This window comes from Fictibacillus barbaricus (genome assembly GCF_014635025.1).
GTDB classification, from domain to species: domain Bacteria; phylum Bacillota; class Bacilli; order Bacillales; family Fictibacillaceae; genus Fictibacillus; species Fictibacillus barbaricus.
The window spans coordinates 1,785,055-1,842,725 of record NZ_BMCE01000001.1; the positions used below are offsets into that span (position 1 = coordinate 1,785,055).

Sequence of the window (57,671 nt, forward strand, 5' to 3'; positions counted from 1 at the left end):
GAGAGTGTAGTGATAATGGTCGCTTCCTCATCACCACTCGACCAATATGTGATTCAAAATCCGGATTACTTCTTTGGACGATCACCAGAATCTGCACGCATGAATCCTGATAACTTAATCATCTTAGTGGATCACCTGAAATGTGCGGCTTATGAACTGCCGTTTCAAGAAAGCGAAAAGTTCGGTGATCAAGAGATTGATGATGTCCTTGAATTTTTAGTTGATGAGCAAGTACTTCATAAAAGAGGGAAGCACTTTTATTGGATGAATGATTCATTTCCCGCTCATAACATCTCGCTTCGATCTGCGTCCCAGGAAAATGTGGTGATCATTGATCAAACGAATGTCGCGGATGTGAAAGTGATCGGAGAGATGGATCGCTTCAGTTCGATGACTCTTCTTCATGAAGAAGCTATCTACCTTCACCAGGGTACACAATATCAAGTGGAAAAACTCGATTATGAGGAGAAGAAAGCATTCGTTCGTGAAGTGGACGTTGACTATTTTACAGATGCAAATCTTGCTGTTTCCTTAAACGTGCTCGAAGTGGACAAAGAAACAAAAAACGAACAAAACGCAAAAGCATACGGTGATGTTATGGTCGTAGCAAAAGCGACGATTTTTAAGAAGATCAAATTCGAAACACACGATAACATCGGTTCAGGCCCAATTCATTTACCCGAAGAAGAGCTTCACACTTCAGCGACATGGCTTACGTTTCAAAATGAAGATTTGACCGAAGAAAAGCTAGAAGCAGGTTTATTAGGGATTGCGCACGTGTTGCGTCACGTGGCGCCGCTATTTGTGATGTGTGATGCGAACGACTTGCATGTTGTCCCACAAGTAAAAGCAGTTCATAATCAACTCCCTACGATCTTTATCTACGATCGTTATCCGGGAGGCATCGGACTTAGTGAAAAAGTGTTTGGGGCATGGGATACAGTGCTGGATCAAGCACTTTCCATGATTGAACGATGTCCATGTGAAAAGGGCTGTCCGTCTTGTACTGGAACGCTCGAAGAAGGTAACAACAGCAAAGAGCTTTCAGTGAAATTGATTCGTCAGATAAAAGGAGTGCCGCATCATGTCGATTCAAAATAAACTGAACCGCCTAAAAAAACATATGGTGAACCATGTTTCGACAGCTCCATCTCAAACAAAAGCGGCTATAGAAGTCTCCCGGAAAACGATAGAACATGCGGAATATTGGGATAGGTTTGGTGCATCTCCCTACTTTTTTGAAGATGATTATTGCATCATACGCAAAGTTCAATACCCTCTCGATCATGCATGGGGCCGGTACCGTTTTTCCGATGTGAAAGAAGCTGTTTCAACATGGCAGGATGTAAAGGCAAGCCATCCACTGAACGCTAAAGATCTGGATGCTTCTGACCTTTTATTCTTTGATACCGAGACAACCGGCTTAAGTGGCGGGGCGGGCAATACCATCTTTATGCTCGGAATGAGCCAGATAAAAGAAGATCACGTTTCTGTTCATCAGTTTTTCTTGCCAGGACCAGGGTCAGAAGTAGCGCTTTATCATTACTTTTTGAATCATGTAAAAGAACTGCGAAACCTTGTAACCTATAACGGCAAATCGTTTGATTGGCCGCAGGTAAAAACGCGTCATACGTTAATTCGGGATTTTGTACCTTCCTTACCGGAGTTTGGACACTTTGATCTCTTGCATGGAGCCAGAAGGCTATGGAAAGACTCACTTCCTGCTGTAAAGCTTTCTGTTGTTGAAAAAGAGATATTGGGTGTTAACCGTATACACGATACTCCTGGTTTTTTAGCACCGATGCTCTATTTCCAGTATTGCAATGAAGGAGATCCGTCATTGCTAGAAGGTGTTTTTCAGCATAACGAATGGGATGTACTTTCGTTAATAACACTCTATACGCACATGTCTGGACTCGTTACAGGGAAAAGCTTCCGAACGGAGAAGGAAACGTACGAAGCGGCCCGGTGGTTTGAAGCATTGAATGAACATGAACAATCAATCGAATTTTATAATGAGGTTCTTAATACCGGCACTTCTCTCCTTTTTCAATCAAAAAAGTCTTTAGCCGCACTTTACAAAAAGCAAAATAAAATTGACGTTTCCGTTCAATATTGGCATGATCTGCTCCAGGAAAATGATTTGGATGAAGAGCCGGCAGTAGAGCTCTCTAAATATTATGAGCATGTACAAAAAGATTATGAAAAAGCATTGCATTTTGCACTTTTGGCATATTCGATCTGGAAGGGCAAAAAAAGGTTAACAAAGAGGAAAGAAGAGCAGGAAAAACAGGCGTTTGCAAAAAGAATCGAACGATTGGAGCAACGAATCATCCAATATTCGTAAAAATTCGTCAAATTTATGAATTTATTCAAAATATCTCTTCTCAATTGCCTTTGTTTTTTGTAGAATAAGAAAGGACATGAAAATGTTTTTGAGAAAATAAATTTCCCCTCTTTTTATTCCCCGGGTAAGCGCAAAATACGCCATAAAACCTAATGTTTCTACATGGTTTTCGTCAATGTTCTGTGTTGTTCGATTGTTTTCGCAAGATAGCCGGTTAAGTGCGAAGAGGGAAATGATATATTTTAATGCATGGAGAGATGGGAATTGAAGCAGTGGATTGTCGTTCTATTTTTTGTTGTAGTCGGTTTGACGCTCATGATTGGCAATGAAATTAGTCACTCAACACAAAACTTTTAATGGAAAGCCCGGCTATGAACAAGCCGGGTGTTTTCATTAACAGGGGGTTTCCTATATGCTTCAAACGTTACTGATCAGTGGTTATAAAGCCCATGAGCTAGGCATATTTAGTGACAAACACGAAGGGGTATACTACATAAAAAAAGCACTTCAGCAGCGAATTACTTCTTTGATCGATGAAGGTTTGGAATGGGTGATCGTCAGCGGCCAGCCAGGAGTAGAAATGTGGGCTGCCGAAGTAGTGTTTGATTTGCAGCTTGATCACCCAGATCTTAAGCTTGCTGTTATTACACCATTTTTGGAACAGGAAGCCCGATGGAAAGAAAATGTGCAAGAGAAATATCATGAAATTTTATCGCAGGCAGATTTTGTTGATTCAGTCAGCCGAAAGCCTTATGAGTCGCCCGTGCAGCTTCGTGTAAAGAACCAGTTCCTCGTGCAAAAGAGCGATGCGATTTTACTTCTTTACGACGAAGAAAAGGATGGTTCGCCGAAGTATTATCTTCATGCAGCCAAACAAAAGCAGGAAATGGATAATTCATACGAAATATTTTATATTACTCCGTATGACTTGGATGTTCTTGTACAAGAAGAACAATGGAATCGCAGTGAATGAGAGAGAGTAAAGTAGAAAGAAATTGACATTTAGGTCATGTAGTGAAAAAATAAATTTAGAATCTTTGTGTGAGGTGATTCACATGAGTGAACAACGTTTTCATTTGACGGCAAAAGAAATTTTGGAAAAAGACTTTAAACAAGGCTTTCGAGGCTATGATCAAGACGAAGTAGACAAATTCTTAGATTTGATCATTAAGGATTATGAGAACTTCCAAAAAGAGTACGATGCGGTGGTCCAGGAAAACAATCGCTTGCGTCGGGAAGCTCAAAGTTCTTCTGATCAACAGCAGACACGACGAATGCCTTCAGTAACATCAAGCACGACAAACTCAGATATTCTCCAGCGTTTGTCTAACTTGGAAAAACATGTTTTTGGCAGCAAATTATACGATTGATTCCAGTTTTTATCCATTTGTTTTTATTATTTCAGCATGCTATAATGAATCTTGCTTTTAAAAAACTGAATCAATAACGTTCGGGTAATCGCTGGACCTATTTTAGGTTTAGAGGAAAGTCCATGCTCGCACGGATCTGAGATGACCGTAATGATCGTGCCTGGCCAAAAAATAAGCCAGGGTAGCTTGGTTTGCTCTTTGGAGCTTACTGGGCTAACGGCAGGGAACGCACCTAAGTCCTTTGGATATGGTGTTAATACCTTGAAAGTGCCACAGTGACGTAGTCCCGATGGAAACAGAGGGAGTGGAACGCGGTAAACCCCACGAGCGAGAAACCCAAATTATGGTAGGGGAGTTTCCCACTTCGGAATTGAACGAATGGGAGAACAAGAAGCTAAGGCTTTTTGTAGATAGATGATTACCACCGGTGTACGAGGCAACCAGCCGCTCGCAGTACTAAGGAACAGAACATGGCTTACAGAACGTTATTGGTACCTAAATTAAAGCTGAATGAGGGCCCCGCTTACCGGGGCTTTTTCTATTTACATAAAAAAAGAGTTCGAAATAAGGGTATACTTAAAACTATACTAAACCCAAGAGTATAAGGAGTTTATGATTATGGCACAATTACGACTGCTGGCAACAGCAGCTATGGGGTTAGAAGCCCTTGTAGCGAATGAAGTGCGTGCACTAGGTTTTGAGAACGTAAAAGTAGAGAACGGAAGAATCTATTTTGACGGAGATGAGAAAGCGCTTGTAAAAGCAAATCTATGGCTCAGGACAGCTGACCGCGTAAAACTTGTGGTCGGTGAATTTAAAGCAGAAACGTTTGATGAACTGTTTGAAAAAACAAAGGCACTTCCATGGGCAGATTATATCCCAGAGGACGGTGAGTTCCCTGTTATCGGACGGTCTGTTAAATCGAAGCTTTTTTCGGTATCTGACTGCCAGGCGATCGTAAAGAAAGCAGTTGTGGATCATTTAAAAACAGAATACAACCGTAAAACGTGGTTCCCGGAAGATGGGGCTTTATACAGAATTGAAGTAGCCCTTCACAAAGACATCGCAACATTAACAATCGATACAAGTGGCACAGGTCTTCATAAGCGCGGCTACCGAGAGCTGCATTCGGGTGCCCCGATTAAAGAAACGATGGCAGCGGCACTTATCATGCTGACGAACTGGACACCGGATAAGCCATTCAGAGACCCATTCTGTGGTTCAGGAACATTGCCGATTGAAGCTGCGATGATCGGTCAAAACATCGCTCCAGGACTTAACCGCGAATTTGCTTCTGAAAACTGGGACTGGATCGATAAAAAAGTGTGGTATGAAGCGGTTGGAGAAGCACAAGATGTAGCAAAATATGATCTGCCGTTAGATATCCAAGGATCTGATATCGACCATAAGATGATCGAGCTTTCCAAGAACAATGCAAATGAAGCGGGATTTGAAGGGTTTATCACGTTCAAACAGATGCAAGTGAGGGATTTTACAACTAGAAAGGATTACGGCTATCTTGTTACGAATCCGCCGTACGGAGAGCGTCTTGGTGAACGAGAAGAAGTTGCCCAGATGTATCGTGATCTAGGCGACGCCATGAGACCGTATGATACGTGGAGTGTGTATGTGATCACTTCGAATGAGAAGTTCGAAGAGTATTACGGCAGAGCCGCAACAAAAAAGCGTAAATTATACAACGGAGATCTGAAGACAGATTATTATCAGTACTTTGGAAAGAGACCTCCGAGACAACAATCCTAATTTTAATGAAGAGACCGCTCTATACACGAACGATTCCGTTCAGTTTGAGCGGTCTTTTATTATGAACATAAACCCGAAAATTTCACGTACCGTAAGTTAAAATAATTTTTAAAAATATAAAACAAGATTAATAAGACAATGCAGATAATGGCTGTTTTTGTCGACTCGCTGAAATATCTTGAAAACTCGCTGTATTTATAAAGAATCTCGCCGGATTATACTCTAAACTCGCCGGAAAAACCCCTGAAGTTAAAGAATTACGGAGATAGACTAAATATTTTAGGGCTGACTCAAATGAGAAAGCCCGTTTTATTTTATTTTGGCGGTTTAAATACAGCATTGAGTTAAAATTTGTTTGGTTTAAAGAGATTAAGAACCTGTACATACTATTCCTATAATCAAACGAAAGCAGGTTTTTATTATGTACACACAATTTAGTCATATAGAGAGCATTAAAAAGGCTTATCATAATCTTCATCCGCATTTGGAAGATCATCATAAGGATGAAATTCACAAGGTTCTTCATCAATCGATCGGACATGTTAACAATATTGATCCGTCTTTTTCGCCATATGCTGAAATGTTTAAGGAAGATTTTTAAGAAAAACAAAAACGACCAGCAGGACTTTTTTATTGTGTCACGAATTCCTATAACGGTATGTTTTTTATGAAACTGTGAAGGGATGGAAATGATATGACACAAACTAAACTAACTGTTGAAAAAGAATTCCTAGAGTATGTAAAAAAAATGGTGCACGTGAATGAAGCGATCGGTCTCATGTACTGGGATATGCGCACAGGAGCTCCAAAAAAGGGTGTAGAACAACGCTCTGAAGTAATCGGGACTTTGTCTTCAGACGTATTTGCAATGTCAACTTCTGAAGAGATGAAGACGTTTATTGTAGAACTTTCTAAGCCGGAAGTTCAAGACTCGTTATCTGAGGTTACAAAAAAGACGCTAGAAGAAGTGAAGAAGGACTATGAGCGAAACGCAAAGATTCCTCCAGCGGAATTTAAGGAATATGTAATTCTTCAATCAAAGGCTGAGACTGTGTGGGAAGAAGCAAAGACAAAATCTGACTTCTCCTTATTCCAGCCTTACTTAGAAAAACTTGTTGAGTTCAATAAGAAGTTTATCGGGTATTGGGGCTATGAAGGCAACAAGTACAACACACTTCTGGATATGTATGAGCCAGGTGTGACGGTTGAGATCTTGGATGAAACATTCTCGAAACTTCGTGACCGAATCGTACCCCTTCTTCAAAAAGTAACAGAAGCAGGGCAGCCTGAAACGAAATTCTTGTTCGACCACTTCCCGAAAGATAAGCAAAAAGAGTTTAGTCTCCATGTATTAAAAGACATGGGTTACGATTTTGATTCTGGCCGTCTGGATGAAACGGTTCACCCATTTGCAATCGGTTTGAACCCTGGGGATGTTCGTGTGACCACAAAATATATGGAGAATGATTTCCGTACAGCCGTTTTCGGAACGATTCATGAAGGTGGACATGCTCTTTATGAGCAGAATATTTCAGATGAGCTTGTTGGAACACCACTTGCTACAGGTACTTCTATGGGTATCCATGAGTCACAATCCCTATTCTGGGAAAACTTTGTCGGCCGTCACTTTGGTTTCTGGAAAAATCATTATTCAACACTTAAGAATGTTTCAGGTGCTCAGTTTAACGGTGTTGAACTGGAAGATTTCTACCGTTCGATCAACATAGTTGAGCCATCGCTGATCCGTATTGAAGCAGATGAGATGACGTACCCGCTTCATGTTATCGTTCGTTACGAGATTGAAAAAGGTCTATTTAACGATGAGATCGAAGTGAAAGATCTTCCGCGGATCTGGAACGAGAAGATGCAGGAGTATATTGGTGTAACTCCGAAAAACGATGCTGAAGGTGTGCTTCAGGATGTTCACTGGTCAGGCGGAAGCTTCGGTTACTTCCCATCATACGCATTAGGCTACATCTACGCTGCACAGCTTAAGAATGCGATGCTAAATGACATTCCTGACTTCGATGCACTTGTAGAATCAGGTAACCTTCTTCCGATTAAAGAATGGCTGACGAAGAATGTTCATCAGTTCGGTAAGATGAAAAAGCCGATTGAGATTCTTAAAGACGTAACCGGTGAAGGATTGAACCCGGATCATCTGATCGCTTACTTTGAGAAGAAGTACAGCGATATCTACCGCTTAAACGGATAATGAACTTTCAGCCGGCGCCTCTCAAGGCATCTTGAGGTAGCCGGCTTTTTCACGAAAATGTTTCATTTGTATGAATTTTGTCTAAAATCTATATAAAAATGATATTAGGAGGAAAATAGTATGGGAGCAGCATCAACAGAGGATATTAAGAATCTTTTAAAATTAAGAAAACGAATTGCTGTAGTTGGTCTTTCCGATCAGCCGTTTCGAACATCTTATATGGTTTCAGCATATATGCAGAAGGCCGGTTATGAGATCATTCCCGTTAATCCTAATGTCACAGAAGTATTAGGGCAAAAAGCATATGCTACACTAGAAGAGATAGAAGGACATGTCGATATCGTCAATGTGTTTCGGCGCAGTGAATTTTTGCCAGAAGCAGCTCGGTCGGCTGTTGCTATTAAAGCAGGTTTCTTCTGGGCGCAGTTAGGTTTATACAATGCTGAAGCAGAACAGATTTTGCAAAGTGCGACGATTCCTTATATTATGGATAAGTGCATTAAAGTGGAACATGCTATGATACGGTAGTAATGAACCACCCGCAGACATACGGGTGGTTTTCCCATGCTTAGCTGCATTGTCGCTTTTCTAGAGAAATATTCTTTTATACACTAAAGGTTTTAGGTCTCTATACCGAGAAATAAGAGGAGAATATACAGTCAATAGTAGTATAGAAACAAACGTTCTGCTATTATAGTAGTACTGCAGTAACGTGAAAGGAGCAACACATTTTGGCAAGTAATAAATCATTCATGGAATATAACGATGATGCCATACAGGTGCTCGAGGGCTTAGAAGCTGTTCGTAAGCGTCCAGGTATGTATATCGGCAGTACGGATGCCAGAGGTTTGCATCACCTCGTTTATGAAATTGTAGATAACGCCGTTGACGAAGCGTTAGGCGGCTTCGGTGATTACATACATGTGAAAATACACAAAGATAACAGTGTGTCAGTATCAGATGATGGCCGTGGAATGCCAACTGGTATGCATAAGCTCGGAAAACCAACACCAGAAATCATCTTTACTGTACTTCACGCTGGAGGAAAGTTCGGACAGGGCGGATACAAAACATCCGGTGGTCTTCACGGTGTAGGGGCATCTGTTGTCAACGCTCTATCCGAATGGCTTGAAGTAACGATCCACCGAGATGGAAAGACATATCGCCAGCGATTTGAGGATGGCGGTAAACCTGTAACAACACTAGAAGTCATCGGAAACACACGCAAGTCTGGAACGACCGTTCATTTCAAACCAGATCCTACGATGTTTTCAACGATCAACTATAACTATGAAACGTTAAGTGAACGTCTGAGAGAAGCAGCTTTCCTTTTAAAAGGAATCAAGATCGTTTTAGAAGATGCTCGTAACGGTGAAAAGGAAGAGTTTCAGTTTGATACAGGTCTTGAAGCCTTCGTTAAATATTTGAATGAAGATAAAGATACACTTCACTCTGTAGTGAGTTTTGAAGGAACACAAAATGAGATCGAAGTTGATTTTGCGTTTCAATACAATGATGGATACGCAGAAAACGTATTATCATTTGTTAACAATGTTCGTACAAAAGATGGCGGAACGCATGAATCTGGTGCGAAGACAGCGATCACACGAAGCATTAACGAATATGCCCGTAAAACAAACATGTTAAAAGAAAAAGATAAGAACCTTGATGGATCCGATATCCGTGAAGGATTAACAGCAGTCGTTTCTGTTCGTATTCCTGAAGAGTTTCTTCAGTTTGAAGGACAGACGAAGAGCAAACTCGGTACGAGTGAAGCACGATCAAGCGTTGACGCGGTTGTAGCTGGGAAGCTCGCTTATTTTCTTGAGGAGAATCCTGCAATAAGTGAAATGCTCATCCGTAAAAGTATTAAAGCTGCACAAGCTCGTGAAGCAGCGCGCAAAGCCCGTGAAGATGCTCGTAACGGGAAGAAGAACAAACGTAAGGATTCCATGCTGAGCGGGAAGCTAACGCCTGCAACTTCGAAAAATCCTGAGCGCAACGAACTGTACCTGGTTGAGGGTGACTCTGCTGGAGGTTCTGCAAAACAAGGACGAGACCGTAAATTCCAGGCGATCTTGCCGCTTCGTGGTAAGGTCATTAACACAGAAAAAGCAAAGCTTGCAGATATTTTTAAAAATGAGGAAATTAACACGATCATTCATGCGATCGGTGCCGGAGTCGGCTCTGATTTTTCCCTGAAAGACGTAAACTACGATAAAATTGTCATTATGACCGATGCGGATACAGATGGTGCCCACATCCAGGTGCTGCTCTTAACGTTCTTCTATCGTTACATGAAGCCGCTCATCGAAGAAGGAAAAGTATTTATCGCGCTTCCTCCTCTCTACAAAGTGAGTAAAGGAACAGGGAAAAAAGAAGTCATCGAGTATGCTTGGGATGAAGATGAGCTGAAAGAGGCACAGAAAAAAGTCGGTAAAGGCTATACCATCCAGCGCTATAAGGGTCTTGGTGAGATGAACGCTGACCAGTTATGGGAAACCACGATGGATCCGGATACACGTACGCTGATCCGTGTACGTATTGATGACGCTGCCCGTGCGGAAAAACGTGTCTCTGTCTTAATGGGTGACAAAGTTGAACCACGACGAAAATGGATAGAAGAACACGTAGCGTTTGGCATTAATGAAGAAACGAACATACTTGATAACGAGAACTTGTCAGCATTCTGAGGAGGTTTAAAGATTGTCACTGCTTGAGAAATTTAGAGAGCTGCCGTTAGAAGACGTAATCGGCGACCGCTTCGGAAGATACAGTAAATACATCATTCAGGAGCGTGCATTACCTGATGCAAGAGATGGCCTGAAACCCGTTCAGCGCCGTATTTTATACGCGATGTTCGCGGAAGGAAACACGAACGACAAACCATACAGAAAATCAGCTAAGACGGTCGGTAACGTAATCGGTAACTATCACCCGCATGGTGACTCTTCCGTTTACGAAGCGATGGTTCGTATGAGCCAGGACTGGAAAGTGAGAAACGTCCTGATCCAGATGCACGGTAACAACGGTAGCATCGACGGGGACCCTGCCGCTGCTATGCGTTATACAGAAGCAAGGCTGTCCGCGATCGCGTCAGAACTTTTGCGCGACATCGATAAAGAGACAGTTGAGTTCGCACCGAACTTTGATGATACAACAGAAGAACCAGTGGTGTTGCCAAGCCGATACCCAAACCTACTTGTAAATGGTTCAACGGGGATCTCTGCTGGTTATGCGACAGATATTCCGCCACATCATCTCGGTGAAGTGATAGATGCGGTTACGATGCAGATCGATAACCCGGATGTTTTACTTGATGAATTAATGACGGTCATCAAAGGACCAGATTTCCCGACAGGCGGAATCGTCCAAGGACTGGATGGAATAAAAAAGGCGTTCGAAACAGGTAAAGGACGTTTTGTGATTCGAGCTAAAACAGAGATCGAGAACTTAAAAGGCGGACGTCAGCAAATTGTCATCACAGAGGTTCCTTTTGAAGTAAACAAAGCGAACCTCGTTAAACGCATGGACGAGCTTCGGTTGGATAAAAAGGTAGACGGAATTGCTGAGATTCGCGATGAGACAGACCGTACAGGACTTCGAATCGTAATTGAGCTTCGAAAAGACGGAAACGCAGAAGGAATCTTAAACTTTTTCTTCAAGAATACCGATCTTCAAGTCTCGTACAACTACAACATGGTTGCGATTCATAACAAAACACCGAAGTTGATGGGCTTAAAAGCCATTCTGCATTCTTATATTCAGCATCAAAAAGAAGTGGTTACACGCCGTACTGCTCATGACTTGAGAAAAGCAGAAGAGCGTTCACACATCGTTGAAGGTTTGATCAAAGCTATTTCAATCCTGGACGAAGTGATCGAAACAATACGAGCTTCAAAAGATAAACGAAACGCCAAAGACAACATCATCGAAAAGTTTCAGTTTTCAGAACCGCAAGCTGAAGCGATCGTTACGTTGCAGCTATATCGTTTAACGAACACTGATATTACGACGCTTCAATCTGAAGCAGAAGAATTGGCTAAGAAAATTACGCATCTGCGTTCGATCCTAGATAGTGAAAAGAAACTGTTTAATGTGATCAAAAAAGAGCTGGCTGAGGTCCAGAAGAAATATGCTGATCCTCGCCGCACGGTGATCGAAGCGGAAATAGAAGAGATCAAGATCGACATGGAAGTGATGATTCCGTCTGAAGACGTAATGGTGACCGTTACGGAAGATGGATATGTGAAACGATCAAGCGTACGCTCCTACAGTGCATCAAACGGTGAACCTCCTGGCATGAAGGATACGGATTCATTGCTGCTCGCTCAACAGCTGAACACAACTGAAACGCTCCTGATGTTTACGAACAAAGGAAACTATATCTATCTCCCCGTGTATGAGATGCCAGAGATCCGCTGGAAGGACATGGGGCAGCATTTAGCGAGTCTCGTTGGACTGGATAAAGATGAGAAACTGATAAAGGCTTATCCCATTAAAGAATTTGCAGAAGATCAGTACCTCATCTTCTTTACGAAGCAAGGTATGGCGAAGAAAACCGAACTCAAGTCTTACAAAGCATCACGCTACAATCGTCCATTGATGGCTGTGAAGTTAAAAGCAGAAGATGAAGTGGTTGACGTTTCGTTGACGAACGGAAAGCAAGACGTCTTTATCACCACACACTTTGGTTTGGGATTATGGTTCGCTGAAGAAGAGATCTCAATCGTCGGCCAAAGAGCGTCTGGTGTAAAAGGGATCAACTTAAAAGCTGGTGATCACGTTGTGAGCGGTTTTGCGCTTTCAGAGGAACCAGAAAAAGCACAAGTGATTATCGCGACACAGCGCGGTGCATTGAAAAAGATGAAGGTATCTGAATTCGATAAATCATCACGAGCAAAACGAGGACTCGTGATGGTAAGAGAATTAAAATCTAATCCACACCGAATCGTCGGTATGAAACTGGTAAGTGAAGACGAAACTCAGTTTGTTCTCGAAACGGAATCAGGCAAAGAAGAAACCGTTTCAGCACAAAGCTATAAACCAGCTGACCGATACAACAACGGTTCGTTCGTTGTAGATACGGGAGAGACAGGACCAATTACACGAATTAAAACATTTATCTCAACCGAACAAACTAAAGAGTAGCGCTTGCTGCTCTTTTTCTTTTTACATAAGGTAAGTCACAACTAGAAAAGAGAGATACCTACCATGAAAAGCAACACACATCTAATCGGCGGAGTAGCAGCTGGTGCGCTCTACAAGACTATGACAGACCTGCCACCAGAAACGCTTCAGCATGAACTGACCTTTTTTGGGGCAGCTGTGCTGGGAAGTCTGCTGCCAGATCTCTGTCACCCAGGGTCTTATATAGGAAAGAAGACTAGCGTTCTTTCAAAAACGATATCCAAAACCTTTGGTCACCGAACCATTACGCATAGCTGGATCATGATTCTACTTGTGATGATGCTGCCGCAATGGATCGACTGGAGGTATGAAGACAGTTTTAGCATGGGTCTAGTCGTTGGGGTGATCTCACATATTTTGCTTGACGCAGCTACTTCAAGAGGAGTTCAGATTCTTTACCCTCTTCCCATACGATTTCGGTTACCGTTTTATACAAAAACTGGTTCGAAAACAGAGAATAACATGGCAGCGATCATCAGTTTACTAGCTGCTGTCTTGATGATTAATACCTATATCGTTTCATTATTTTAGACGGTACAAGCTAAATTTGGGGTTTAAACTCCTTTCTCAATGGTAATACAACCATTGTATACACAAAAAGAGGAGTGGTTAAGAATGGCTAAAATTGCAACGGTATTAGCAAACATGTTTGAAGATGTGGAATATACAGAACCGGCAAAAGCGTTTAGAGAGGCAGGCCATGAGGTAACCGTGGTCGGCTCAGAAAAAGGAGCGACTCTCGAAGGAAAACAAAAAGAAGCTCAAGTGACGACGAATGCATCCATATCAGAAGTTTCACCAGAAGACTTTGACGCACTTTTTATTCCAGGCGGATTTTCACCTGATATTTTACGGGGCGATGACAAGTTCGTTCAATTCACAAGGCATTTTGCAGATGAAGGCAAGCCGGTCGTCGCAATTTGTCACGGCCCGCAGCTGCTGATCTCTGCAGAAGTCTTACAGGGCAGAAACATTACCGGATACAAATCCATTCATGTTGACTTAAAGAACGCAGGGGCAACGGTAAAAGATGAAGAAGTTGTCGTATGTGGCGGCAACTTAGTCACAAGCCGTCAGCCAGACGATATTCCAGCATTTATTCGAGAGTCATTGAAAGTTTTAGAACAATAAAAGAGAATTGAGTAAATCGTCTAGGATTTATCCTAGGCGGTTTTTCTATGAAATGAAACTTATAGCACAAGTGAATCGTACATAGATGTATGAAACTATAAGAATGGATGAAAAGATATGGAAACGAAAGAATATTTGTTACGTGAACTAAATGAGATTGAGAAATGGGAAAAGGATCAAAAAGGATTATGGTTCTGGGAACGGATTACGAGGCTTCCATTTAAGCTGCTTGATAAAGTAACACCAAAATTTATTCAGACAAAGATTGGTACACTGCTCGATGAGATCGGGGGCTATATTCAAAACGGAGGGCAATATCTATCAAATGAAAAGTCTGTCTTCCAGTTTTTTGAAAAGAAAACAGGACGAACTATTCAAGAGTTATCTGATTTTCAAGAAGTTCCGATCGGGGAAATGAAGAAGGCTTCATTGGCACTGACTGAAAAAAGAAAAAGTGCAGCAACTCTCCAAGGAGCAAGTACAGGAATTGGAGGGATTTTTACTCTTGCTATCGATATACCTGCTATCCTTGCGATTTCACTTAAAACCCTTCAAGAGATCGCAATCATTCATGGATACGATCCGAAAGATAAGCAGGAAAGAGTATATATTTTAAAATGTCTGCAGTTCTCAACGTCAGATTATGTAGGGAAAGAGGCCATTTTAAACGAGCTTGCTGGGATCAATCATAACGAGCAGAAGTCAAAAGAGGTTATTTCTCAGATTCAAGGCTGGAGGGAAGTAACATTAACGTTTACCGAATCATTCGGATGGAAGAAACTTTTTCAGATGGTTCCGATAGCTGGTATCCTTTTTGGAGCATTTGCAAACCGTTCGATGATCAATGATCTTGCTGAGTCAGGGACGATGCTTTATCAAAAAAGAAGGATTGTTGAGAGACTAGAGACAGAACAAACGAAGCAGAATAAACTGATATGATGTCGTCTAGGCTACTAGACGATTTTTTTATGTACATAAGAACCGAGTAACCTTTCAAATATATACTCCGTGGTTTCAAGTTATTAGATAGGATGAGATTTAGAATGAATTAAGATGAACAGTAACATAAGAACGGAAAAATTAGAGCGGGTAGGTATACGTCAAATCAAAGCCTTAACCCTTGCATGAAGTGAATTAAAGTCTTGGTTTATGTGTGTTCCTAGGGTTTTGTGGACGTGTTTCTTACTTTTTCACCAAATATAAATCGTTTATAATTTCAGAGAATGGTAGATATTTTAATGTGTAAAACATTATAATGGAATATAGAATGTATATCATTGATATAGAAAAGGTGTGTTCCTCGGGAGCGCCTTGCTTTTTTGACACCTAAGCAAAAGTGTCTACTCGTTTTTGCAAATATAGGGAATAAGGAAGGTTATCATGAGCAACAAAGAGAAAAAAACAGATGTTATTTTGATTGGTGCCGGAGTTATGAGCGCGACTCTGGGATCATTGTTGAAAGCGCTAGCACCGGAATGGGAAATTAAAGTGTTTGAGAAACTCGCAAACGCAGGAGAAGAAAGCTCTAACGAATGGAATAATGCGGGTACGGGGCATGCTGCGCTATGCGAGCTAAACTATACTAGTGAAAAACCAGACGGATCTATCGATATAAGCAAAGCTATAAAAATTAATGAACAGTTTCAACTTTCAATGCAGTTTTGGTCTTATCTGGTAAACAGCAATCTGATTCGTAATCCGCAAGACTTTATCATGCCAATACCCCATATGAGTTTGGTACAAGGGGAGGAAAATGTGGTCTTTTTGAAAAATCGTTTTAAAGCGCTTTCAAAAAATCCCCTGTTTCAGGGGATGGAATTTTCCGACGACCCTGAGAAACTGATAGAATGGCTTCCGCTTATCATGGAAGGACGTACATTAAATGAACCAATTGCGGCAACAAAAATCGATTCGGGAACGGATGTCAACTTTGGTGCATTAACCCGCATGTTGTTTGACCACTTAAAGAATGAGAACGTCGAGATCAACTACAAGCATAGTGTTAAGGATATTAAACGTACCAGCGACGGCTTGTGGGAAGTGAAAGTGCATGATATCAATAGCGGTAAAATCGAATGCCATACTGCAAAATTCGTCTTTATCGGGGCTGGGGGAGCAAGCTTGCCTATTCTGCAAAAAACCGGTATTCCTGAGTCAAAACACATTGGAGGATTTCCGGTAAGCGGACTATTTTTGGTATGTAACAATCCAGAAGTTATTGAGCAGCATCATGCAAAAGTATACGGTAAGGCTAAGGTTGGTGCTCCTCCAATGTCTGTTCCGCATCTTGACACACGATATATCGACAACAAAAAATCTTTGCTGTTTGGACCGTTTGCCGGCTTCTCACCAAAGTTTTTAAAAACGGGTTCAAACCTTGATTTGATAGGTTCTGTAAAACCAAATAATGTCATGACAATGCTGGCAGCAGGCGCAAAAGAGATGGCATTGACAAAATACCTGATCCAGCAAGTACTGTTATCGAATGAAAAGCGTATAGAAGAGTTACGTGAGTTTATTCCGAACGCAAAGAGTGAAGATTGGGATATAGTGGTAGCAGGCCAACGTGTACAAGTTATTAAAGATACGGATGCAGGAAAAGGAACACTTCAATTTGGTACGGAAGTGGTCAGTGCCGCTGATGGTTCGATAGCTGCATTGCTCGGTGCGTCTCCCGGTGCTTCTACTGCCGTTCACGTTATGCTTGAGGTACTAGAAAAATGCTTCCCACAGCATATGTTTGAGTGGGAACCAAAAATAAAAGAAATGATTCCTTCTTTTGGTGTCTCATTAGAGGCAAACCCTGAGCTTTTCCTAGAAATCCATTCTTCAACAGCAAAGACGCTTGGGCTTAGCACTAAAGAACTGTCCTATAGTTAATTCAGAGATTCTTAAAAGAATTTTTTATAGTAGTTTGCTAATCCTAATAACGGCCAAATATAATCATAGCTATGATAACGAATATAAAATGATCCAGGCAGACCGGCTCCCGTTGGGTAGTCGGTTTTTTTGTTGTTCATAAGCCATTCAGCTGCTCGTTCCATTTGAGGTGTTGGTTTATCAGAAATTACAGTAAGTGCATTTAATGCCCATGCTGTTTGAGAAGGAGTACTTTTCGTTAATCCTACAAATCGTTTCTTTTTGTCACTTTCACACGATTCTCCCCAGCCACCATCTTCATTTTGCACTTCCAATAACCACTGTTTGGCTTTTCGTATTCTTTTATTCTGTGGACCAGCATTACATGCCATCAATCCTGTAACAGCAGCCCATGTCCCGTATATATAACAAACGCCCCAGCGGCCATACCATGAACCATTTTGCTCTTGATTTGCCCATAGCCAATTTACGGCTTTTTTTATAGACGGATGATCCTGTTTTAAGCCATGGAATTTGGCTAAAAACTCTAATGTTCTTCCTGTTATGTCAGGAGTTGAGGGATCAATCAATGCATCTTTTGCGTGGTTAATAGGCAGACTGCCAATCAAGTATCGGTTGGTATTCTTCTCAAAAGCTGCCCAACCGCCATCATCATTTTGCATGGACAATAACCAGTTAAGACCACGATCATAGCTAGTTTGATAACGCGAATTAGTTATATAAAAATGCGCTATCGGTCGAAGTGCAGCCTGCGTATCATCAATGTCTGGATGCTGTGTGTTGCCAATGGAGAACCCCCAGCCTCCTGGAGCAATATCTGGATTATGGACAGACCAATCCCCGTATTTCGTATGTTGCTGTGTTAATAGAAACTGAGCTCCTTTTATTATGGAAGGATTATTGATTGGAACTCCTGCTTCCAGCAACGTATATAAAATAAGAGATGTGTCCCAGATAGTGGATGGAGAATTTTGCAAATGCAATGTTTCATCCACCTCACAAAACATGTTTAATAAGCCGCTTAACGCATTTTGGATAATGGTTGAATGACGATCATAGCCCGATGTAAGCAGTCCGTAAATCATAAAGATCGTTGTTAAGCTATAGCTTAAAAGGGTACCATCGGGCTCAATGTGATTTTGAATATATGACAATATGTTTTCTTTCTTTGTTTGAAGGTAAGAATCTCTGACGTTTAACATAGAAAACAAGTTGAACCATTCCTCCAAATGAGAACCTTCATCCTCATTCAGATAGAGATCTGAGAGGTCTGGCGTATATCTGGATGTCAGCTTCTTTTTTTCATCAACCATTAAAAGAACAGGTGCAAAATGTGCTCTTGCATAGCTGCTGATATCGTACTTATTAATGGGAGAGGTTAGCGGCAAGGAAAAAAGGATAGCGGGATCGATAGGAATATCCTGCCACTCATACAGTCCGTTCATTGCAAGAAATACTTTAGTAAGAAGGTTAGCTTTCTTTAAACCGCCGTTTTGGATAATAAATAGCTTAGCGGACTTAAGCCTGTCATCATTTGGTTTATAGTGTTGGGAATATAGAAGAGCCGTATAGGCTTGTATGGCTGCAGAAAGGTTAGCGGGTTCCTCGTCTGGATAGACACGCCATAATCCGTCCTCTGATTGCCGAGAAAGAATTCTGTCAGTGATCCGTTTAATTAATTTCTCATTTCTATATTCAATTGTTCTGAACATGATAAGCATGCACGCATCGGTGAGTACAGAGTTTTCAAAGCAAAAACGCCAAGTCCCGTCAGGTTTTTGCAGGGTGAGCAGTTCATTGCAACGTCTATAAATTTCTTTTTCCAATCTCCGCATGTCCATATTGATCACCGCTCTTTATTCATAGTGATTACAGTGTATGAGGAGAAATGGTTATCCTATGATCAAAGAAGGTGAATCACTGTTAATTTTATTAAATTCAGGTTAGAATCTCTGTAACAGTGTTGTTTTTGTCATAGGAGGAATGTATTTTGAACAAGAAAGAATTAGCCACATTCGCAGGCGGCTGTTTTTGGTGCATGGTTAAACCGTTTGATGAACTGCCTGGCATCCATGGGATCATATCAGGATATACGGGTGGAGACGTAGAGAATCCAACTTATGAACAGATCAAAACGGGTGAAACAGGACATCGTGAAGCGGTTCAGATTACGTATGACCCAGAAGTATTTCCATATCAAAAGTTATTAGATTTGTATTGGCCGCAAATTGACCCCACAGATGATGGGGGACAGTTTATTGACCGCGGCAGTCAATACCGCACAGCAATCTTTTATCATACGTATGAACAAAAAGAGTTAGCAGAGAATTCACGCAAAGAGCTAGAAGAGAACGGGCGTTTTAGCAAGCCGATCGTGACAGAAATTTTACCGGCAAGTGATTTTTACCTGGCTGAAGAATATCACCAGGATTTCTATAAAAAGAATCCAGAAGCTTATAAAGAAGAACGTAAAACTTCTGGAAGAGATACGTTTATTAATGAAAACTGGAAAAATTGATAGTGATTTACGATAATAATATTATGTAAACTTAAAAAAGAGACTTTGTTAAAGTCTCTTTTGGTTTGCTCCTAATATTTTACGTCTGCCACTTTTTCTACAGGCTTCCTATAAGCCTCTTTTTTATTTCAGTAGAGTTCTAGTTTAGAATGTGGTAAATTATTCAAGAAAAAAGTGAATAACTAAAGTTTTTTATTTTTGTACTGATTTAATATATGTACCATGCCTTCTTCGATGAGTTCATTTGCTGGTTTATCAAGCTTTTTAGCTAAGAACTTTATCTCTTCGTACAGTGACTTACTGAGTGTAGTATTCACATTTTTTCGGTCATGATTCTTCTTTCGTATTTCACTCGTATACATGGTAGTACCTCCACCTTATAAGGAGTTGATTTTGAGTTGGATAACGCGTTATTTCATGGAATCGTTCTAGCGTTTGGTCTTATTTTGCCGTTAGGAGTACAAAACATCTTTATCTTTAACCAGGGGGCACAGCAGCCAGCATTCTGGCGAAGTCTCCCGGCGGTATTTACGGCTGGTTTGTGTGACACTCTTCTTATTGTATTAGCTGTCACAGGAGTATCTGCCATTATTACAGCATTTGGCACACTGAAACTTTTGATAATGATCATTGGTATTCTATTTTTATTGTATATGGGATGGTCGATCTGGTCTAGCAATTCCCACAAGGAAACATCGCAAGGTGCCATGCCGCCTAGACAACAGGTCATATTTGCTGCAACTGTCTCTCTTTTAAACCCGCATGCTATTTTGGATACAATAGGAGTCATCGGTACTAGTTCTATTGCCTATACAGGAACAGAAAAGCTGATGTTCACACTTTCTTGCATCTTTGTATCATGGATCTGGTTTATTGGTCTTGCCTTAGCAGGGAGAACAATTGGAAAAATAGATACCACTGGAACCATCTTAAGTCTTATTAATAAAGTATCAGCTATCCTGATCTGGTCCATTGCAATCTATTTAGCATTTGCCGCTTTTGGTGAAATTTAGTTCTTTATGCATCCTCCTAAACACATAGCTGTAACTTTATGCTTATATTTAAAAGTAAATTTAAATTGTAAAATCCTTCCTTTGACACTAGGTTAATTTACTGAATTTTGAAATAATTTAATTCAGTAGTGGACTAAAATCACTGGGAGGTACATATGAACAGAAAATTTGTAACAAGTCTAAGTCTTGCAATGGCATTAAGTCTTGGCAGTATCGGCTCATTTGTTTTGGCTCATGATGAATTGGGATCAGATATCATCGAAAAGGGTACAGGACCTGGATATGAAGCAATCGAATCTACCATTGAGGGGTCTGAGAGTTTTAATTGGAAAGAGGTAGCGGCTGTACAAATTAAAGAAAAAAACGGCAAGCAGAATAGCACAGCAGATGTTTATGTACATAAAGGTTTTGCCTACACAGGAACACATACGAAGAGCGGCGGTGAAGGAGGCGTACGTGTCTGGGATCTAAAAGACCCGTCTAATCCTAAAGAAGTTGCAGCGTTTGCCGATGATATCCGAGGAACATGGCAGGAAAAAGTAATCGTAAAGCGTGTAAATACAGAACATTTTAAAGGGGACCTTGCTGTTGTAAGTGTACAGCAACTTAACCGTAATGCAGAAGGATCAGTAGGCGGGTTCTTATTATATGATGTAACGAATCCATATCAGCCGAAAAAGCTTGGATTCTGGGAGCTTGATAAGCGAGTTACAGGTACGCATGAGCTGTATTTAACGGTACAGGGTGGTAGACCGCTAGTTCTGACGGCAAATCCGTACGCAGATTATTACACACATGGAGAAGAAAAGGACTTCCAGATTGTTGATGTCAGCAATCCATCTTCACCTCAAACGATCTATCAATTCGATCCGCGTATCTTGCCTGAAGTACCGGAGGATTTTGACGGATATAATTGGAAAGACTCAAACGGCAAAAACCGTGCTGTATTCAACCACAGTACAATGGCTGACGTAAATGGAACTACGGCTTATCTCTCTTTCTGGGACCTCGGTACAATTGTATTAGATATGAACAATCCAGAGAACCCGACTTATTTAGGGAGAACAACATTCAACGCTAATCAACAAGGATCAGCTCACTCGGCAGCACTTGCAAAGGGTGGAAACGTACTGATCGAAACGCGTGAAGTTTATAATCCTACAAAACCTGGCTATGAACATTCATACGGCTATACACGAATTTTTGATATTAAAGATAAGACAAATCCTAAACTATTAAGCGAGTTCAAAACAGAGCTTGTCGATGATGTTCAATATGGTGTGACATTTGCAAATACAGTCCATGATCCCAAAGTACAAGGCAATACGCTATACCTTTCACACTATGGTGGAGGTGTGCGCTCAGTAGATATTTCCGACCCTAGTAAACCGGTTGAAATCGGTAAATATATTCCTGAAAAATCAAATATTTGGGGTGTAGATGTAGCTGGTGACTATGTATATGCTTCCGATATGGGAACAGGGTTAAAAGTTCTTCAAATGACGGTTGGAGAAGAATAGGAATTAAAGGACAACTAGCAGGAAACCCAATTCAGATGAATTGGGTTTTTTCAATATAAATATTAAGCAAAAACTTGGACACTGTTAATATAAGCGTTTGTCCTGTGACAAACCGAGAAATGATTTAATCAATAGGAGGATGACTTCACTTCAACATGTAACTAAACATGCTACAATAAAAGATATCATAAAAAGAGTGAAGGGTGCTTTCCTATGTATAATCAAAAAAGATTACGTGACTATGAAGTGAATATAGGGCGACTTGAAACAGGTTTTTATAACGCAATTACAGATGTTGAGGGCGTTACTGTGGGTCATGTAACTCTGAGTCAAGGAGATATGCAGACAGGTGTAACGGCTATTATTCCTCATCAAGGCAATATGTTTAAAGAAAAATTGATCGCGTCGAGTCATGTAATTAACGGGTTTGGAAAAACAATGGGAACCATTCAGATGCAAGAGCTAGGTGTGTTAGAAACTCCGATCCTTCTAACGAATACACTTAGTATAGGAACTGTCTCAGATGCATTAATTCAGTATATGCTTGAGAAAAATCCCGAAATCGGCAGATCGACCGGAACTGTAAATCCGATCGTTGGAGAATGTAATGACATGCTGCTTAACGATGTGCGGGCTCAATACGTAAAGAAAGAGCATGTATTTGAAGCTTTACAAAATGCCTCAACAGAATTCTTGGAAGGCAGTGTTGGTGCGGGTACAGGTATGCTTTGTTATTCCTTGAAGGGTGGGATCGGCACCTCTTCTAGACGTATTCAATTGGAACATGGTAAATATACCGTCGGGGTCCTCGTGTTATCGAATTTTGGTATTTTAAGTGATCTTATGATTAACGGCAGGGCAATTGGACAAGAGTTGAAAGAAGCGCTTCTTAAGTCTTGGGAGGAAAAGGATAAAGGCTCTGTAATTGTAATAGTAGCAACGGATCTTCCAGTTTCTGAACGCCAGCTCAATCGTATGATTAAGAGGTCTGTTGCAGGATTGTCCCGAACAGGATCAATCATCACGCATGGAAGCGGGGAAGTGATCATCGGTTTTTCAACCGCTACTAAAATTCCACATGAAAAGTCCGCAGACTGCTTAACAATACCTACCATTCACGAGGAAGATATGGATACCGTTTTTCGTGCCGTAGGGGAAGCGGTTGAGGAATCTGTTCTCAATTCGTTGGTCACTGCTACACATGTTGTGGGAAGAGACGGAAATGAAAGGCCTGCATTTAAAGACCTTTTGAAGAAATTTAACATCAATCTAAAACAGTAGCAAATATGCTTTTAGGCAGGAGATGGTAGTGACATCTTCTTTAAAATATGTACAGTAATTTAAGACTTGCTTCATAAAAAAGCCCCATCAGAATGTCTGATAGGGCCTTTTATCATCATTTATACAAACAAACTTAGTAATAAGATAAATCCTAATCCAGCAACGGAGATAATCGTTTCAAGCAATGTCCATGTTGCAAATGTTTCTTTCATCGTCAGACCGAAATACTCTTTAAACATCCAGAAACCAGCATCATTAACATGTGATGCAATCAAACTACCTGCACCTGTTGCAAGAACAACTAAAGCTAAGTTAACATCTGTTTGGCCAAGCAATGGAATAACTAGACCAGCTGTTGTTAAAGCCGCGACAGTTGCAGATCCTAAAGAGATACGCAGGATGGCTGCGATGATCCAAGCAAGTAAGATCGGTGAAAAAGAAGTTCCTTTAAACAATTCAGCAACATAGTCACCAACGCCGCCGTTGATTAGCACTTGTTTGAAAGCACCGCCGCCTCCAATAATTAGAAGCATCATACCGATGTGTGTAATCGCTGTAGTACAAGAATCCATTACCGTTTTGATCGGAATATTTCTTGCGATACCCATTGTGTAGATGGCAACAAGTAAAGAAATCAGCATGGAAGTAGATGCATCACCAACAAAACGGATAATTTCAAGAGTCTTATTATCTTCAATACCCATTGTGTTTTGAACTAAAGTAATAACTGTTGCAATAGACATTAAAATGACTGGAAGCATTGCTGTAAATACTGAGATGCCAAATGAAGGTGTATCTTCTAGCTTGAATACTTTTTGTTCACCTAATGAAGCGATGTTTCCTGTTTTTGTAAATGATTCGGGCACGAGTTTCTTTGCGATCTTTGTGAAAAGGGGTCCAGCTAAAATAACCGTTGGAATCGCGATGATGAAACCATAAAGCAGAACTTCACCAATATTTGCACCGAATTCACCAGCAATTACGGTTGGTCCTGGGTGCGGAGGCAAGAAACCGTGTGTTACGGACAATGCTGCTGCCATTGGAATACCAAGATAAAGAATAGAAACTTTTAATTGTTTAGAAATCGCAAATACGATTGGAATTAATAGAACTAAACCTACTTCAAAGAATAGGGCAACACCGATAATAAATGAAGCGACAACGATTGCCCATTGAATTCTCTTTTCTCCAAACTTCTCAATGAGTGTGATGGCTATACGCTGAGCACCACCGGCATCTGCGATCAACTTTCCTAACATGGCACCAAGACCAAAGATAAGCGCTAAGTGACCGAGTGTTCCGCCCAATCCTGCTTCAATTGATTTAACGATCTCACCTAAAGGCATCCCAAGTGCTAAAGCAACACCGAATGAAACAATGATCAAGGAAACAAATGTGTTTAGTTTCAAAAACATGATTAATATTAATAAAGCTACAATTCCACATGCGACAATAAATAATGGCATGATGATAATCCCCCTAAATGTTTATTTATCTATTGCTTAAGCTTCTTTGGTAAGCTGCAATACGTAAGTAATCCTCTTCAAGTTTTCTAGACAAACTGATAAAGATCGGCAATAATTCTCTATATTCGTTTACCGCGTCTTTCTTAGGTGTGTGCTTATATGTGCTGCCGATCATTTTTGATGCTACTTCAAATGAATCAATTTTTCCTGTAGCATATAGACCTAAAATACAAGCGCCTAGACACGAACTTTCATAAACTTCAGGAACAACGACTTCTGTATCAAAAATATCTGACATCATCTGGCGCCAAATTTCCGACCGCGCAAAGCCACCCGTAGCTTGAATCCGGCTTACCGGTTCATCCATACATTCAACGAGTGCTAAGAACACCGTGTACAGATTGTAGATGACACCTTCCAAGGCTGCTCGGATCATATGCTCTTTCTTGTGTGACAACGTTAGACCAAAAAAGGAGCCTCGTACATCCGAGTTCCATAATGGAGCACGTTCACCTGCAAGATAAGGGTGGAAAAGCAATCCATCAGCACCTGGTCTAACTCGCTCTGCTATCTTGGTTAGAATTTCATAAGGGTCAATTCCTAAGCGCTTTGCGGTTTCAAGTTCAGATGCGGCAAATTCATCTCTGATCCAGCGGAGTACTACGCCTCCATTATTGACTGGACCTCCGATAACCCAATGGTTTTCTGTTAATGCGTAACAGAAGATTCTTCCTTTTTCATCGGTTTGCGGCTTATCTATGATTGTGCGAATCGCACCGCTTGTCCCGATAGTTACCGCAATTTCACCTTTTCCGATGGCATCAACACCTAAATTCGATAACACCCCATCACTTGCACCGATAACAAATGGTGTTTGTGTATCAATTCCGATCTGCTTGGCCAAATCGGTTTGACAATCTTTAAAAATAGAAGTTGTTGGGACTAGGACAGGTAACTGATCACGTGAAATTCCTGCAATCGTTAATGCTTCTTCATCCCAAGCTAGATCCTTAAGATTCATCAGTCCTGTAGCTGAAGCTAGGGAATGGTCAATCACATATTGATCAAAGAACTTTTTAAAGATGTACTCTTTAATCCCTATATATTTTTTTGTTTTGGATGCAATCTCCGGATATTCATTTACAAGCCAAGTGATTTTGCTTAACGGACTCATCGGATGAATAGGGGTTCCTGTTCGCATATAAACTTCATGCCCGTTCAGCTCTTCTTTTATTTTGCGAGCCCAAGCCTCACTTCGATTATCTGCCCAGGTGATGCAAGGTGTGAGAGGTTGATCGTTTTCATCCATCGCTATAACACTGTGCATCGCGCTGCTGAATGAAACAAAAGCAATCGCGTCTTTTTGGCAGTTTGATCGTTTTATTAAATTTGTAAGGGCTTGCAGAACAGTCTGGAAAATTTCCTCTGGATCTTGAACAGCTGTTGATATGTCAGGTGTATGAAGAGGGTATCCAATATTCTCTTGCTGAATGACTTTTCCAGATTCATTGAAAAGAACAGCTTTTGTACTGGTTGTTCCGATGTCGACTCCTATCATATAACTGGTTTTCTTTCTTGCTGTTTCGTCGATATCTACCATTGTCATTACTCCTTTTCTTGCCCCCATGCTTTGGATAGCATTCGTTGCGACATCCAAAGGTCATCTACTTTTCCTTGTACATCATCAAAGTTTTGATGTAAGGACTGAATCATGATTTCTCTGTCTTTTGTTTTAATGGCATCAATATACAGTTTGTGGTTATTAACAATACGCGAGATATCATCGTACTTTTCGTTGAAATGCATGCGCATTGATAAAAGAATGAAACTTTCCATTACAGGTTTTGTATTGTTCCAAATCATTGAGATATACGAATGATCGATTGCCCGAATGATGGTCTCATGGAATAGAACATCCTGATAAGCAAACTCGTCTGCATCCTTGTACTTAATCGCAATCTGCATCATTTCTAAGATCTTATTAAGTTCTCTCACAAGATCTGCAGTGTCTATTTTTACAAGACGTTCGAATACGAAAGTCTCAATAAGAAGACGTACATCGTAAATTTCTTCAACTTCTTTCTCTTTAATGCCAATGACTATAGCACCCATTCGTTCTAATCGAATAAGATTTTCGTTCGCCAATACCCTCAAAGCTTCTCTTATCGGTGAACGGCTAACATTGTATTCTGCTGCTAATTTATTTTCGGAAAGGATGGTACCGCTTTCAATCAGACCAGAAATAATCCGCATTCTAAGTTCGCATGTAACACGTTCGCCAGCCGAAGCCTTGGAAAGCCATTTTTCGGGATAAAGAGAATCTGTAGGTTCCTTCAAAAAATAACCTCCTTCATAAATACGAGTATACTTGTATACAAGTTATTATAGTACAGTGGTTTTAAAATGCAAGCGCTTTACAAAATGAATTTTCTTCCATTACTTCTTTCAAAGACAAAGATTGCGTGGACTATATGGAGAAGGAAACGGATAGTACGTATCAATAGAAGTATTCTTGGGTATATAAACAGTTTCTATTTGGGCGTTAATAGGTTTGGATGTGAGTGTTAATCTGTCGGAGAGGGGTGGGACAAATGATTTCGGGGTAAACATGAAAAAAAATAAAAGACACGTACCGCAAAATAAAGTTTTCACATAAAAAAGAAGCTGCTTAAAGTGTATACTTTAAGTCAGCCCCCAATTTTTCTTCTTTACAATCCACTTGGAGAAAGTGCGATCGCTTTTAATGCATGATCCAGGTCATAGATTAGATCGTCTACTGTTTCTATACCAACGGATAGACGGATTAATTCAGGTGTAACGCCAGATTTTCTTTGTTCTTCCTCAGACAACTGCTGATGTGTAGTGCTGGCTGGATGGATAATCAATGATTTTGAATCTCCAACGTTAGCCAGGTGAGAGAAAATGCTTACATTTTCAATCAATTTCTTACCTTCTTCAATGCCGCCTTTCACACCGAAAGTAAGGATTGCACCTGCACCTTTAGGCAAATATTTTTGTGCCAATTCATAATAAGGGCTGCTTGGAAGACCTGCATAGTTCACCCAATCCACTGAGGGATGGTTTTCTAAGAACTTCGCTACTTTTAATGTGTTCTCAACGTGTCGTTCGACGCGCAACGCAAGTGTTTCTAATCCTTGAATGAACAAGAACGAGTTAAAAGGGGAAATGGAAGATCCTAAGTCACGAAGCAGCTGAACGCGAGCTTTTAAGATATAAGCAAGCGTACCAAATGCTTCTGTATATACGATTCCTTTGTAGCTTGGATCTGGTTCCGTAAGACCAGGGAATTTTCCGTTATTCCAATCAAATTTTCCAGAATCAACGATAACACCGCCAACAGATGTTCCGTGACCGCCTATAAACTTTGTAGCAGAATGAACGACAATATCGGCACCATGCTCGATCGGACGACAGAGGTAAGGAGTAGCAAGTGTGTTATCTACAATCAGCGGAACACCAGCTTCATGTGCGATATCTGCGATTGCCTGTATATCTGCCACATCAATCTTCGGATTTCCGATCGTCTCGATGTATACCGCTTTTGTTTTTTCCGTAATTGCCTCTTTAAACGATTGAAGGTTATCAATATCAGCAAATTGTGTTTGGATGCCGAGTTTCGGAAGTGTTACAGAGAAAAGATTATACGTTCCTCCATAAAGAGAAGTAGAAGCTACGATCTCATCGCCTGACCCCGCAATATTAAAGATTGCATTAGTGATAGCTGCCTGACCTGATGCAAGGGCAAGGGCACCAACTCCGCCTTCTAATTTCGCGATCGTTTGCTCAAACGCATCCTGTGTCGGGTTCATTAGACGTGTATAGATGTTCCCAAATTCTTTTAACGCGAATAAGTTAGCCGCATGTTCCGTGCTGTTAAACTGATAAGACGTTGTCTGATAGATAGGTACCGCACGTGCTCCTGTGGCAGGGTCTACCTTCTGACCTTCATGCAGTGAAATCGTCTCGAATCCATAATCTCTTTTTTGGTTTTGTTCGCTCATTTTCAAATCTCTCCTCAACGTTATTGATTTTTTTTGCATCCAATTTGATTCAGATTCAACTTATCCAACAAAAAAGACCTCTTCTAAAAGAAGAGGTCCCGATGATTTCACACGATCGAAGTCTCATCTTTCAGAACGTTAACAGTTCTGCTGAAATTAGCACCATGCGTGTACGCTGGTTGCCGGGCTTCATAGGGTCAGTCCCTCCGCCTCTCTGGATAAGAAGATTTGAATATTGAATTAAGATTTATAATACATAGCTCATTATCAATAGTCAACAGAATTTTTTAAAAATTTAGGATTTTTATTCTTCGGGTCACTTTTTACAGCATAGATTATACCGACAGCCCAGAAAGAAACAAGAACAAAGTAGATCGAGAACATCAAGTTAGACGACAAACCAGCCGTATGAAGCAGAGTACGAGTATTTGTTAGAATGATTAATCCACCGACTAGGACACCTAAGATATGTGAAGGAATCAATCGAACAAGCCAAGCCGCAATTGGAGCTGCAATTACACCACCTGCCATCAAAGCACCAACCCAGAGCCATTCTACCTGTTCCCAGCCAAGTGAGATAAAGAAACCGATAGAAGCTGCGACCGCTACGGCAAATTCACTTGTATCTACTGAGCCAATTACTTTTCTTGTTTTCATATCCTGCTTAGCCATTAAGACAGGAGTCGTTACTGGACCCCAACCGCCGCCTCCTGTTGCATCCAAGAATCCCGCCAGTAGGCCAAGCGGCAAAAGCTGTTTTTTTGTAAAGGGTTTAGCTGCTGCCCGTTTCTCTCCAAGCTTAAACAGAAAACGATATAGAATATAAATACCGAGCAGAATGAGAAAGATGGATATATAAGGTTTAACAATATCTCCAGGAAGGCTGCTTAAAAAACACGCTCCTGCAAAAGCCCCGATCGATCCGGGAAGTATTAGCCGAAGAACAACCTGCCGATCAACGTTTCCAAACTTAATGTGAGATATTCCTGATGCGGCAGTAGTTACGACTTCAGCTAAGTGAACAGATGCAGATGCAGCTGCTGGTGCTATTCCTGCTACTAAAAGCAATGAAGTGGACGTAACTCCATATGCCATTCCAAGGGATCCATCGATCAATTGAGCAACAAGTCCAATTAGAGCTAGAACGATTAACTTTTTCATCATATTCCTCCTCAAAATAAAAAGGCCCTTAACAAGTTGTTAAGAGCCTTCGGTTTTTCCGATCAGCGATGCGGATGAAATTTTAGTTATTACTATATGTTCCCAAAAGACAAATTGTCAACTGTTAGTTTGAATTTTTTTTAAAAAATGAAAAATAAAAAAATAGGTCTTGATATCCACTTCAGATGTGTTATGATTTTAAAAAATTAAACTCTTATCAAGAGTGGTGAAGGGATCTGGCCCGATGAAACCCGGCAACCTGCGAAGCGTAAGGTGCTAACTCCAGCAGAATGTTTTTACATTTTGGAAGATAAGGTAATACGTTTACCTCCACTATCTTGCCGAAATGGGAAGGTTTTTTTATTTTTAAAGAGATATTTTTTTAAAAAGGGAGGCAGTGGAGTGGCTAAAGAAAATAGTGCATACGATTTTCTTCCTCAGCTTCAACAAATGTTGAGCAGTATCAAATTCGGATCAATCACGTTGATCGTACAAGATGGAAAAGTGATTCAGTTGGAAAAAAACGAGAAAGTAAGAATTAAATAGCTCGCTGACTAGAAAACTAGAGGCGGTTTTAACGAAGGGGTAAAGTCCTAAAAACGTTAAAGCCGCTTTTTTGTTGGCTAAAAGGAGGTTATACGTTGCTAACTTATGAAACATGGGTCAACGAAATCCATGAATTTGATCCTGTTAACCCTACAAAAGGTGCACTGCCTGTATTGAAGTGGGCATATGAAACATATGGTGACGATCTGGTTTATGCCTGCAGTTTTGGTATTGAAGGAAGCGTATTGGTGGACCTTGTCCATCAAGTAAAAGCTGATGCCCAAATTGTATTTCTTGATACGCAGCTTCATTTTAAAGAAACCTATGAAGTCATTGAAGCAGCAAAGAAAAAATATCCAACACTCCGTATCAAGTTGAAAACTCCCGCTTTAACTCTTGAAGAACAAGCGGGTAAACATGGCGAGGAACTCTGGAAAGTGAATCCGAACCAATGCTGCAGAATCAGGAAAGTAATTCCTTTAGAAGAAGAGCTTAACGGAGTAAAGGCATGGCTATCTGGGCTGCGCCGTGAACAGTCTCCTACTCGTCAAAATACACAATATGTTAACCGGGATGAGCGTTTTAAGAGCATTAAGATCTGTCCGCTCATTCACTGGACATGGAAAGACATCTGGCGGTATGCGCATAAGTATGATCTGCCCTATAACAAACTTCATGATAACGGCTATCCGAGTATTGGGTGCGCACCATGTACGAACACTGTGTTAAACGCAGATGACCTTCGCTCTGGACGATGGTCGGGAACTGGAAAACTAGAATGCGGGCTGCATCAAAATCCGTAGAGAGAATAAGAAAAATGGAAGAGGAGAGAAACGAATATGAGTACCATACAGCCTCATGGTGGAATTTTGATCAATCGCTATCATCCTGAAACATCTTTTCAGCACATAAAAAAAGAAATAATTCTAGATGCAACAGCTTTAAGTGACCTTGAATTGGTCGGAATTGGAGCATACAGCCCGATAACAGGGTTTCTAAATCAACAAGACTATCAAGGTGTCTTGAATGAGATCAGATTAAGTGATGGAACAGTGTGGAGTCTGCCAATCACATTACCGGTATCACATGCAACGGCACAAAAATTGAGTACAGGAGAACAGGTACGGCTAACGTATGATGGCGATACATACGGCATCTTACAAGTTGGAGATATTTATACTCCTGATAAACGATTAGAAGCAGAAAAAGTTTATAAAACGGCTGATTCCGATCACCCTGGTGTAAAAAAAATGTACGAACGTCCTTCTGTCTATGTAGGGGGAGACATCACTCTTGTTAGACGCCCTGACAAAACAGCATTCATAGACTATCATCTGGATCCTATTGAAACGAGAAAAAGGTTTAAAGACTTAGGCTGGAAAACCGTAGTAGGCTTCCAGACAAGAAATCCTGTTCACCGTGCACACGAATATATTCAAAAGACAGCGCTTGAAACAGTGGATGGTCTCTTTTTAAACCCGCTTGTTGGTGAAACAAAGTCTGATGATATCCCAGCAGATGTTCGGATGGAAAGCTATCATGTCCTTCTACAAAACTATTATCCGGCTGATCGAGTATTCCTGGCTGTCTTTCCCGCAGCAATGCGCTATGCCGGACCGCGTGAGGCGATCTTTCACGCCATTGTGAGAAAAAACTACGGCTGTACACATTTCATAGTCGGCCGGGATCATGCTGGGGTTGGTAATTATTATGGAACCTATGAAGCACAAGAAATCTTCTCGCAGTTTACAGCTGATGAAATCGGGATAACAACGCTCTTCTTTGAACATAGCTTCTACTGCAAGAAGTGTGAAGGGATGACTTCTTCTAAAACGTGTCCACATACGAGTGAAGATCATGTAATTTTATCTGGAACAAAAGTACGGCAACTTTTAAGAAATGGTGAATTACCTCCTAGCACGTTCAGCCGCAAAGAAGTTGTAGAAGTTTTAATAAAAGGACTAAGAAAACATGAAGAAAACGAGTTAAAGGGAGATTCAAATGAGCAAACCGCACAATATTACCTGGCACGATAGTTCGATCACCAAGGAAGACAGACGAAAGCAAAACAACCATTCCAGTTTTGTTCTTTGGTTTACAGGACTTTCTGGATCAGGAAAATCCACCATTGCCAATGCACTTTCAAAAGAGCTTTACGAACGGAGCATCCGAAACTATGTCCTGGATGGGGACAACATTCGAAATGGGTTAAACCGAGATCTTTCATTTTCGGATAACGATCGAACTGAAAACATTCGACGTATTTCAGAAGTCTCTAAACTTTTTGTGGATAACGGGACAGTTGTACTTACTGCCTTTATCTCTCCTTTTTTACAAGATCGACAAAAGGCGAAGGAAATTGTTTCAGAAGAAGAGTTTTTCGAGATTTTTGTATCTTGTCCTATTGAAGAGTGTGAAAAAAGAGATCCAAAAGGTTTGTACAGCAAAGCTCGTAAAGGTGAGATACCGGATTTTACTGGAATCGATTCTCCCTACGAAGAGCCTGTATCACCTGATATTACGATTCATACAGACGAACAAAGTGTAATGGAGAGTGTTGAGACTATCATAAATCACTTGAAAAACAGGAAACTGATTTAGTTCAGGATAAAGGAGATTAAATTTTATGGCATATGAAAAAGCGTGGGCTGATAATCCGAAGATCAATAAAACAGAACAGAAAAAGCTTGTGAAAGACGGATTAAAAATATTTGATGATATCCCTATCTACGCACAAAACGGCTTTTCCTCGATTCCAAAAGAAGAATGGGATAGTTTTAAGTGGGCGGGCCTTTACCTGCAGCGCCCTAAAGAGGACGGTTATTTTATGATGAGGGTAAATGTTCCTTCAGGTATTTTAAGCTACGAGCAAGTAATAACTCTGGCAAACATTTGTAAAGACTACGGAAGAAATGTGTTCGATATCACAACGCGTCAGGCCATTCAGTTTCACTGGCTGACGATTGAACAGATTCCGGATATTTTCCGAAGATTGGAAGCTGCTGGTTTATCTAGTGCTGGGGCATGTGGTGATATTACACGAAACATTATTGGGAACCCAATTGCAGGCATCGACCCGCATGAACTGTTTGATACAACTCAAATCGTAAAGGAAGTATATGAGTTCTTTCAGCATAATGAAGATTTCTCGAACTTACCGAGAAAATATAAGATGTCCATTAGTTCAAACGTGAATAACAGCGCTCATGCTGAGATTAACTGTGTGGCTTTTACCCCAGCTTATAAAGTGATCGATGATAAAGAAATCGCAGGTTTTCATATTAAAATCGGTGGAGGTTTATCTTCAAGACCATTCTTGGCACAGCCGCTAGATGTTTTTATCGAACCACATCAAGTGAAAGAAGCCGCTATCGCGATCACGACGATTTTCCGTGACTATGGCTACAGGGAAAAACGTCACCTCGCACGTCTTAAATTCTTGATGGCAGACTGGGGACCAGAAAAGTTCAAAGAAAAACTCTTGGAATATACAGGGCCACTCCCTTCAAAAGGTAAAGATGCCTTGAAAAAATGGAATGGCGGTTACTTCTATGGTGTACACCCGCAAAAGCAGGAAGGTTTAAGTTATGTAGGCTTTAACGTGCCAGTAGGACGACTCCATGCGGATGAAGTGTTAGAGTTAGCAGAAATCGCGAAGAAATATGGAGATGGCGAAATTCGGACGTGTAATTCACAGAACTTAATCATTCCAAATGTTCACAATCGACATGTTGAGTCGCTCCTCCAAGAAAGCTTATTTAAACGTATTACCACTCAGCCTCTTTCTTTTATCGGGCACTCTGTTTCTTGTACCGGTATTGAATATTGCAACTTAGCCCTTGTTGAAACAAAAGAACGGATGCGCAGGATTGCTGAAAATCTGGATCAGCGTATAACGCTAGATGTACCGGTTAGAATCCATATGGTCGGGTGCCCTAATTCTTGCGGTCAGCGTCAAATTGCCGATATCGGGCTTCAAGGAGTTCTATTAAAGAACAAAGACAAGAAGATGGTGCAGGCATTCGAGATTTATGTGGGTGGGACACTTGATGATGGCGGAAAGTTTAATGAAAAGTTAAAAGGAAAGTTTCATGGAGACCTATTAGCTGAAGTATTATTCCGTTTCCTTACCTTCTTTAAAGATACAAAACTGCCGTCAGAAACGTTCTTTGACTATATAAACAGACTAGGGCTTGAACAGCTTCAATTAGAATTAGATCGAATTGCCGACGAATTAGAAGAAAAGGTTTCATAAAAGGAGGCTTAAGCTATGTATTTATACCGCTTTGAAGTGATATCCCAATCAGAGGAAATTCCTGTAGTGGTTGCTGCTTCTACAGATGAACAGGCGTTTCAGTTAGTAGAGGTTGAACTGGAAAAGTACTTTTTAAAACAGCCTGACGTGGATGAGATCTCTCTTTATGAAAAGAAAAAGATACGAAGCGGAAACGGGTTTGTCCTTTTTGAACGGGAAACGATATTAAATACTTAAGGAGTGATGATGATGGGAAAAGTATATCTTGTCGGAGCTGGCCCAGGTGATCCAGGGCTTATAACAGTTAAAGGCTTGCGCTGTATACAAGAAGCCGATGTGATTTTATATGATCGATTGGTCAATAAGGAACTTCTCTCATATGCTAAACCGGATTGTGATCTGATCTATTGCGGTAAATTGCCAAACTATCATTTTATGAAACAAGAAACGATCAACAGTTTCTTAGTGAAACATGCACAAAAAGGAAAGGTAGTAACCCGACTTAAGGGCGGGGATCCTTTCGTGTTCGGCAGAGGCGGTGAAGAAGCAGAAACCCTTGCAAAGAACCGTATTGCCTTTGAGGTGGTTCCTGGGATTACATCAGGAATTGCAGCACCTGCGTATGCTGGTATTCCAGTCACACATCGGAACATCGCTTCAAGTTTTGCTGTTGTAACAGGACATCGCAAAAAGGGTGATGAAGAAGAGTTAAAATGGGACAGTTTAGCTAAAGGAATCGATACGTTAGCGATCTATATGGGAGTTGGCAACCTTCCCTATATTTGCGAACAGCTAACAAAGCACGGAAAGAGCATGAATACTCCTGTTGCGCTCGTTCAATGGGGATCGTTTGAAAATCAGCGAACGGTAACAGGTACATTGGAAACGATTGTAGAGATTGTTCGCTTAGAAGAAATAGAGAACCCAAGTATGATCATTGTCGGTGAAGTGGTACGTCTGCGAGATGAACTTAAATGGTTTGAACAGCTGCAGGAAGAACCGATTGAGCTTGCTGCCATAAGTGGTGTTCGTTAAATGAAAGCATTGCTCTTTATCTGTCATGGTACAAGGCTTAGGAAGGGGCGTATCGAAGCTGAAGAATTTGTTAGACTTTGCATGGCGTCTGTTGATGTACCGATTAAAGAAATTTGTTTTTTAGAGCTGTCTGAACCTTCCATCGCTCAAGGATTTGATACGTGCATACAAAAAGGAGCAACGAGCATCTCCGTTGTTCCTGTGTTTTTATTATCAGCTAACCATATAAAAATCGATATTCCAAAAGAACTGCGGCATCTGCAAACCAAATATCCTGAAACAGAAGTGATCTATGGCCGTGCATTCGGTGTGCATGAAGCCATTCCTCATTTATTATGGGAGAAAATAACGAATAGTGCTATAAGTATAAATGGAAATTCACAAGTTTTACTGGTAGGAAGAGGCAGTACAGATGGAGATGTGAAGCGGGATCTGGAGAAGATTGCGTCAAATGTTCAGAGCCATTTTGGTATTCCCAGTATTCAAGCCTGTTTTTTAACTGGATCAAGTCCAAGCTTTGAAGAAGCCTTATGGTGCGTCCGGGATAAATACGCACAAGTAATTGTAGTACCTTATCTATTGTTTTCAGGTCTTTTGATAAATGGAATGAAACTGACCATAAACCGCTATCTGCAGCAGTCACAACAAGAGGTGGTACTCTGTGATACGCTAGGCTATCATCCGATTCTAAAAGAAGTTTTACTTACAAGAATTAAAGAAACACTTCATACGAACGATTATGCATTTTCTTAAGAAGTGAGGAATTCTATGTATCCTATCCATATAAACTTGTCTGGCAAGCCTGTCGTTGTAGCGGGCGGCGGGTTGGTCGCTTATCGAAAGATTAAAGATTTGTTAGAACAAGATGCGTATGTTACTGTTGTTAGTCCTGAAGCAGTTGAGGACATACAGAAATGGCATTCTCAAAAAAAACTTGAATGGGCTGAAAGAAAAGTAAGGGTTGAAGACCTTCAAGAAGCTTTTTTAATTATTGCAGCGACCAATTCTAGTGAAGTTAACTCATGGATTGCAGCACAAGCAAAAACACACCAGCTCGTTAATGTAGCGGATCAGCCTCATCTTGGCAACTTTATCATCCCAAGTGTTGTAAAAAGAGGGAAGCTCGTTCTCTCTGTCTCAACCTCAGGGGCTAGTCCTAGCCTTTCCGCTTCTATAAAAAAAGAGCTCCAGCAACGATACAGTGAAGACTATGAATCTTATTTAGATTTTTTATTTGAATGCAGATCAATAATTAAGAAGGAATTTCCGGAAGAAAGTCGAAAATCATTATTAACAAAGCTCACAGACGCGTCTTATATCCATGAAGCCGACAAAAGAAACGTATATAAACAGGCATTAATCAGTGAAATTCAACGTAAGTATGTTAGTAAACCAATAACAGAATAAACCCTTATCAAGAGAGGTTGAGGGAGCGGCCCTATGAAACCTCAGCAACCAGCAGCAATACGCTGAAATGGTGCTAATTCCTGCGAGTTCCTATCGGACTTGTAAAGATAAGAAGACCAAAACGCTGAAAAAAAGTCTTCTTTTATAGAAGGCTTTTTATTTTTATATAGGAGGCTATCATGAGTTTAGTAACAGACTTAGAACAAAACAAAATACTGATCGGTGATGGTGCGATGGGAACGCTTCTTTATTCCTATGGGTCGGACTTTTGTTATGAGGAGTTAAACCTTTCACAAGAAGAACAGATCTATAATATCCACCGTGCTTATTTAGACGCTGGCGCTGATATGATTCAAACCAATACATATGCCGCGAACTACTCAAAACTCGAGCGCTATGGCCTTCAAGATCAAGTAAAAGAGATCAATAAAGCAGCTGTTCAGATAGCTAGAAATGCTGCTAGAAGTAAATATGTTGTGGGTACGATCGGCGGTATACGCGGTATTAAGCCAAACAGTACCCCACTTGATGAGATCAAGCGCAGTTTTCGTGAGCAGCTGTATTGTTTATTGATGGAAAATGTAGACGGCATCCAGCTTGAAACGTATTATGACCTGCAAGAACTAGAAACGGTTTTAGAGATTGCTCGGAAAGAAACATCACTTCCGATCATTGCCCAAGTATCTCTTCAAGAAGTTGGATTTATGCAAGACCGCACACCTATTTCAGACGCTTTGTCACGCCTAGAGAATATTGGTGCAGATGTAGTGGGATTGAACTGCCGGCTGGGTCCTTATCACATGCTGATGACTTTAGAAGAAGTACCTTTACCAAAAAGAGCATTTCTTTCAGCTTTTCCTAATGCTTCACTCCCATCTTACACTGATGGCCGGTTTAAGTATGAAGGAGACGCTGACTATTTTAAAGAGTGCGCCCATTTATTTAGACAGCAAGGTGTTCGTCTGTTAGGCGGCTGTTGTGGAACGACGCCAGCTCATATTCATGCCTTTTCTAGCGAACTAAAAAACTTGGAGCCTGTAACTGAAAAAGAAGTGAAACAAAGAAAAAGAAAGATTGTTATTCAATCGGCATCAAAGTCCAATTATACCCCGCTTTGTGAAGAGGTAAAAAAGAAACAATCTATCATCGTTGAATTAGATCCGCCTAGAAAACTAGATACATCACGTTTTATGGAAGGCGCAAAAGCGTTAAAAGAAGCGGGAATCGATGCTCTTACTCTTGCTGATAATTCACTTGCTTCACCACGTGTATGCAATTCCGCATTAGGATCTATTGTTCAATCACAGTTAAATCTTCGTTCGCTTGTTCACATCACCTGCCGTGACCGGAATCTGATTGGTCTTCAGTCCCATTTAATGGGTCTGCACACACATGGGATCCATGAGATCCTAGCTGTTACAGGAGATCCGGCAAGCGTAGGAGATTTTCCAGGGGCTTCGTCTGTATATGATGTAACGTCTTTCGAACTCATTAAGCTGATTAAACAGTTTAATCAAGGGTTATCACTCTCTGGAAAAGAGCTGGGTGAAAAAACAGCCTTTACGGTCGGAGCTGCTTTCAACCCAAATATTCGCTCCATTGATAAAGCGGTTGAAAGGTTAGAGAAAAAGATCGCATATGGCGCAGATTACTTTATTAGCCAGCCTGTATTTTCAGAGCAAAAGCTGATCGATACGTATGAAGCAACAAAGCACATCGATAAACCGATCTATATTGGGATCATGCCGTTAACATCTTCACGAAACGCTGAGTTTCTTCATCATGAAGTACCGGGAATCAAGCTCTCAGATACTGTTCGCGACCGTATGGGCAAGCATAAAGATGATCCAAAACAGGCGTGCAAAGAGGGCTTGCTGATCGCAAAGTCTTTACTCGATACAGCCATGGAACTCTTCAACGGAATATATCTCATTACCCCATTTATGCGGTACGAACTTACGGTTGAACTCGCTCAATATGCAAGAGCCAACCATCCGTCACTACTAGCCAGGAGGTCACAGAATGCCTAAGTCATCATTCGAAAAACAACTGGAGTCAAAAATCTTAATCATGGATGGTGCCATGGGTACGATGCTTCAAGAAGCAAAACTTACACCAGAAGATTTTGGCGGTGAGGAATACGACGGGTGTAATGAGTATCTTAACGTAACGGCACCTGAAGTGATCGAATCCATTCATGATAAATACCTGCAAGCTGGAGCAGATATCATCGAAACCAATACATTTGGCGGGACGAATCTTGTACTCGATGAATACAGCCTTGGAAAAAAAGCATACGAGATCAATAAGCTTGGAGCTGAGATCGCAAGAAGAGCAGCTGATGCTGTAACGACAAAAGAATGGCCGCGTTTTGTAGCAGGCTCACTAGGACCAACGACAAAAACATTGAGTGTAACAGGCGGCACAACGTTTGATGCATTAAGAGAGGCTTATGCAGAACAAGCACGGGGCTTGATTGATGGGGGGGCAGATCTTCTCCTTTTAGAAACGAGCCAAGATATGCTGAATGTCAAAGCGGGTTTTCTTGGGATAGAACAAGCCATTGAACAAACAGGGAAAAGAATACCACTTATGGTGTCTGGAACGATCGAGCCGATGGGTACGACGCTTGCCGGTCAGTCAATCGAAGCGTTTTATATCTCGTTGAAGCATATGAACCCGATTGCTGTAGGGTTGAACTGTGCAACAGGCCCTGAATTCATGCAAGATCATATTCGGTCATTGTCTGATCTTTCTTCTACAGCGGTCAGCTGTTATCCGAACGCTGGCCTGCCAGATGAAGAAGGACAATATCACGAAACACCTGAATCACTTGCAGCTAAACTAACAGGCTTTGCAGAAAAGGGTTGGCTGAACATTGTTGGCGGCTGCTGCGGAACAACTCCTAAACATATTGAAGCTCTTTCAAAAGTGATGAAGAACTATTCACCTCGAAAGCCCAAAGTCAGCGAAACTCATATGGTCTCCGGAATCGAACCTTTTATCTATGATGACCCTACATTACGTCCCATCATGGTCGGTGAACGTACTAACGTCATAGGGTCACGGAAGTTTAAACGTTTGATTGCAGAGGGTAAGTTTGAAGAAGCCGCTGAAATCGCCAGAGCTCAAGTAAAAGGCGGCGCACATGTACTGGATGTCTGTTTAGCTGACCCAGACCGAGATGAACGAATCGATATGGAGAAATTCATGAAAGAAGCCGTTAAAAAAGTAAAGATCCCATTTGTGATCGACTCTACCGATGAAGACGTTATTGAGTTGGCTTTAAAATACTCACAGGGTAAAGCGATCATCAATTCGGTTAACTTAGAGGACGGTGAAGAACGTTTTGAAAAAGTGATACCTCTTTTGCATAAATATGGTGCTGCTGTTGTAGTCGGAACCATTGATGAAAGAGGCATGGGTGTCTCAGCAGAAAGAAAGCTTGAAATTGCTATGAGATCTTATGAGCTTTTAGTAAAAAAGTATAACGTGTCACCTTCGGATATCATATTTGATCCACTTGTGTTTCCGGTTGGAACGGGTGATGAACAGTATATAGGTTCAGCCAATGAAACCGTTGAAGGCATACGATGGATCAAAGAACACTTTCCGGAATGTTTAACGATCTTAGGTGTCAGTAACGTATCTTTTGGATTACCTCCTGTAGGCCGGGAAGTATTGAATGCTGTCTACCTCTATCACTGTACGCAAGCAGGATTAGACTATGCGATCGTAAACACAGAAAAACTTGAGCGATTCGCTTCTATTGCTCCTGAAGAGATTGAGATGTCAGAAAATCTTTTATTTAAGACAACTGAAGAGTCCTTATCTCTTTTTACAGATTTTTATAGAGGAAAAAAGAAAGAATCTAAATCGAAATTACCTGACATGACATTAGAAGAGCGGCTTCAATATTATATTTTAGAAGGTACGAAAGAAGGGTTAATTCCTGACCTGGAGATCGCGCTGCAAAAATATGAAACTCCTTTAGGTATCATAAACGGACCTTTAATGGATGGGATGAAAGAAGTGGGACGGCTGTTCAACGAGAATCAGCTCATTGTCGCTGAAGTTCTGCAAAGTGCTGAAGTCATGAAGGCATCCGTTGCATTTTTAGAACCTTACATGGAAGCGAGTGATGAATCTGCATCAAAAGGAAAAGTGCTGCTTGCTACTGTAAAAGGTGATGTACATGATATCGGAAAGAACTTAGTAGACATCATTTTAAGCAACAATGGTTTTAAAGTGGTCGATCTAGGCATTAAAGTAACATCCCAAGAATTGATTGAAGCGGTTAGAAAAGAAAAACCAAACATTATCGGCCTCTCGGGATTACTCGTTAAATCAGCTCAGCAGATGGTCTTAACCGCAAATGACATGCGCGAAGCGAATATCTCAACTCCTATACTAGTGGGAGGTGCGGCATTATCCAGAAAGTTTACCGACACGAAGATCGCTAAAGAGTACGAAGGGCTGGTGTTATATGCGAAAGATGCTATGGAAGGCCTTTCGCTTTCCAATCAGCTCCAGACTCCAGACACATTTGATCAGCTCTCGGCTGATTATGAGGAAAGAAAAAGATCGAGCGCTCTGTCTCTAGCAAGCTCAGAAACTAAAACAGAGACTGGGGCAGCTACAGCAGTAAAAATCCGTTCGAAAGTTTCACGTACCGTACAAGTTTATATTCCTCAAGATACTAAAAGACATATTATTAAAAACATATCATTGTCACATATTCAGCCATACATCAACATGCAGATGCTGCTTGGCCACCATCTCGGGATTAAAGGAAAAATTTCTAGACTGCTAGAAGAAAAAGATGAAAAAACACTTCATATTAAGAGTGTCGTTGACAACTTATTAAAAGAAGCAAAAGAAAAAAACCTAATCCAGCCTGCAGCCATGTATCAATTTTTTCCTGCACAATCGGATGGAGAGGATGTTGTGATCTATGATCCTAACGATCGGCAGACGATCATTGAAAGATTTACCTTTCCTCGTCAAGAAAAAGAGCCTTATCTTTGTATAGCGGATTATCTAAAAGATAAAAACAGCAGGGAAATGGATTATGTAGGGTTCTTTTCCGTAACAGCAGGCAGAGGAATACGTGAGCTGGCTCTTCAATTAAAGAAAGAAGGACGATTCTTAGAAAGCCACGCGTTGCAAGCCTTAGCCTTAGAAACAGCTGAAGGCTTTGCAGAACTCATTCATCAGCAGATGCGTGATCGCTGGGGTTTTCCAGATTCAGTAGATTTTACGATGAGAGAACGTTTCTCTGCACGTTACCAAGGACAGCGTTTTTCCTTTGGCTACCCAGCCTGTCCGGAACTTGAAGATCAGCAAAAACTATTTAAATTAATTCAGCCAGAGGATATTGGTGTTCAGTTGACGGATGGCTGCATGATGGAACCAGAAGCATCTGTATCTGCTATTGTTTTTGCCCATCCGGAAGCGAGATATTTTAATGTGTTGAGTTGACCCATAGCACCTTATTTAGGTGCTATCTCTATTCATTAGTCTTTGGATAGAATCCAATCATACTTAGACATATTATGATTCTAAAGAAATGTATAATTTTCATTAAATTAAGACAATTTAGTGTGAAACCATTTCTTTTTCCATTATGATGATGAAAAGAAGAGGAGGGTGTTATGGTCATGAAACACTTTGAATTCAATCTGCCGACCATCATTCGAGCTGGAAACGGTGAATTTAGAAAAACGGGGACATACTTAAGGGGACTTATAGAGGGAACTCGAATCTTTATTGTAACAGATCCTGGGATCGAGCAAACTGGGTTCGTAAAACAGGCTATTCGAATGTTAGAACAGCAAGGTTTTGAAACCCGCATCTTTAATCAAGTGAGACCCAATCCACGGGATATAGATTGTAAAACGGGTGGTAAATCAGCAAGAGAATTTTGTGCAGATGCGATATTGGCAATAGGCGGAGGATCGGTTATCGATGCAGCGAAGGCGATTGCGATTATACAATGCCTAGGTGGTGAGCCTCAGGATTACGCTGGGCGAGATAACGTTCCCGAAAAAGTTACCCCTATAGCTGTTGTTCCTACTACTTCTGGAACAGGTGCAGAGGTAACACGGTCATCGGTTATTACCGATACAGCAAAAAAAATCAAATTCACGATCAAGGATGTTAATATCGCACCAGTCTTAGCGATTGTGGACCCCGAACTTACATATGGACTACCTGCCCACTTAACTGCATCCACAGGAATGGACGCCTTGGTGCATGCTATAGAGGCTTATACTTGTAAACTATCGAATCCCATATCAGACGGTCTGGCATTACAGGCAATGAAACACATCTATCCTTTTTTAAGAACAGCCGTAAATAATGGAAATAATCAAGAAGCCCGTTACAACTTGATGGTAGGTTCCACACTTGCAGGCATGGCTTTCTCTCATGCAGATGTAGCATCCGTTCACTGCATGGCAGAAGCGATCGGTGGCTTATATGATACTCCTCATGGGGTCGCAAATTCTATGTTCCTGCCATACATCGTTGAATACAACGCAGAGGCGGAACTAAAAAAACATGCAACGATCGCCAGGACGATAGGTATCGCTCATCAAAACGATTCAGATCAATATGCAACTGCACGTCTAGTGGATGAAATGAAGCAACTGGCAGAAGACCTATCCATCCCAACGTTTTCCTCTTTACCGGAAGTGAACGAAAAAGACTTCGTTTATCTTGCTGAGTCATCTTTCTTGAATGGCTCTACACCAAGCAATGCAAGGGAAATAACAAAAGAGGACTACCTGGAGCTATTTAAGATGGCATACTCAAAAGAAAATAAGGGAGTAAGCCCGCTTAAATAGAAATGCCATATACAATCCATTTGATGGCTTTACTTTATCAAAGCGTGTTAGACTTAAAAATTATTGTGGAAGGGAGGATGAAAAGGATGTCATTAGAGAGTGTATTAGCTCATTTCAAACAGTGGAATCGTGAAGGTGATGTGATGGAGTTTGAAACATCAAGTGCTACTGTTGAAGAGGCTGCCCATACAATTGGGGTTATCCCTGCTCGAATTGCGAAGACGTTATCCTTCAGGGGAGAAGGAGACAAATCCATTTTGGTCGTTGCCGCTGGTGATGCCAAAATCGATAATAAGAAATTTCGCCGCGAATTCGGTTTCAAGGCGCGTATGCTCACTCCAGAAGAAGTGTTAGAGGAGACTGGACATGTTATAGGCGGTGTTTGCCCTTTCGGATTAAATAAAGAAATGGATGTCTATCTAGATGTTTCGATGAAACGCTTCAATACACTTTTCCCCGCTTGTGGAACTCGAAACTCTGCCATCGAACTAACTTGCGATGAGTTATTCAAATATTCAACTGCTAAAGAGTGGATAGATGTTTGTAAAGGCTGGGAAGAATTCGAGTTTATTGGGACAGTAACTGTAAACAACGATGGACTTTGAAATTAATAGTTGTGAAGTAACGATTGAAATAAGCATCTATAAAAACAAGCCCCTTCACATTGGGAGGGGGCTTGTTTTTTCTCCTTCGTTTTTATCCTGATACTTGTAACCAAAAAAGTTACGCAGTTCAATTTCTAGTTTTCTGAAAGAATGCTTCGTGAGCTGTTTTTGGGTTGGCGAACCATTCCGCAATCGCATCTGCTTGTTCTTGATTTCCAACACCACTTAGAAGCATCTGAACAACATGCTCTGGTAAAGGTTGTGTCATCGCATTAGTCCATTCGGTGACTTCTTGGACATATGTTTTGACTCGTTTCCAGTAGGTGTTACCAAGTTGTTCATCCCATTTTTCATGTTTAAAATCTACGAGTGTTTCATATAGCTGCTCTGCGCAATAAGATGAAAGGTTGCATCCTTGTCCTGTGATCGGATCATTCAAAAAAACACTGTCCCCACAGCCTAAAACAAGCATGTCGTTAATTATCAGATAAGGCTTGCGTATTTCTGGTCTTATCGCGACCTGGAGGAAGGCATTTTCATCGGTCAAAGCGAATTTCTTTTTATCTAAACGTTTATGGATGTCAGGAAAAAAGGTTTCAACTGATTTATGCATTTGCTCTGTAAACGGATCCTGATCTTTGATACCTTTAAATGTATCCAACTCTCTATTTGGCACTGCCATAATAAAGAGAATGGTAGCCGGACCACGCTCAGTGATTGCGGGGATCTCAAACATTTCACCGATCTCTGGAAGTACAGTTACGTTTACGCCTAATGGAACGTTCGACTCAATACCTTCGAAATAGCCTACAATACATTTGCGCTGCGGAACATCAAATGGAGAAATGTCTTTTTCAATAGGAAAAGAGTAGAGTGGACCTGATTTCCCTGTGCAGTCAATCACTAAATCGTACTCATTTACTAAACTCTCTGCAAATGCATAGTTGACTTTACCTTGTTGAAAAGTTACACCTTTTGAGTTCAGATCATCCATGCATTCGGAAAAATAAAGGCGCTGGTCCACGGACAATGCATCTTCTTTTAACATACCGGTAAATAGTTTTTGTGTACCGATCGTAATATGAATACTTTTTAGCGGATCACTCTCTTTCCATTTTGGCATATGAAAACGAGCTTCCCGTTCTCGGGTTGGACCAAAATGAACTTGAGTAGACAGAACTCGTCCATTACGGATATTTTCCGCAGTGTTTGAGTGAACAACCGTGACAAGAAAATCTTCCTTAAGTGCATAAGCCAGCTGCAAACCAGCAGTACCACTTCCGATAATACATATTCGCTTTTTCAAGATTATCCTCCTTTATGATACGAATTTATAAAAGAAAGAACCTTTGGAACTCGGCGTTTTAAGTCTATTTACAATTCAGGTTACTGTAAATAAGACGAATTATTTAATTTAACTTTCATTTATAGGTAAATAAACACATCGCATACAAAGAAAGCAGGGAAGCGGGAATGTTAAAACAATACGAACAAACACTATTCAAATTAATCACTTCAGGACAAGGAACTTATGGAGTATCCATCTATCATTTTGAAACGGAAGAAGCATTTACTTATCAAGCCGATGAAGAGTTTTATTCAGCCAGCATTATCAAAATTCCAATAATGGCAGCTGTATTCGCTCATGCTGCGGAACGAAAATGCTCTCTATCTGAAACGATAAGAATTCGAGAAGAAGACATAGTGCCCGGTGATGGTATCTTAAAAAATTTAGCATCTAGGATGGAATGGACGGTCTACGATTTAATTGTCTTGATGATCATCGAAAGCGACAACACCGCTACGAATCTATTAATAGATTTGGTAGGTAAAGAGAACATCGGAGTACATATGAAAAGCTGGGGGTTTCATATCAGCAGACTTCATCATAAACTGCAGATCTCCCCCGACCGGAAGCATGATGAATCCAATGTTATTACACCTAGAGAGATAAATAAATTTTTGATTGATATGGCATTTGGAAGAATTGTATCGATAAATGCATGTAGACAGATGATCGATATTATGAAACAACAGAAAATGAATGATCTGCTCCCAAGACTCTTACCTGATACAGAAGGACCAATCGGTAGAATTTCTAATTGGGAACTTGCTCATAAAACAGGCTATGTATCTGGAATTGAGCATAACGTAGGGTTATTATACCTGCCAGGAAACACATTTTCTGTTACTGTTCTTAGCAAAAATGTGCCTACTCGTGAAGAACCGAAGGAAATTATAGGTAAGCTTGGTAAGTGGTTATATGAGAAAACTTTAAATGAGTTTACCATCTAGTCGTATTTTTCTTAGTACTATAGCACCCTTCTTAATAACTCTTTCATTCAAACAAGTAAAGATTGTTTAAAAACTAGTAAAAATATTCAAAACAAAATCTTCAGAATATTTTTATAATTAGTGAAAGGCTTGGATGAATTTAGATGGAGGGGGTTCATAATCATGTTTGTTAAAAAAGGTTTGGCTAGTTTAATGTTTGCTGTATTTTTAGGGATTATGCTGACTGGCTGTTCCACAGGTCAAAAGGCAGATCAACCTGGGACTGACACAGGAACATCATCGAAGAACTCAGACACATTGATTATTACTCGTTTATCGGATGCAGAAAATTTAGATCATCATTTTATGTCTACCATTAATGCAGCTACCATTACTCACGGGAAAATTTATGAAGGCTTAGTAGGCAGAGACAAAAATGGTAACTTTAGACCGATGTTAGCCGAAAAGTGGTCGCAAGTCGATGAAACGACGTGGGAATTCAATTTAAGAAAGAATGTAACCTTTCATGACGGCACTCCATTTAATGCTGAATCGGTAAAAGCGACATTTGACAGGTTGTTAGACCCAGATGTTGCTTCACCTAGAGCTGTAGTATTTAAAATGATCACGGAAGTAAAGATCATTGATGATAACACTATACACTTTATATTGAAAGAGCCTTTTTCACCGTTCTTGTCGATCTTAGCAAGCCATGAGGGTGGAATTATAAACCCTAAGACGATCAGTAAATATGGCAAGAAGATCATACAGGAGCCAAACGGAACCGGTCCATTTACTTTTGATTCATGGTCACCGGGTAAAGAAATAAAACTCGTTAAAAATAAAAAATACTGGGGTGAGTCTCCAGACCTTAACGCTGTTGTGTTTAAAGTAGTACCTGAAGAAACAACACGAGTTTCCATGATAGAAACAGGTGAAGCTCATATCGCTGAACCTCTTTCCGTTACAATGATGGATACAGTGGAAAGTTCAAAAAATGCACGTGTTTATCGAAGTGAAGGATACGGAACGGAGTACATCGGTTTTAACGTTAAAAAGACGCCATTCGACGATGTGCGCGTTCGTAAAGCTGTAGCTCATGCGATAGAAATGGAATCGATCATCGATGGTGTTTTCAGCAATGTTGGAACGAAAGCAAACTCCTTATTAGGTTCAAAAGTATTTGGCTATCATGAACAATTAAAAGCGTATGAATACAATTTAAACGAGGCAAAGCGATTATTGACTGAAGCCGGCTATCCAAACGGATTTAAAACATCATTAAAAACGATGGACAGCAAAGAAAGAATCAATTTGGCAGAAGTTGTTCAATCACAATTAAAAGGGATTGGTATAAAAGTTGATATTAAGGTCTTGGAGTATGGAACATTTGTTGAACAAGTAACTGGCGGAGATGCCGAAATGTTTATTATCAGCTGGAGGAATGCTACCGGAGACGCTGACTATAATCAGTACAATCTTTTCCACTCTAGTTCTCATGGAGCAGCAGGAAATACATTCTTTTATAGCAATAAAGAAGTGGACCGCTTGATTGAATCTGCCCGTGCTGTACAGGATGATCAAGAGCGTATTGAGCTATATAAAAAAGCGCAAGAATTAGAGATGAAGGATGCAGTATATGTTCCTGTTAGAGTCATTGAAAACATGGCTGCTGTCTCTAATGATGTGAGAGGATTTGAGATCAGCCCTTCTGGTTATTTAGAAATTAACGATATCTCAATAAAATAGAAGCAATATCAAAAAAGCCTTCTCCTTTTTAGAGAAAGGCTTTTTTCTTTAGTGGTTCTTAAAAGAAATCTTCATAAATGATATATACAATAATATAGCAGTAATTATACCTGTAAACCATGAGATAGAATAAAGAGGTGATAAGGAAGGAACATAGTTGCCTGCTAGACTTAACATTCCTGCTAAAAGTATTGATACAATTGCAGGTATACTAACAGCATTCTTCTTTATTGAACCATGATAGATCTGAGCTACATCAAGTTGTGATTTATTGATTAGAAAGTAGTCAGCAACCATTACACCAATAACGGGACTTAATAACCCCCCAATGATATTAAGAAAGACAAAGATACTTGTTGCATTCTCCATCAGTTTCCAGGGCATGATCAGGCATCCAAGAATAGAAGTAAGGAGTCCAGCCTTGATAAAGGTCAAATATTTCGGGAATAGGGCAGATAGCTGATTTCCAGCTGGAATGAGGTTGCCTGTTATATTTACGGATAATGTAGATAAACAAACCGTTAATAAAGAAAGTATAATGGCAGCAAGAAAATCAAATTGTTCAATCACTTCAAGAATGTTCCATATGGGTGTTCCGAATGCGATTTCTGAACCAATGATGATTGAGATACTTGCAATAGCAAAAAGAATATAAGTAGTCAGAATACCAAGCAGTTGCCCCAAAAACATTCCTTTAAAAGTACGTGAATATCTTGTAAAGTCTGAAACGCTTAAGATTGGAGCAACCCATGTGGCTAATATAGCAGAGATACACGTGAGCATTATAAATAGCCGATTGCCTTCAACACCTTTAGCCTCATATCTTAGAATTGAATCAACCCCCCCTGCAAGCTGCGTAAACCAAATGCTCATTCCGCCAAAGACAATAAAGATCAAAGGTGCTATAAATTTTGTCAAATTCCCAAGCGATTGAATTCCTCCAAAAATAAAAAAAACATGAATCATCCAGAATAATATAAACGAACACCAGCTGTGCATATTTAATCCTAAAAAAGATAAATCACCGCCGAGTGTTATATAACTAGGCCAAATTTTACCGATTAGTATAGAAATGGCTACACTTCCTGCATAAGTTTGTAGACCAAACCATAAGATTGAAGCAATCACACCTCGTAAAATTCCGGGAAACAAAGAGCCCTTTCCTCCAAAACTTGAACGAAGCAGCATCGAGTAGGGGATGCCGTATTTATAGCCCGCATGACCATTTAAGATTAATAGACCTGCCAGGATAATAGCAGAAATTAGTATAATAGCTAATACCTCGAAAACGGACAAGCCCATTGCAAAAAAGCCACCAACGGTTAAATAAGAGGGAATATTATGAACTGCCCCCATCCAAAGTGAAAAGAAGTGGCCGAACCGTAAATTACGTTCTTCTGGTTTTGTTGGGTATAGTTCTTCACTAAATGCAGTGGGTTTTTGAGAGTCAACTTCCCACAGTACTTTTTGCTCCAACAGTCGATCCTCCTATGATAGATTTGTAACTTTATACTTTGAGAATATGGATTCAAATAAGAAGTACAGCACACACAGGACAAAAGAAATAGCAAAACTTACAACGATTGATAAAAGACTATTTAAAATGGGTAACATTGCTAAACCTCCAGCTGCACCTAATAAAGAAATAAGAGGCACAAAGGTTGCAAGTCTTTTTTTACTAAGGATGATATATAGCATCGGTGTAATAATTGCGGCATAAATATTTCCGAAATAAAATAAAAGCTCAATCGGTTGACGCTCTGAAAGACTAACGGAAATTAACAGAAATAGACTGATAATACCTGCAATCCAATAACTATATTGTAGTTTCTCTTTATCTTTTAAATGACGGAAACGTCCTAGCATATTTTTCACGATTAATGTGGTGGTAGCATGTAATTCGGCACTTGTAGCCGAAGATAGGGCGCTAAAACAAAAAAGAACAAAAAGTACAATAAGCAAAGTGGATTGGATACGCTCAACAAGTTCAAACAATAAAGAATAAATCGTATCATAACTGCCGCCAAAGATAATGATCATCAGTAATGAGGATAAAGCGAGCGGAATCGTTGCCCAAATAAGGCCGGATAAAATAAACGTCATTCTAACTTTTTCTTTTTGTATGATAAACGCTCGCTGCCATGTGGCACGATCAATGATTACTTGTCCCAGCCCAATGAGGACAGCTGTAAGAACAAAATAAATGGTTTCCGTATTTTTTACATACAAAATATAGGGATGAAAAAGTTTGATTCCATCATAAACCGGATAAACCCCTTCTTGCATGAAGAAATAAACCGGAATAATAATAACAGCGCTAAAAATCAAAGTAATGTTTACTCCAGAGAGTTTATGAAGGCTTTGCATTCCACCGACGCCTCCGATCAGAAAACAAAAGAATAAAAATAAAAACATTCCGGCATAAATGGGAATGGGAAAGATCATGTGGATTAAGATTCCCGCTCCCATAGCCTGTACAAATAGAGAATGGATACTTAAGAGCAGTAAAAGTGAAATCATATAAATGTAACCGCCTGGGTGTAACTTCTCCTGTAAAACATCTCCGAGCGTCTGGTGATCGGGATAACGTTCCCTGATTTTTTTTGCCGTAATACCAAAAAGCATGAGGGCTATTGCGCCCATCAAAGAATAACCAATTCCACCAGTTAGTCCGTATTTAATCAAAGTTTCCGGGGAAGAGAGTATCGTATTCCCTGTAACCCAACGAGACAGCAGACTCACAATCCCGAAGCCGGCCCCCAGTTTAAAAGCACCGCTTATATAATACTGATAATTTTCCTTATTCACCTGACTGACTCCTGTAAGCGATATTCTCTAGGTGTTTTTCCTGTGGACTTTCGAAACATTTGACTAAAATAATGCTGGCTGTTAAATCCGCATCTTTCCGAAATGGTATGAATGCTAAGATCTGGTGATTGCAGCAGCATTTTTTCTGCTTCTTTTAACCGGTATTCATTTAAATACTCGGAAAAACCCATGCCTACTTCTTCATGAAATTTTCTGCTTAAGTAAGCGGAGTTAATATGTATAGCTGAAGCAAGGTAGTTTAAAGTTAGTTTTAGACTATACTCACGGTGGATGATGTTTAACGCTTTAGAGATTTGTTCGGAAAAATGGCCGATCGGCTCATATCTTTCTAAAACAGAAAGGAGCTCTTCTTCGATCACAGGTTTAGTGATGTAATCTGCCACACCCAAGCGGAGAGAAGTTTGGGCGTATTGAAAATTTTGATAAGCAGTAACCATTATAATTTCAAATGAGTAAGAAGCCCTTAGTTCAGAAGCTAATTCTAAACCTGACTTACCGGGTAGCTGAATGTCTAAAAAAGCGAGAAAAATATCGTTGTTTTTAGCAATCTGAGTTGCCTGTGAAGCATCAAGGGCTTTTAGGAAATTCCAAGTGGGAAACTTTTGTTTAATTAAATATTCAAGTTGTTCCAATTCGATTGGCTCATCATCTACAAGCAAAATATTCATTTTGTCGTTTCCCCTTTCTGCGTTTCAGATTGGTTGATAAAAGGAAAAGTGGCCAATACAGTGGTTCCATCAAAACCTTTGTTTAGTTCAATAGACGTTTTGCTGTCCGGGAAGAAGAGCTTCAACCGTTTTGATAAATTATCTAATCCTAGACCACCCTCATGGGAATTCTGATCTGACTCCTGATGGGAGTTGTTCCAAACCGTAACTTTAACATGCTGCTGGTTCTTGGTAACTCCAATCCTCAATATTGCTTTGCCAACATGTTTTTCAAAAGAGTGTTTAAAGGCGTTTTCCACTAGTGTTTGGATCAAAAAAGGTATTGTAATGGCATGAGCGCTATCAGAATCCATTGATACCTCATAGTGAAGACGATCTCTGAACCTTGTTTTTTGAATGTCTAAGTAATATTGGATATAAGCTAATTCATCCTCAATAGTGATATAAGGTGAATTGGTCTTGTATTTAAATTTGAGCATTTTTGATAACGATTCAATTGCATGAATTAATTCAGCCTTGCGATCCAACCTAGCCAAACCCAATATGGAGTTAAGGGTATTAAAAAAAAAGTGTGGCTGTATTTCATGGTTTAGCTGGGTGTAAAGAGCCGTTTGGAGCTCTCGTTCTAACGTAATTTCCCGTTTTTGCTTTTCAAGTAAGTCTATTCTTTTTTCAAACACAAATAAAAACAACAATGTAAAAGCACCTAGTAGAGGTGCTAGTACACATATCATGATATATATGGAGAATGCTTCAACATCTAACATCGGCTTCTTTTCTCCTTGCCTACATTTGAAAAGGGTAGCACCCCATCCATAACCGTACTCCCTTTTCATAACAGTTGTTATACCAGGTGGCAGCTTACAAAATGATTAGCCTTTACTTCTCTTAATTCAGGTTCTTCAGTTTTGCATCGATCCATTACAAAAGGGCAGCGTGTATGGAACCTGCATCCTTTAGGAGGATCAATCGGAGAGGGAATATCTCCTTTTAAAATCACACGATCTCTATTTAATTTTGGGTTAGGGACAGGAATGGAAGACAGTAAGGCTTGTGTATACGGATGGAAAGATTGATCAAATAAGGATTTCTTTTCAGCGATTTCCACCACTTTTCCTAAGTACATCACCATCACTCTGTCGGATATATGACGGACCACACTTAAATCGTGAGAGATAAAGAGAAACGTAAGCCCAAATTGACGCTGAAGTTTCTTTAATAGATTTAATATTTGAGCTTGAATGGAAACATCAAGTGCAGAAACGGCTTCATCACAAATAATTAGTCGTGGATCAACAGCCAGTGCACGTGCAATCCCAATCCTTTGACGTTGGCCTCCTGAGAATTCATGTGGATAACGACTCAATGATTCTGGAGGAAGCCCGACATAGCTAAGCAACTCTAGCAATCTTTCTAAACGTTCCTTTTTAGGCACGACCTCTTGAATGGCCATTGCTTCATTTAAAATTTGTTTTACCGTTTGACGGGGATTTAATGAAGCAAACGGATCTTGAAAGATAACCTGTAAATCACCACGAAGTTTCCTCATATCTCTTTTATTTAATTCTAATATATTTTTGCCTGAATAGTGGACTTTTCCTGAAGTTGGTTCATCCAATCTTAAAATTGCACGTCCTGTCGTAGATTTTCCACAGCCGCTCTCTCCTACAATACTAAGGGTTTCGCCTTCATATAACTTAAATGAAACATCATCAACAGCCTTCACATAATTTTTGGGCTTAAATAAAGAGTTTGTTTTTACAGGAAAATATTGTTTCAAATGATCTACCTGCAAAATGACTTTTCTTGTTTGTGCCTGCATCTATAAAACCTCCTCTTTCTCCTCGTGTAATGCCCATTGGTCGGTGTACATCCAGCAGCGTACTTTAACGCCATCACTTTGTTCGATTAGTTCAGGAAGCTTTCTATCACAAATTGCTTCACGATGAGCGCATCTGGAAGCAAACCGGCAGCCCTCAGGAAGATGATAGGGACTTGGAACATTCCCCTCAATGGTAGCTAGTTCATCTTGATCTTCGTAAATGCGAGGTAAAGAGTTTAATAATCCTTTCGTATAAGGATGTTTAGGATCTGAGAACAGCTGCTCTGTAGGAGCGTGCTCGACGATGTTTCCTGCATACATCACAGCTACTTTGTCACATGTTTCTGCGACTACCCCTAAGTCATGGGTAATCATGATGACTCCCATTCCAATCTTGGCCTGCAGTTTTTTGATCAATTCTAATATCTGTGCCTGAATGGTAACATCAAGTGCGGTAGTCGGTTCATCTGCAATTAATACTTCTGGACGGCAAGCTAAAGCCATCGCTATCATTACACGCTGACGCATACCACCGCTTAACTGAAAAGGCTCTTGTTTAGCTCTTTTTTCAGGGGAGGGGATACCAACGAGTTTCAACATTTCGATTGAATTTTGCCAGGCATCCTTTTTACCTAATTTCTGATGAAGTCGGAGTGCTTCAGCAATCTGTTCTCCAACAGGTATAACAGGATTCAATGATGTCATGGGCTCTTGAAAGATCATGGAGATTTCATTGCCGCGTATTTTTCTAAGCTGATCCTCTGACATTTCAACAATGTTCTTTCCTTTGAACAGTATGGAACCATCTACAATTTTTCCTGGTGGAGAAGGAATGAGGCGAAGTATAGAAAGGGAAGTCATACTCTTACCGCATCCGGACTCTCCTACAATTCCTAACGTTTCACCCTTGTGTAACGAGAAGTCTATGCCATCTACTGCTTTACTCACACCGTTCTTAGTAGTGAGATGAGTTTTTAATCCTTTTACCTCTAAAACGGGTTTATCTGAATCATACATTTATGATCACCTCCGATTAATTAAGTTCAATTCGTTTATTAAAGAAACGATAGAAGATATCTACAAACAAGTTAACGATCACAAAGATTAAAGAAGCGCATAGGACCCCTCCTTGAACGATTGGCAGATCACGCATTCGTATCGCGTCCACAATCATACGTCCCAAACCATTAATCGCAAAGATCGATTCAACCAGTACTGTCCCGCCAAGCAATGCTCCAAACTGAAGGCCGACAACCGTGATGACGGGGATTAATGCGTTACGAAGAGCATGTTTGTAGATAATAACGGTCTCACGTAGACCTTTAGAACGTGCTGTACGAATATAATCTTGTCTAATCACTTCTAACATGCTGGATCGTGTCATGCGTGCAACGATTGCTGCACCACCAGCTCCAAGTGTTACAGCAGGTAAAATGATATGAAGGATGCTGTCCCAGCCAGCAACAGGGAGAATCTGCAATTTTACAGAGAATAAATACATCAGCATTAAGCCGAACCAAAAGCTGGGTAAAGAAATTCCGAGTAAAGCAATAAGCATGACACTTACATCTGTAAGAGAATAAGGTTTGATGGCAGAAATTATGCCAGCAGCCATTCCAAGAACGATCGTAATCAAGATACTAAAGAATGCTAGTTCAATCGTAATGGGCAATCTTACTAAAATTTCATCCAATACAGGCTGACTGTTTTTTAGTGAAACGCCTAAATCGCCTCTAAAGATATTCATTAGATAATCTGTGTATTGGACATATAGGGGTTGATTTAAACCAAGCTGTTCACGAATGCCTTCAATCGTTTCTTTTGATGCCCCTTCTCCAGCGAGCAATACAGCAGGATCACCTGGTACGAGCTGCATGATAAAAAAAACAACAAACGTAACGCCAATCATGACAGGTATTGTTTGAAAAATACGTCGCAGTATAAACATCATCATGGGAAACTTCCTCCTTTTACTTCTTTATTTTTTCATTCTTGGATCGAATGCATCTCGCAGACCATCACCGAAGATATTAAATCCTAGTACCAAAATGGAAATCGCAATGCCAGGGAATAGAGCTATAAATGGTGCGGAGAATAAGAAATCTCTCCCGCTGCTCAACATCGTTCCCCATTCAGGAGAAGGCGGCTGAGCGCCTAAACCTAAGAAAGATAAACCAGCAGCCGATAGAATAGCGGTTGCTAAACGAAGTGTTGCTTGTACGATTATCGGCGATAAAATATTAGGAAAAATGTGTTTAAAGATAATCGTAAAATCATTTGCTCCTAATGAACGAATCGCATCAATGTACTCTAAACGCTTTACCTCTAGTGTCGATCCACGAACAATCCTTGCAAATAAAGGTACCGAAAATGCTCCAACTGCAATCGTTACATTGATCAGGCTAGGACCAAGAGCAGCGATGATAGCTAATGCTAACAATATTCCTGGGAAGGCTAGCATTACATCCATAATCCTCATAATGACAGTGTCTACCCATCTACCGTAATAACCTGCTACAAGTCCAAAAATGATTCCAATGAACGCTCCGAACAGAACGGCTGCGAAGCCTACACCCATTGATAAGCGGGAACCGTATAAGATCCTGCTCAGAATATCTCTTCCTTTATCATCTGTACCCATCCAATGATCAGAAGAAGGCGGCATCATCTTGTTTTCCAGGTCTATTTCGTAAGGGCTGTATGGAGCGATAAGAGGAGCAAACACCGCTAGTAAAATATAAATAATGATAATGAACGCTCCGACAGTTGCTGCTTTATTCATTAATAACTGAGAAAGAAATCCTTTTAGTTTGGATTCTGGTTTGCTGACTGTTGGATTAACGATTACGTTAGGTTGAACGGTTTTCACTTCTAAAGACATTCTTTTCCCTCCTAAATTCATCTTTGAAAGACAGGATCTCTTCTTGCACCCCCTTGTTAAAAACAATAAGAAGATATGAAGCTGTTTTTATTAAAACTATCAAAATAAAACGCAAAGTAAATATCTTTGAATGTAGTTGTCAAAATATTTAAAAAACGAGTAAATATTCTGTAAATATTCCGAATCTGCATCTTCTATAATGCAGATAAGCAATAGACAGGAAGGATGGTGAAATTTGTATTTGTTTGCTCAAAACGTTGTCTATTATTTAAAAAAGGGGAGTAGAAGGATGAAAGTAGGTAAAGAAAAGAATTTGTGGCTTGTCTTCGTATGTTTATGTTTATTACTCATTTCAGCTTGTTCCACACAGCAACAGCAAACAAGCAATGATGGAGGAAATTCTTCAAGAACAGCCGAAAAAGGCGGAACGTTAAAAGTGGTTCGATTATCTGATGCTACTAAACTAGATCCACATTTTATTACAGATATCCCTTCTGCTAATATCATCTACCAAAAAGTGTATGAGACGTTGGTAGAACCAGATAAGAATATGGAGATTAAGCCGTTGTTAGCAAAAGAATGGAAAGTAATTGATGACACGACTTGGGAATTTAAATTAGAAGAAGGCGTAAAATTCCATGATGGTACTCCCTTTAATGCGGAAGCGGTAAAAGTGACATTCGACCGTTTGCTTGATCCGGCAACTGCATCTCCGCAACGAGAGAAATTTACGATGATTAAAGAAGTAAAAGTGATTGACGATAACACCGTTCAACTGTTGTTAGAGTACCCTTATGCTCCATTGCTATCTATTTTGGCAAGTTCTGAAGGAAGTATCATGAGCCCTAAAGCACTAAAGGAAAAGCCTGAAAGT

At 40.4% G+C, this 57,671-nt stretch carries 50 protein-coding genes, 1 other RNA gene and 3 riboswitches (2 of these 54 only partly in view); of the genes, 35 read left to right on the forward strand and 16 right to left on the reverse strand.

Annotated elements, in window-relative coordinates; genetic code table 11:
* The 15 genes from IEV52_RS08955 to IEV52_RS09025 form a co-directional block, all read left to right on the forward strand.
* Window positions 1–1,101, forward strand: the 3' portion of a protein-coding gene (locus tag IEV52_RS08955) for a DEAD/DEAH box helicase (protein ID WP_188402101.1). It extends 1,182 nt beyond the left edge of the window; 1,101 of the gene's 2,283 nt are visible here — the last part of the coding sequence; the start codon falls outside the window, past its left edge; it ends in the stop codon at window positions 1,099–1,101.
* Entirely contained in the window at window positions 1,085–2,347 is a 1,263-nt protein-coding gene (locus tag IEV52_RS08960; RefSeq protein WP_188402102.1) for a ribonuclease H-like domain-containing protein, read from the forward strand. The genes IEV52_RS08955 and IEV52_RS08960 overlap by 17 nt, the downstream gene beginning before the upstream one ends.
* Window positions 2,348–2,759: 412 nt before the next feature.
* On the forward strand, window positions 2,760–3,320 hold the full coding sequence (locus IEV52_RS08965; RefSeq protein WP_188402103.1) for an SLOG family protein: 561 nt from the start codon (window positions 2,760–2,762) through the stop codon (window positions 3,318–3,320).
* A gap of 82 nt (window positions 3,321–3,402) precedes the next feature.
* Entirely contained in the window at window positions 3,403–3,717 is a 315-nt protein-coding gene (gene gpsB / locus IEV52_RS08970; RefSeq protein WP_188402104.1) for a cell division regulator GpsB, read from the forward strand.
* A gap of 76 nt (window positions 3,718–3,793) precedes the next feature.
* Window positions 3,794–4,200: RNase P RNA component class B (gene rnpB, locus IEV52_RS08975), an RNA gene on the forward strand.
* Window positions 4,201–4,335: 135 nt separating this feature from the next.
* The gene (locus tag IEV52_RS08980; RefSeq protein ID WP_188402105.1) at window positions 4,336–5,481 is read left to right on the forward strand and encodes a THUMP domain-containing class I SAM-dependent RNA methyltransferase; all 1,146 of its coding nucleotides are present in this window, start codon (window positions 4,336–4,338) and stop codon (window positions 5,479–5,481) included.
* A 421-nt stretch (window positions 5,482–5,902) separates the two neighbouring features.
* On the forward strand, window positions 5,903–6,082 hold the full coding sequence (locus tag IEV52_RS08985) for a hypothetical protein (RefSeq protein ID WP_188402106.1): 180 nt from the start codon (window positions 5,903–5,905) through the stop codon (window positions 6,080–6,082).
* A gap of 93 nt (window positions 6,083–6,175) precedes the next feature.
* Window positions 6,176–7,696, forward strand: a complete 1,521-nt coding sequence (locus IEV52_RS08990; protein WP_188402107.1) for a carboxypeptidase M32 — start codon at window positions 6,176–6,178, stop codon at window positions 7,694–7,696.
* A gap of 120 nt (window positions 7,697–7,816) precedes the next feature.
* A complete protein-coding gene (locus tag IEV52_RS08995) occupies window positions 7,817–8,224 on the forward strand; it encodes a CoA-binding protein (RefSeq protein WP_188402108.1) in 408 nt (135 codons plus the stop codon).
* Between the two features lie 224 nt (window positions 8,225–8,448).
* Window positions 8,449–10,389: a DNA topoisomerase IV subunit B gene (parE, locus tag IEV52_RS09000; protein WP_205724071.1), complete on the forward strand. Its 1,941-nt coding sequence runs from the start codon at window positions 8,449–8,451 to the stop codon at window positions 10,387–10,389.
* Between the two features lie 13 nt (window positions 10,390–10,402).
* Complete coding sequence (gene parC / locus IEV52_RS09005; RefSeq protein WP_188402110.1) at window positions 10,403–12,847, forward strand: DNA topoisomerase IV subunit A; 2,445 nt, start codon at window positions 10,403–10,405, stop codon at window positions 12,845–12,847.
* 63 nt (window positions 12,848–12,910) lie between these two features.
* A complete protein-coding gene (locus IEV52_RS09010; RefSeq protein ID WP_188402111.1) occupies window positions 12,911–13,417 on the forward strand; it encodes a metal-dependent hydrolase in 507 nt (168 codons plus the stop codon).
* An 84-nt stretch (window positions 13,418–13,501) separates the two neighbouring features.
* The gene (locus IEV52_RS09015; RefSeq protein WP_188402112.1) at window positions 13,502–14,017 is read left to right on the forward strand and encodes a type 1 glutamine amidotransferase domain-containing protein; all 516 of its coding nucleotides are present in this window, start codon (window positions 13,502–13,504) and stop codon (window positions 14,015–14,017) included.
* A gap of 117 nt (window positions 14,018–14,134) precedes the next feature.
* Entirely contained in the window at window positions 14,135–14,956 is an 822-nt protein-coding gene (locus IEV52_RS09020) for an EcsC family protein (RefSeq protein WP_188402113.1), read from the forward strand.
* Between the two features lie 441 nt (window positions 14,957–15,397).
* Window positions 15,398–16,897 (forward strand): malate:quinone oxidoreductase, encoded by a 1,500-nt coding sequence (locus tag IEV52_RS09025; protein WP_188402114.1) that lies wholly within the window; start codon window positions 15,398–15,400, stop codon window positions 16,895–16,897.
* Between the two features lie 11 nt (window positions 16,898–16,908).
* Here the strand turns inward: IEV52_RS09025 and IEV52_RS09030 are convergent, their stop codons facing one another.
* Window positions 16,909–18,732 (reverse strand): terpene cyclase/mutase family protein, encoded by a 1,824-nt coding sequence (locus IEV52_RS09030; RefSeq protein ID WP_373869410.1) that lies wholly within the window; start codon window positions 18,730–18,732, stop codon window positions 16,909–16,911.
* A 155-nt stretch (window positions 18,733–18,887) separates the two neighbouring features.
* On the opposite strand from IEV52_RS09030, the gene msrA reads away from it, so the two are divergent.
* Entirely contained in the window at window positions 18,888–19,415 is a 528-nt protein-coding gene (gene msrA, locus IEV52_RS09035; protein WP_188402116.1) for a peptide-methionine (S)-S-oxide reductase MsrA, read from the forward strand.
* Between the two features lie 182 nt (window positions 19,416–19,597).
* Here the strand turns inward: msrA and IEV52_RS09040 are convergent, their stop codons facing one another.
* Window positions 19,598–19,777: a hypothetical protein gene (locus IEV52_RS09040; protein ID WP_188402117.1), complete on the reverse strand. Its 180-nt coding sequence runs from the start codon at window positions 19,775–19,777 to the stop codon at window positions 19,598–19,600.
* Between the two features lie 36 nt (window positions 19,778–19,813).
* Here IEV52_RS09040 and IEV52_RS09045 point away from each other — a divergent pair, with 36 nt between their 5' ends.
* The 3 genes from IEV52_RS09045 (at window position 19,814) to IEV52_RS09055 (ending at window position 23,229) form a co-directional block, all read left to right on the forward strand.
* Window positions 19,814–20,428, forward strand: a complete 615-nt coding sequence (locus IEV52_RS09045) for a LysE/ArgO family amino acid transporter (RefSeq protein ID WP_188402118.1) — start codon at window positions 19,814–19,816, stop codon at window positions 20,426–20,428.
* Between the two features lie 155 nt (window positions 20,429–20,583).
* Window positions 20,584–21,948 (forward strand): LVIVD repeat-containing protein, encoded by a 1,365-nt coding sequence (locus tag IEV52_RS09050; protein ID WP_188402119.1) that lies wholly within the window; start codon window positions 20,584–20,586, stop codon window positions 21,946–21,948.
* Between the two features lie 213 nt (window positions 21,949–22,161).
* Entirely contained in the window at window positions 22,162–23,229 is a 1,068-nt protein-coding gene (locus tag IEV52_RS09055; RefSeq protein WP_188402120.1) for a DmpA family aminopeptidase, read from the forward strand.
* Between the two features lie 119 nt (window positions 23,230–23,348).
* Here the strand turns inward: IEV52_RS09055 and IEV52_RS09060 are convergent, their stop codons facing one another.
* From IEV52_RS09060 to IEV52_RS09080, 5 genes are all read right to left on the reverse strand, one after another.
* Complete coding sequence (locus IEV52_RS09060) at window positions 23,349–24,695, reverse strand: GntP family permease (RefSeq protein ID WP_188402121.1); 1,347 nt, start codon at window positions 24,693–24,695, stop codon at window positions 23,349–23,351.
* A gap of 25 nt (window positions 24,696–24,720) precedes the next feature.
* A complete protein-coding gene (gene gntK, locus IEV52_RS09065; protein ID WP_188402306.1) occupies window positions 24,721–26,253 on the reverse strand; it encodes a gluconokinase in 1,533 nt (510 codons plus the stop codon).
* A gap of 47 nt (window positions 26,254–26,300) precedes the next feature.
* Window positions 26,301–27,032, reverse strand: a complete 732-nt coding sequence (locus IEV52_RS09070; RefSeq protein ID WP_188402122.1) for a GntR family transcriptional regulator — start codon at window positions 27,030–27,032, stop codon at window positions 26,301–26,303.
* A 371-nt stretch (window positions 27,033–27,403) separates the two neighbouring features.
* Entirely contained in the window at window positions 27,404–28,717 is a 1,314-nt protein-coding gene (locus tag IEV52_RS09075; protein ID WP_188402123.1) for a homocysteine synthase, read from the reverse strand.
* 120 nt (window positions 28,718–28,837) lie between these two features.
* A riboswitch (SAM riboswitch) is annotated at window positions 28,838–28,942 on the reverse strand.
* 42 nt (window positions 28,943–28,984) lie between these two features.
* Window positions 28,985–29,878, reverse strand: coding sequence for a sulfite exporter TauE/SafE family protein (locus IEV52_RS09080; protein WP_188402124.1), 894 nt, complete (start codon window positions 29,876–29,878; stop codon window positions 28,985–28,987).
* Window positions 29,879–30,089: 211 nt separating this feature from the next.
* Window positions 30,090–30,195, forward strand: a riboswitch (SAM riboswitch).
* A gap of 85 nt (window positions 30,196–30,280) precedes the next feature.
* On the opposite strand from IEV52_RS09080, the gene IEV52_RS09085 reads away from it, so the two are divergent.
* The 13 genes from IEV52_RS09085 (at window position 30,281) to IEV52_RS09145 (ending at window position 44,574) form a co-directional block, all read left to right on the forward strand.
* Window positions 30,281–30,424, forward strand: a complete 144-nt coding sequence (locus tag IEV52_RS09085) for a YezD family protein (RefSeq protein ID WP_229754220.1) — start codon at window positions 30,281–30,283, stop codon at window positions 30,422–30,424.
* A gap of 95 nt (window positions 30,425–30,519) precedes the next feature.
* A complete protein-coding gene (locus tag IEV52_RS09090; RefSeq protein WP_188402125.1) occupies window positions 30,520–31,227 on the forward strand; it encodes a phosphoadenylyl-sulfate reductase in 708 nt (235 codons plus the stop codon).
* Between the two features lie 36 nt (window positions 31,228–31,263).
* Complete coding sequence (gene sat, locus IEV52_RS09095; protein WP_188402126.1) at window positions 31,264–32,460, forward strand: sulfate adenylyltransferase; 1,197 nt, start codon at window positions 31,264–31,266, stop codon at window positions 32,458–32,460.
* Complete coding sequence (cysC, locus tag IEV52_RS09100; protein WP_188402127.1) at window positions 32,426–33,025, forward strand: adenylyl-sulfate kinase; 600 nt, start codon at window positions 32,426–32,428, stop codon at window positions 33,023–33,025. Before sat ends, cysC begins: the two co-directional genes overlap by 35 nt.
* 25 nt (window positions 33,026–33,050) lie before the next feature.
* Window positions 33,051–34,679, forward strand: coding sequence for a nitrite/sulfite reductase (locus tag IEV52_RS09105; protein ID WP_188402128.1), 1,629 nt, complete (start codon window positions 33,051–33,053; stop codon window positions 34,677–34,679).
* 15 nt (window positions 34,680–34,694) lie between these two features.
* Complete coding sequence (locus IEV52_RS09110; RefSeq protein ID WP_188402129.1) at window positions 34,695–34,916, forward strand: DUF3906 family protein; 222 nt, start codon at window positions 34,695–34,697, stop codon at window positions 34,914–34,916.
* Between the two features lie 12 nt (window positions 34,917–34,928).
* Complete coding sequence (cobA, locus tag IEV52_RS09115) at window positions 34,929–35,714, forward strand: uroporphyrinogen-III C-methyltransferase (RefSeq protein WP_188402130.1); 786 nt, start codon at window positions 34,929–34,931, stop codon at window positions 35,712–35,714.
* Window positions 35,715–36,467 carry a sirohydrochlorin chelatase gene (locus IEV52_RS09120; RefSeq protein ID WP_188402131.1) on the forward strand — a complete coding sequence of 251 codons (753 nt, stop codon included), beginning with the start codon at window positions 35,715–35,717 and terminating at the stop codon, window positions 36,465–36,467. It abuts the gene before it with no gap.
* 15 nt (window positions 36,468–36,482) lie between these two features.
* Window positions 36,483–37,121 carry an NAD(P)-binding protein gene (locus tag IEV52_RS09125; RefSeq protein ID WP_188402132.1) on the forward strand — a complete coding sequence of 213 codons (639 nt, stop codon included), beginning with the start codon at window positions 36,483–36,485 and terminating at the stop codon, window positions 37,119–37,121.
* Window position 37,122: 1 nt separating this feature from the next.
* Window positions 37,123–37,235, forward strand: a riboswitch (SAM riboswitch).
* 65 nt (window positions 37,236–37,300) lie between these two features.
* Entirely contained in the window at window positions 37,301–39,151 is a 1,851-nt protein-coding gene (locus IEV52_RS09130; protein ID WP_188402133.1) for a bifunctional homocysteine S-methyltransferase/methylenetetrahydrofolate reductase, read from the forward strand.
* Complete coding sequence (gene metH / locus IEV52_RS09135) at window positions 39,144–42,602, forward strand: methionine synthase (RefSeq protein ID WP_188402134.1); 3,459 nt, start codon at window positions 39,144–39,146, stop codon at window positions 42,600–42,602. Before IEV52_RS09130 ends, metH begins: the two co-directional genes overlap by 8 nt.
* 179 nt (window positions 42,603–42,781) lie before the next feature.
* Window positions 42,782–43,969, forward strand: coding sequence for an iron-containing alcohol dehydrogenase (locus IEV52_RS09140; RefSeq protein WP_188402135.1), 1,188 nt, complete (start codon window positions 42,782–42,784; stop codon window positions 43,967–43,969).
* A gap of 86 nt (window positions 43,970–44,055) precedes the next feature.
* Window positions 44,056–44,574: a YbaK/EbsC family protein gene (locus tag IEV52_RS09145; protein ID WP_188402136.1), complete on the forward strand. Its 519-nt coding sequence runs from the start codon at window positions 44,056–44,058 to the stop codon at window positions 44,572–44,574.
* 127 nt (window positions 44,575–44,701) lie between these two features.
* On the opposite strand, the gene IEV52_RS09150 is transcribed toward IEV52_RS09145, so the two are convergent.
* Window positions 44,702–45,880, reverse strand: a complete 1,179-nt coding sequence (locus IEV52_RS09150) for a styrene monooxygenase/indole monooxygenase family protein (protein ID WP_188402137.1) — start codon at window positions 45,878–45,880, stop codon at window positions 44,702–44,704.
* A 167-nt stretch (window positions 45,881–46,047) separates the two neighbouring features.
* Here IEV52_RS09150 and IEV52_RS09155 point away from each other — a divergent pair, with 167 nt between their 5' ends.
* Together IEV52_RS09155 and IEV52_RS09160 are read left to right on the forward strand one after the other, a co-directional pair.
* Entirely contained in the window at window positions 46,048–46,869 is an 822-nt protein-coding gene (locus IEV52_RS09155) for a serine hydrolase (RefSeq protein WP_188402138.1), read from the forward strand.
* 162 nt (window positions 46,870–47,031) lie between these two features.
* A complete protein-coding gene (locus IEV52_RS09160; RefSeq protein WP_188402139.1) occupies window positions 47,032–48,597 on the forward strand; it encodes a glutathione ABC transporter substrate-binding protein in 1,566 nt (521 codons plus the stop codon).
* A gap of 48 nt (window positions 48,598–48,645) precedes the next feature.
* Here the strand turns inward: IEV52_RS09160 and IEV52_RS09165 are convergent, their stop codons facing one another.
* The 8 genes from IEV52_RS09165 to IEV52_RS09200 form a co-directional block, all read right to left on the reverse strand.
* Entirely contained in the window at window positions 48,646–50,073 is a 1,428-nt protein-coding gene (locus IEV52_RS09165; protein WP_229754221.1) for a cytosine permease, read from the reverse strand.
* 12 nt (window positions 50,074–50,085) lie between these two features.
* Window positions 50,086–51,405 carry a sodium:solute symporter family transporter gene (locus tag IEV52_RS09170; RefSeq protein ID WP_188402140.1) on the reverse strand — a complete coding sequence of 440 codons (1,320 nt, stop codon included), beginning with the start codon at window positions 51,403–51,405 and terminating at the stop codon, window positions 50,086–50,088.
* Window positions 51,402–52,094 (reverse strand): response regulator transcription factor, encoded by a 693-nt coding sequence (locus IEV52_RS09175; protein WP_188402141.1) that lies wholly within the window; start codon window positions 52,092–52,094, stop codon window positions 51,402–51,404. The genes IEV52_RS09170 and IEV52_RS09175 overlap by 4 nt, the downstream gene beginning before the upstream one ends.
* A complete protein-coding gene (locus IEV52_RS09180) occupies window positions 52,091–52,861 on the reverse strand; it encodes a sensor histidine kinase (protein WP_188402142.1) in 771 nt (256 codons plus the stop codon). Before IEV52_RS09180 ends, IEV52_RS09175 begins: the two co-directional genes overlap by 4 nt.
* Before the next feature lie 77 nt (window positions 52,862–52,938).
* Window positions 52,939–53,916 (reverse strand): ABC transporter ATP-binding protein, encoded by a 978-nt coding sequence (locus tag IEV52_RS09185; RefSeq protein WP_188402143.1) that lies wholly within the window; start codon window positions 53,914–53,916, stop codon window positions 52,939–52,941.
* Window positions 53,917–54,933: an ABC transporter ATP-binding protein gene (locus tag IEV52_RS09190; RefSeq protein ID WP_188402144.1), complete on the reverse strand. Its 1,017-nt coding sequence runs from the start codon at window positions 54,931–54,933 to the stop codon at window positions 53,917–53,919.
* 16 nt (window positions 54,934–54,949) lie between these two features.
* A complete protein-coding gene (nikB, locus tag IEV52_RS09195; protein ID WP_188402145.1) occupies window positions 54,950–55,870 on the reverse strand; it encodes a nickel ABC transporter permease in 921 nt (306 codons plus the stop codon).
* A gap of 24 nt (window positions 55,871–55,894) precedes the next feature.
* Window positions 55,895–56,797 (reverse strand): ABC transporter permease, encoded by a 903-nt coding sequence (locus IEV52_RS09200; RefSeq protein WP_188402146.1) that lies wholly within the window; start codon window positions 56,795–56,797, stop codon window positions 55,895–55,897.
* Window positions 56,798–57,086: 289 nt separating this feature from the next.
* Here IEV52_RS09200 and IEV52_RS09205 point away from each other — a divergent pair, with 289 nt between their 5' ends.
* Window positions 57,087–57,671, forward strand: partial view of a glutathione ABC transporter substrate-binding protein gene (locus IEV52_RS09205; RefSeq protein WP_188402147.1) — the beginning only. It continues 987 nt past the right edge of the window; the window shows 585 of its 1,572 coding nt (coding positions 1–585); it begins with the start codon at window positions 57,087–57,089; its stop codon lies beyond the right edge, outside the window.

What these genes read in the sequence shown, in the direction of transcription:
- IEV52_RS09015 (WP_188402112.1), top strand. Translation starts at nt 13,502, where the DNA reads ATGGCTAAAATTGCAACGGTATTAGCAAACATGTTTGAAGATGTGGAA.
- IEV52_RS09010 (WP_188402111.1), top strand. Translation starts at nt 12,911, where the DNA reads ATGAAAAGCAACACACATCTAATCGGCGGAGTAGCAGCTGGTGCGCTC.
- IEV52_RS09130 (WP_188402133.1), top strand. Translation starts at nt 37,301, where the DNA reads ATGAGTTTAGTAACAGACTTAGAACAAAACAAAATACTGATCGGTGAT.
- IEV52_RS08980 (WP_188402105.1), top strand. Translation starts at nt 4,336, where the DNA reads ATGGCACAATTACGACTGCTGGCAACAGCAGCTATGGGGTTAGAAGCC.
- gpsB (WP_188402104.1), top strand. Translation starts at nt 3,403, where the DNA reads ATGAGTGAACAACGTTTTCATTTGACGGCAAAAGAAATTTTGGAAAAA.
- IEV52_RS09145 (WP_188402136.1), top strand. Translation starts at nt 44,056, where the DNA reads ATGTCATTAGAGAGTGTATTAGCTCATTTCAAACAGTGGAATCGTGAA.
- IEV52_RS09020 (WP_188402113.1), top strand. Translation starts at nt 14,135, where the DNA reads ATGGAAACGAAAGAATATTTGTTACGTGAACTAAATGAGATTGAGAAA.
- IEV52_RS09080 (WP_188402124.1), bottom strand. Translation starts at nt 29,878, where the DNA reads ATGAAAAAGTTAATCGTTCTAGCTCTAATTGGACTTGTTGCTCAATTG.
- IEV52_RS09160 (WP_188402139.1), top strand. Translation starts at nt 47,032, where the DNA reads ATGTTTGTTAAAAAAGGTTTGGCTAGTTTAATGTTTGCTGTATTTTTA.
- sat (WP_188402126.1), top strand. Translation starts at nt 31,264, where the DNA reads ATGAGTACCATACAGCCTCATGGTGGAATTTTGATCAATCGCTATCAT.
- IEV52_RS09105 (WP_188402128.1), top strand. Translation starts at nt 33,051, where the DNA reads ATGGCATATGAAAAAGCGTGGGCTGATAATCCGAAGATCAATAAAACA.
- IEV52_RS08995 (WP_188402108.1), top strand. Translation starts at nt 7,817, where the DNA reads ATGGGAGCAGCATCAACAGAGGATATTAAGAATCTTTTAAAATTAAGA.
- nikB (WP_188402145.1), bottom strand. Translation starts at nt 55,870, where the DNA reads ATGATGATGTTTATACTGCGACGTATTTTTCAAACAATACCTGTCATG.
- IEV52_RS09200 (WP_188402146.1), bottom strand. Translation starts at nt 56,797, where the DNA reads ATGTCTTTAGAAGTGAAAACCGTTCAACCTAACGTAATCGTTAATCCA.
- IEV52_RS09175 (WP_188402141.1), bottom strand. Translation starts at nt 52,094, where the DNA reads ATGAATATTTTGCTTGTAGATGATGAGCCAATCGAATTGGAACAACTT.
- IEV52_RS09055 (WP_188402120.1), top strand. Translation starts at nt 22,162, where the DNA reads ATGTATAATCAAAAAAGATTACGTGACTATGAAGTGAATATAGGGCGA.
- IEV52_RS08960 (WP_188402102.1), top strand. Translation starts at nt 1,085, where the DNA reads ATGTCGATTCAAAATAAACTGAACCGCCTAAAAAAACATATGGTGAAC.
- IEV52_RS09060 (WP_188402121.1), bottom strand. Translation starts at nt 24,695, where the DNA reads ATGCCATTATTTATTGTCGCATGTGGAATTGTAGCTTTATTAATATTA.
- IEV52_RS09190 (WP_188402144.1), bottom strand. Translation starts at nt 54,933, where the DNA reads ATGTATGATTCAGATAAACCCGTTTTAGAGGTAAAAGGATTAAAAACT.
- gntK (WP_188402306.1), bottom strand. Translation starts at nt 26,253, where the DNA reads ATGATAGGAGTCGACATCGGAACAACCAGTACAAAAGCTGTTCTTTTC.
- IEV52_RS09040 (WP_188402117.1), bottom strand. Translation starts at nt 19,777, where the DNA reads ATGTATACGAGTGAAATACGAAAGAAGAATCATGACCGAAAAAATGTG.
- metH (WP_188402134.1), top strand. Translation starts at nt 39,144, where the DNA reads ATGCCTAAGTCATCATTCGAAAAACAACTGGAGTCAAAAATCTTAATC.
- IEV52_RS09075 (WP_188402123.1), bottom strand. Translation starts at nt 28,717, where the DNA reads ATGAGCGAACAAAACCAAAAAAGAGATTATGGATTCGAGACGATTTCA.
- IEV52_RS08965 (WP_188402103.1), top strand. Translation starts at nt 2,760, where the DNA reads ATGCTTCAAACGTTACTGATCAGTGGTTATAAAGCCCATGAGCTAGGC.
- IEV52_RS09180 (WP_188402142.1), bottom strand. Translation starts at nt 52,861, where the DNA reads ATGTTAGATGTTGAAGCATTCTCCATATATATCATGATATGTGTACTA.
- IEV52_RS09185 (WP_188402143.1), bottom strand. Translation starts at nt 53,916, where the DNA reads ATGCAGGCACAAACAAGAAAAGTCATTTTGCAGGTAGATCATTTGAAA.
- IEV52_RS08985 (WP_188402106.1), top strand. Translation starts at nt 5,903, where the DNA reads ATGTACACACAATTTAGTCATATAGAGAGCATTAAAAAGGCTTATCAT.
- IEV52_RS09120 (WP_188402131.1), top strand. Translation starts at nt 35,715, where the DNA reads ATGAAAGCATTGCTCTTTATCTGTCATGGTACAAGGCTTAGGAAGGGG.
- IEV52_RS09050 (WP_188402119.1), top strand. Translation starts at nt 20,584, where the DNA reads ATGAACAGAAAATTTGTAACAAGTCTAAGTCTTGCAATGGCATTAAGT.
- parE (WP_205724071.1), top strand. Translation starts at nt 8,449, where the DNA reads ATGGAATATAACGATGATGCCATACAGGTGCTCGAGGGCTTAGAAGCT.
- IEV52_RS09155 (WP_188402138.1), top strand. Translation starts at nt 46,048, where the DNA reads ATGTTAAAACAATACGAACAAACACTATTCAAATTAATCACTTCAGGA.
- IEV52_RS09140 (WP_188402135.1), top strand. Translation starts at nt 42,782, where the DNA reads ATGAAACACTTTGAATTCAATCTGCCGACCATCATTCGAGCTGGAAAC.
- IEV52_RS09125 (WP_188402132.1), top strand. Translation starts at nt 36,483, where the DNA reads ATGTATCCTATCCATATAAACTTGTCTGGCAAGCCTGTCGTTGTAGCG.
- IEV52_RS09110 (WP_188402129.1), top strand. Translation starts at nt 34,695, where the DNA reads ATGTATTTATACCGCTTTGAAGTGATATCCCAATCAGAGGAAATTCCT.
- IEV52_RS09025 (WP_188402114.1), top strand. Translation starts at nt 15,398, where the DNA reads ATGAGCAACAAAGAGAAAAAAACAGATGTTATTTTGATTGGTGCCGGA.
- IEV52_RS08990 (WP_188402107.1), top strand. Translation starts at nt 6,176, where the DNA reads ATGACACAAACTAAACTAACTGTTGAAAAAGAATTCCTAGAGTATGTA.
- cysC (WP_188402127.1), top strand. Translation starts at nt 32,426, where the DNA reads ATGAGCAAACCGCACAATATTACCTGGCACGATAGTTCGATCACCAAG.
- IEV52_RS09030 (WP_373869410.1), bottom strand. Translation starts at nt 18,732, where the DNA reads ATGCGGAGATTGGAAAAAGAAATTTATAGACGTTGCAATGAACTGCTC.
- cobA (WP_188402130.1), top strand. Translation starts at nt 34,929, where the DNA reads ATGGGAAAAGTATATCTTGTCGGAGCTGGCCCAGGTGATCCAGGGCTT.